The organism is Streptomyces sp. NPDC046727 (genome assembly GCF_040645635.1).
GTDB lineage: Bacteria > Actinomycetota > Actinomycetes > Streptomycetales > Streptomycetaceae > Streptomyces.
Genome location: NZ_JBEYYR010000021.1, coordinates 1 through 56,138, shown reverse-complemented (window position 1 = coordinate 56,138; position 56,138 = coordinate 1). Strand labels below are relative to the sequence as shown.

Here is a 56,138-nt window from a genome sequence, read left to right as displayed (position 1 = left end):
CGCTGCCGCCACTGCGAGAAGCTCAGGCCGGTGCCCCGTTGGAACAGACGGGCGAGGGTGCGTTCGCTGACGTTGAGGGATGCGCACCAGCGTGCCGGCGGGTCGTGGATGTCCGGCTGCCGCAGGAACGCCTCGCACAGGCCGCGCAGTCCCGGGTGGGACGGCAGCGGCACATCGAGCGGCAGCGGGGCGAGATTCCGGAGTTCGTGGAGGATGAGGGCCGCGACCGCCGCGTCACGGCTGTGCTCGGCGTAGCGCGGCTCCATCTCGACGGCCTCCAGGATCAGCGCCCGCAGCAGCGCGGACACGTCGACGGCCTGGCAGCGGGCGGGAAACCACGGCACGGCGGCGGGCTCGATGTAGAGGCTGCGGGTGCTGACCCCTGTCATCGTGACCTGGTGCCTGGTCAGCGGCGGGATCAGTACGGCCCGGGCGGTGGGAATCGTCCAACTGCCGTCCGCCGTCTCGACCCGCATGACACCGGTGGCCGCGTACAGGACCTGGGCCCGGCGGTGCTCGTGCCAGACGAGCAGGTGGTCAGGGGGATAGTCGGTGCCGATGGCCAGCACGGCACGATCGAGGTCGTCCACCTCCGCGACCGGGACATTGCGCATGCCGCGAGGGTACGCGGGACCGTGTCTGCTGCGCGTAGGAAGGTGGCGATTCACCGATTGCCCGCCAGGTCTCGTGATCCCTAGCGTCGTGCCCGTGCTGACCTCGTTCCTCACCCCCCTGCTCTTCGGCTGCCTGACCGGCCTCACGACCGTGCTCTTCGGCTTCGGCGGCGGCTTCGTCACGGTCCCGGTCGTCTACGGTGTCCTGACCGCCACCGCACGTCCGGGAGACGCCATGCACGTCGCGGTGGCCACCTCGGCGGCGGTCATGATCGTGAACGCCGTGGCGGCGGCACTGGCCCAGTGGCGCGAGGGCCGGCTGCGCCGCGCGTACCTCTGGCCACTGGCGGCGTTCATCACGATCGGTGCCGCCGCCGGATCCTTCGCGGCCACCTTGCTCGGCGGTACGGCGCTGCGCCTGACCTTCGCCGCCTACTTGCTGGTGACCATCGCCGACAGCCTGCTGCGCAAGGGCTTCCTCTCCGTGGCACACCAGACGCCTCCCGAACCCCTGGGCCGGGTCACCGTCACTCTCGGCGGAACGGGCATCGGCCTGGTGGCTGCGGCGCTGGGAGTGGGCGGCAGCGTCATGACGGTTCCGCTGCTGCGGCGCAGGGGTCTGCCCATGGCCGAGGCCACCGCCATGGCCAACCCGCTGAGCGTCCCCGTCGCCGTCGCCGGCACCCTCGTCTACGCCCTCGCCCCCACCGCACCCGCCGGCACAGGACAGCTCGGCTACGTCGATCTCACCGCGGCCGCCGCCCTCCTCGCCGGATCGCTGCCCACCATCGCCGTGGCGAGGCGTATCACCGGCCGGGTCCCGGACCGCGTCCACTCCATGGCCTACGTCGCGCTGTTGCTGGCCGTCCTGATCGTGATGGTGACGGCAGGGGCCTGAACCGGTCATTCGGTGCCGGCGAGCACGCACGCGAGTGAACTTCCGTCCCGTACCCGACGAAGCACTGCATAGTGAGAGGACCCGTGCCGGTCGGCACCGAGCCGAAGCCGCGACCGGCAGGCGGACCTCTGCAACTCCCGTGTCCTGGAGGCCTGATGACGGACCGTACGGAGTCGATCGAATCGATGCGGCAGCTCGCCGTGGTCTGGCGTGCCATGGTGCTCGACCGTGACGAGCACGCCGATGTGCGTGACCTTCCGGGCATCGCCGTACGCTGGGCGGACTGCCGGTTCGCCTTCTGGAACTGCATCACGTTGACCGAGGTCGACGCGGACGCGGCGCTCGTCGAGCAGCGCCTGAGCCAGGCGGCGGACATCATGCGCGCGAAGAAGCAGCCCGGATTCCTGTGGCTCTTCGAGGACCTCCTCGGCGACGAGGCACGTGCACAGGTGCGGACAGCGGCCGAGAAGGCGGGCCTTGAGTACGCCTTCCCCGGCACCGGCATGGCCGGCGACCTGCTTCCCGTCCCCGAGCCGTCCCACCCGGACCTGACCTTCGCGCGCGTGACCACGGACGAACAGCTGCGGGCGTACGCGGACCTGAACTCTCGGGCCTACGGATTCCCGCTGGAGGACGGCCGCGACGGTCTCCTCGGATCCACGCTGTGGAAGGAACGGGTGCATGCCTACCTGGGCATGCGGGACGGTGTCCCGGTGACGTGCGCCGGGACGGTGGAGGCAGAGGGCCGGCTGTTCGTCGTACTCGTCGCCACGGCCCCGGAGTGGGAGCGCAGGGGCTACGGGGAGGCGGTGACGCGAAAGGCCCTGTACGAGGGCGCCCGCACCACCGGCCTGACCCGGGCCACCCTGCACGCGACCGCGGCGGGAGCTCCCGTGTACCCCCGCATCGGCTTCAGGCCGAACTCGCCGATGCACTTCTACGGCCTGAAGGACTGACCTCCCGGCAGCGCCCCGCGGTTTGTCACCGAGTCATGACACCTTCGTCGCTCAACTGTGCTGAGAATCCAGTTAAGTTGACCACGTGCGTGAGATTCGTACGGTGACGCGGGCGCCGCCCCTTGACGGCATGCCGCCCTCGACGGGCCCGTAGGGGCTCGCTCGTGCAAGCGGCCGGATGGCTATCTACGACCTGATTCGCGGCGGCGCCGACGCCGCTCTCATCCTTGCCTGCACCATGGCGGGCACCTACGTGCTGCTCGTGTTCATCGTGCTGATCAAGCCGAGCAGCACACGCGGGAAGGCGGCCAAGGAGCTGCTGCAGTCGCATCCCTTCTCCAAGCGGCCTGACCCGAGCGAAGGGAACGGCCAGGACGCCAACCACAACACGTCATAACTCAGCTGCGCCTCGGCTCGCGGTCGGCGGCAAACGCCGAACCCGATTGGTCTGTACCTGACCCGTGCTCATGGGGTACCGATGAGTGACTGGACAGGTCTCCAAGAGGGGAGCATGGCCGATGCGTGGCACCACCGTCCTGCCCGGAACCCCCAGCCTGCCGCCCCCGCCCGGGGACGTACCGCTGCACCGCCTTGAGGTGGCCGGCCCCGGCGCCGCACCGTTCGCCGCCGGCTCGTTCGAGGCGGTGGGACCACTGTCCCGGTGGGACCGGCCGCACCGGCACACGTTCTACGAGATCGTCCATGTGAGCGCCGGTACCGGCACACACGTCGTCGATCTCGCGCGATGGCCGGTACGGCCCCCGCACCTGGCCGTGATCGTCCCCGGGCAGGTGCACCACTGGGAGGGCGGCGAAGGGCCGGAGGGGACGCTCGCGCTGTTCACCGACGACTTCCTGGTGGACCACCCCCGCGACCGCGAGGTGCTGCGCGAACTCGGCGAGCGGTGCTGGTTCGGGCTGGACGCCGAGCACGACCGCTCCATCCGGCACCTGATGGCCGAACTCGTCGCGGAGCACCGCCAACGCGCCCCGGGGCACGAGAGCGTCCTGCGCTCCCTGCTCCACGTGCTGGTCGTGCGTGCCTCCCGGCTGCCGGGCCGCACCGGCAACGCCCGCGCCCCGCGCGCCCAGGGACGCCCGGCCGCCGTGGCCGAGGCGTTCGCGCGGCTGATCGCCCGTCCCGAGGCGGCGCGGTGGTCCGTACGGGAGTGCGCCGACCGCCTGGGCGTGACGGCCAACTACCTCACGCAGGCGGTGCGGGCCGCCACCGGCCGCCCGCCCGGAAGGCTGCTGATCGAGGCACGCGTGTACCAGGCGCAGCGGCTGCTGGCCCACACCCAGCTGTCGGTACGACAGGTCGCCGCCCGCACCGGATTCGCCGACCCGGCCTACTTCAGCCGGTTCTTCCGGCGGGAGACCGGCAGCAGCCCCGGCGACTTCCGAAAACACCACAGCCGCCCTCTTCAGTCCCTCGAAGCCCCGCCCATGCCCGCCTAGGTTCATTGCCGATCCGCCCCGCAAGGAGCCCCCACGAGGAGGACACATGGACCGAGCAGACAGGTACGGCGCGGGCATGGAGGACTCGGGTGCGGAGGGTGAGCCGAGGTCGCCCCGGCTGGTCCGCCGCAAGACGGTGCTGCGCGCGGCCCTCGCGGCCACCGCCGCGATCCCCGTCTCCCTGATCGGCGGCCCCGCCCTCGCCCGTACCCTGGCCGCGGGCGGCACGGCGCCCGCACTCACCCCGCCGTGCGACGACGGCGACGACCCCACCCCCGAGCAGATCGAAGGCCCCTACTTCAAGCCCCGCTCGCCCGAGCGCACCAGCCTGCTGGAGCCGGGCCTGCCCGGCATCCCGCTCACCGTCACCGGGTACGTCTTCGGCCGGGCCTGCCTCCCGCTGGCCGGCGTCCTGCTGGACTTCTGGCAGGCCGACGACAAGGGCGCGTACGACAACACCGGCTTCCGGCTGCGAGGGCACCAGTACACCGACTCCCGCGGTTCCTTCGCGCTCACCACGATCGTGCCGGGCCTCTACCCGGGGCGCACTCGGCACCTCCACGTCAAGGTGCAGGCGCCCAGCCGGCCCGTCCTCACTACGCAGCTGTACTTCCCGAACGAGCCCCGCAACAACACCGACACGATCTTCGACCCGCGCCTGCTGATGACGGTGCGCGACGCGGGCGGCGGCCGGGAGGCGGCGTTCGACTTCGTCCTCGACGTCCCGCAGAACCCGGGGCCGGGCCCCGACCCGACCCCGTCGGGGGACACATGGGCCGCGGGCGTCACCTACCGGGCGGGCGACCTGGTCACGTACGCGAGCCGCGCCTACACCTGCCTCCAGCCGCATACGGCCCAGCCGGGCTGGGAACCACCGACGGTGCCGGCGCTCTGGCGGGCGGTCTGAGACGCATGGTGTCCTGGTCGCTCAGATTTTCCTGACTCCTCGGGGTGCGGCCTGATCCCGCATCACCCGATCCACACCTCTTGACAACTGGTCATGCCCCTGACAGCAGTGGGGTTCTGCATCACTCCACGAACGGCACCACACCCCGAAGGGGCGATCAGCGCATGACCAAGCCTGACAGCGCGGGACACGACTACGACGTCGTCATCAGCGGAGCCGGCCTCGCCGGCAGCGCCGCGGCGATCCTGCTCGCTCGACGTGGTGTCCGCGTCGCACTCCTGGAACGCCGCTCGGACCCCGATGCGTTCAAGGTGATGTGCACCCACTCCATCCAGGCCAGCGCCTACCCGGTGCTGGACGAACTCGGTCTCGTCCCCGCTCTCGAGAAGGCGGGAGCCGTCCGCAACCAGGCCCGCTGGTACACCCGCTGGGGATGGATCGAGCCGAAGGCCGCGCCCGCGGGCCCCGAACTGCCGTACGCGTACAACATCCGGCGCAGCACCCTCGACCCGATGATCAGGTCCCACGCCGCGGAGACCCCCGGCGTCGATCTGCTCCTCGGCCACCGGGTGACCGGGCTGGTCCGGGAAGCCGGGCGGACCACGGGGGTGCGCGCGTCGACACCACAGGGCGAGCGTGAGATCCGGGCCCGCCTGGTGGTCGGCGCCGACGGCAAGGACTCGGCCGTGGCGAAGTTCGCCGAGGTGCCGACCCGGCTCCACGAGAACGCGCGGTTCGGCTATTTCGCGCACTTCCGCAATCTTCCGCTGCACGGCGGAATCGGTCAGGCATGGTTTCTCGAGCCCGACATGGCGTACGCGTTTCCGAACGACGACGGGGTGACCGTCATCGCCATACTCCCGGACAAGAAGCGGCTGCCGGCCTTCCGGGAAGACCTGGAGGGCAGCTTCCTCGCCTTCGTCCGCGCCCTGCCCGAGGCGCCGCCCATCGACTCCGCCGAGCGCACCACGAAGATCACCGGCACGGTCGACTACCCGCTGCTCAGCCGCGAGCCGACCGCGCCGGGCCTCGCGTTGATCGGCGACGCCGCACTGACCGGCGATCCCCTGTGGGGGGTGGGATGCGGGTGGGCTCTGCAGTCCGCCCAGTGGCTGGCAGAGGCGGTCGCCTCGGCCGCAACAGGCCGGGGCGACCTCGACAGGTCGCTCGTGGTGTACGCACGCGGACACCGGCGCCGGCTGCGCGGTCACCAGTACCTGGCCGCCGACTTCGCCAAGGCCCGTCCGTTCAATCCCTTGGAACGGCTGATGTATTCGGCGGCCGCCCGCGACGAGTCGGTGGCGCGGCACATGTATCTGTTCGCCTCCCGCCTGATCGGTCCGCTGCGCTTCTTGACCCCCATGGCAGTGGCGAAGGCCTCGGCCGTCAACATCAGGCATCGCGTGGCCGGAGCACCACCCGCCCACCTGCCCCCTGGCTCATGACCCCGCCGGGTACTCTGGACGTACAGCCACCCCGCGCGGGCGGCTGTACGGCGGTGGGGCCCGCCGTCCCCAACCGCGACCACCAGGTCGCCAATGGTCCCTACCTGACCCTTTCTCGTGCGTCCCCGCGCACGCCCGAAGCCGATCAGGTAGGAGCCCGAACGACGTGCACACGCGCCACCGACCGGGAACGGCCGCGCCGACCGCCGGCCGGCAGGACGAACCGGCCGCCCCCACCACCGCTGTCGATCCATGGCCCACGCGGAAGGTGCCCGACCCGAGGGGCCGTCAAGCCGGAGTTCTCGCCGTCATAGCGCTCGGCGGCGCCCTGGGCGCCTGCGCTCGCTACGGCGCCACTCTGCTGTGGCCCACCGTCCCCGGAGCCTTTCCGTGGACCACGTTCTGGATCAACGTGACCGGCAGCGCCGCCATGGGCGTCCTCATGGTGCTGATCACCGAGGCGGCCACCGCCCACCCCCTGGTCCGGCCCTTCCTCGGCACCGGCGTCCTCGGCGGCTACACGACCTTCTCCACCTACGGCATCGACGCCCAGCACCTCGTCGACGACCACCGCATCGGCACCGCGCTGCTCTACCTCACCGCCACCCTCGCGACCGCGCTGTTCACCCTGTGGGCCACGGCCGCACTCACCCGGCTTCTCGTACGGCCCCGCCTCACCCGGACAGGAGACCGCGCGTGAACTGGCTCATGGACATCGCCGGCGCTCTCGTCGGCGCACCACTGCGCCACCTGACCGACCGCGCCGTCCAGGGCAGGCACGCCACGGTCTTCCCGGGACGTCGAGCAGGGCGAGCGCGCCCTGGGCGACCTGGGACGGGGCCCCGGCTCAACGGCGTGTTCGCCATGACCCCGGACGAACTCCCGTTGGCCGGGCCTGCGGCCGGGGTGGCCTGCCTGTGGTGCGCGGAAGCTTCCTGGGTCACGCACGCGGGTGGCGTCGGCCGTCAGCTCTCCGACCTGCTCCTGGATACCGGTGACCCGCTCAACGAACCGGCAAGATCACGCCCTTGGGTGGTCGCCCACTGCGTCCTCACCGACCGGGTCGTACGCCGGCAGTCTCGTATGCCCCTCCAACCAGTGGTTGACCCACCCGCAGTTCCCACAGGCGTACCGGCCGTTCACCCCGGAGATCTCCGTACCGCAGCGCCCGCAGCCCGTCGTCGTTATCTCCTGCCCCTCAAGGAACGCCGTCGCGGAAGCCGCGGTCTGCGCGTCTGTCGCTGGAGGGGTGTGCTGTCGAGTCCCGGTCACGGCGCCGAGCCTATCGAGGTTCGGTCGGGCCGCCGCCAAGTCGGTTGAGACTCTGCCCCACGTTGCGGCAGGGTCTGCGATCATGGAGTTCTTCTGCTACCACCGTGACCGGGCCGGTTCCGTGGCGTTGCGCGACAAGTTGCTGGAAGAGCACTGGTCCTACATGGACCGGTACGCGTCGGAGATGATCGCACGCGGCCCGACATTCGTCGCCGACGGCGACACGCCCACCGGCAGCGTGCACATCGTCGACCTGCCCGATCCCGCCACCGCTCGGGCGTTCGCCTTCGACGAGCCCAACTACCAGGCCGGCGTGTACCGGGACGTGCTGCTGCGTCGGTGGCGGAACATGCTGGGGCGCACCATGTGGGATTTCCCCGGCGGCCGGACCGGGGGCAGTCGGTACCTGGTCCTCGGTCTCGGACCGGAGCAGGCCGCCGACCTCGCCGTACCGCCGGGCCGCGACGAGCTGATCGCGTTCGGGCCACTGCTGTCCGACGACGGCGCCACGTGGCTGGGCACGGCGGCCCTCGTCCGGGCCCCGGACCCGGACACGGCCCGGGCCGTCCTGTCCGCGGACCGGTACGCGGACGTCGAGGTGCACGACTGGGAGTTCGGCGGACGCCGTTGACCGGTCGGCCTGCCGTGGGCACCGCACGCTCACGTGCTGTCAGACGTGTCGGTGGAGGCCGGTGCTCCCTGCGGTTCACCGTCCGGGCGCGGGTCGGAGCCCCGCGCCTCCTGCTTCACGCGACGCCATGAGGCCTCTGAACGGGGCGCAGCACGTCCAACCAGGTGCCCACGCGGTCGAGTTCACCGGCGCGACGATGATCCACTGTCAGTGGCCGGTGCCAAGATGGCGTGCATGGGGAACGTCGAGTGGGGGCCGCTGCTCAAGCGGTGGAGCGAGGAATGGCTGCAGGCGCTGGCCGCGAAGGAGCCGGAAGAGTTCGAGGAGCTGGACGAGGACGTCGTGCGGGAGCGCTGGCTGGGCTTCGCCCCGGCCGACCCGACACGGATCGCCGCTCTGGAGGAGCGGATCCGGGGTCTCGGGATAGAGGTGCCGCTGCCGCCGTCCCTGCGCTCCTTCCTTGAGACCACGGACGGTTGGCGCCATGCGGGCGGCTTCGTCTATCTGCTGGCGGGGGCGGAGCGCATCGAGTCGTACGGGGATCCGTACGAGCTGCAGAAGTTGTACGAGGAGAACCTGCACGAGAACCCGGCCGAGGAAGAGACGCTCCGGGCCGGCATGTGGGGCCGGGCGCTTCAGCTGGCGCTCGACTCGGACATGACGGACGTGCTGATCGACCCGGGCGATGTGGGCGCCGACGGCGAGTGGGCGGTGTACGTGTATCACGGCTGGGGCGGCGACTTCCCCGACCGATACGACTCGTTCCGCGCGTTCATGGAGGGCATGTACAAGGAGTTCTACCGCCTGGGCGGCGATGACTCCGGCTTCGAGAACACGGTCACCCGGGAACTCGACGCCAAGGTCGAGCAAGCCCGACTGGCCTGTCTGCGAGGCGAGTTGGACCAGGCACTCGCCGTGTTCGCCGAGGCCAGGGAGCTGGGCAGGCCGCGGGCCGGCCTGCTGTCCGCACAGCTCCGGGCGCTGCTCGACAGAGGCGGCTGGGTACCGGTCGATCCGCGCATGGACGACCCGCTGTACGCGGGGGAGGTGCTGCCCCTGAAGGCGCACGACCACTTGCGTGCGCGCCGTGGAGACGACACCTTGGTGCTCGGCCCGGTGACCGACGACTACGCGACGGACAGGGAACGGGCCAGGATCGTCCTCGGAGAGATCAGACAGCGCACCTACGAGTACGCCTCACCGGGACCCTTCGGGCGTGCGGTAAAGGAGGCCAGAGAGCTGGCGCGCTGGGGCGACACGGACGGCGCCTGGCAGGTGCTCGCGGCAGCGGTCCCGGAGTGGGAGCCGTACCGGGAGGACCATGTGGCCCCGTTCGGCCTGATCGGGGACCCGCTGCTCGGACCACTCGTCACGCCGGAACGGGCCCGGCAACTGCTCACCACGCCCCGGGCCGGTCAGACCCGGACGACGCCGGGGCCCGCCTCCGCCGCCGAGGGCGAAGGGGTGCCTGGGCCTGTCACCGGTCGGCAGCCTGTCCGTGATGGGCTCGGGTGGCTCGCCCATGGGGACGCCGGGAGCGGACTGCGGGGCAGCGCATACCGGTTCGTCCTGGTGGAGGGCATACACCCGGAGGAACTGGCCGAGCGGTTCGGCACGGGCCCGCTGGAGCCGGTGGCCGGCGAGAGCGATCTGTGGGATCTGCAGTTCGCATGGCAGCAGGAGCGACGCGGCCCCATGGCCCGGATCGGCGCCTGCGGAGGCTGGAGCTTCGCCTTCGAGACGCCCCGCCACCAGAGCTTCGACGCGGACCGCCTGACTCACCCCGGCACCGGGCTGTCGTACGGCACCCGCGCGCTCACCATCTGGCGCGCGCCGGGCCTGTTCCACTTCGCCTGCGCCGAGGATGGCGAGCAGCGGTACGCCTTCACGGTTCACACGTCCGAGCGGCACCACACGGGCACACTCCCCACCGCGCTCTCACCCGACAGCCTCTTCCCGGATCCGGCCGGGCCCGCCGAGGACCGCTCGGACGAGGGCCGTGCCTTGGACGCCATATCGGCGCTGTTCGGTGTCCCACTGCCCCGATTCGCCCTTGACCACGGGAGATTGCCCACGCTGCCGACCCAGCCGTGGATCAGGCCGCCGGAGCCCGGGGAGGGGTTTGTGACGGTCACGATCAAGCGAAGGTAGCCCCCGGACGAGGGGGTGGGTGTGGGATCGTCGGTGTGGTCCCGCAGGGGCGGGTCTGGTGTGACGCATATCGCCTGGCAGGCGTCCGGACGGGGGAGGCGGATGGCTTCGCGGGTTGTGGGCGGCCGTTACGAGTTGGTCGCGTTCATCGGCCGGGGCGGCATGGGGGAGGTCTGGGAGGGCCGCGATCGTGTGATCGAGCGCCGTGTCGCGGTCAAACTTCTGCCGCACGACCGGCGCGACGACTCCGACGCGGAGCTGTTCTTCCGCGAGGCCCGCACCGCCGGCGCGCTGAACCACGCGGGCGTGGTGACCATCTTCGACCTGGGTCAGGACCCCGACGACGGCGCCCTGTACCTGGTGATGGAGTTCCTCACGGGGCGGGACCTGGACATGGTGCTCCGCGAGGACGGCGTACCCCCGGTGGACACCGCCGTGGCCTGGGCGGCGCGGATCGCCGCGGCGCTGCAGGCCGCCCATACGGCCGGGGTGGTGCACCGGGACCTGAAACCGGCGAACCTCATGCTCACCAGCGACGACCGGATCAAGATCCTCGACTTCGGCATCGCCCGGTACATGGCGTCCACACACAAGTCGAGCAAGGTCATCGGCACACTCGCCTACATGCCCCCCGAGCGCTTCAGCGATCACTCCGGAGACGCCCGCTCCGACCTGTACTCCCTGGGCTGCGTGCTCTACGAACTCCTCACCGGGACCACTCCGTTCCGGGCCACCGAGCCCGTCGCATTGATGGCAGCCCATCTGAACACGGCTCCGCAGCCGCCGGGCCGGGCTCGCCCCGGTGTCCCCACAGCCCTGGACGACCTGGTCATGGCCCTTCTCGCCAAGGACCCCGACGACCGCCCCGCATCGGCGGCCGAGGTCCGCGACCGCCTCCGCGGACTCTCCGCCCCACCCCCAGGGCCCGAGGCCGGATCCCGTCCGTCCGGCCCGGACGCGAAGACCCTCACCGCCCCGCACAGCGGCGCCGGTCCCGGCGCAGGCGGAACGCCGGTGCGCGCCCAGGGAACAGCCGCAGCCGCGTCGACGCCGGCCGGGCGCGTCAGCCGCCGCACAGCGCTGCGGCTCGGTATCGGTGTTGCCGCCAGTGCCGGCATCGCCGCCGCGGCCTTCACTCTGTACGACCCCGACACCCCCGACGCGCGACCGTCGGGGCGATCCACTCCCGACCCGCGGCTCCAGTGGCGCTACACCACCAAGGCGGCGGTGACCTCGTCGGCGACGGTGGTCGGCGGGGTGGTGTACATCGGCGGCACCGACGGGAGCGTGTACGCCCTGGACGCCGCCAAGGGGGAGAGGAAATGGCGCTACCCGACCGGCGGCAAGATCGAGGGGGCGCCCACGGTGGCCGGCGGGCTGGTGTGCATCGGCAGCACCGACGGCAGTGTGTACGCCCTGGACGCCGCCACGGGGCAGCGCAAGTGGAACCACCCCATCGGCGGCAAGGTCGAAGGGGCGCCGACGGTGGCCGACGGAGTCGTGTACATCGGCGGCAGCCATGACGTGACCGCCCTGGACGCGGCCACCGGGAGGAAGAGATGGACCGCCTCCTGCGATTCCGGCCTTGAGCTTCCGGCGGTGGCCGACGGGACGGTGTACATCGCCGGCTACAAGTCCCTCACCGCCCTGGATGCGGCCACCGGGGACGAGAAATGGGTGCGCACCGCAAGGAGCTGGGGCTTCGCCAGAGAGATCGAATGGGACAGCACCTCGGAGGACTGGGGCTTCACCTCGCCGACGGTGGCCGGTGGGCTGGTGTACATCGGCAGCAGCAAGAGGGTGTACGCCCTGGACGCGGCCACCGGCGACAAGAGATGGTCCATCGACACCGGAGACTGGGTGAGGTCGTCACCGACGGTGGCCGACAAGGTCGTGTACGTCGGCTGCAGCAACAAGAGGGTGTACGCCCTGGACGCCGCCACCGGGAACGAGAGATGGACCGTTCGCAGCGGCGGCAAGGTCGAAGGGACACCCGCGGTGTCCGGCGGAGTCGTCTACGTCGGCAGCTCGGACCGCAAGGTGTACGCCCTGGACGCGGCCACCGGCAAAAGGAAGTGGACCTACGCCACCGGTGGCGGCGTCCAGTCCTCGCCGGCGGTGGTCCGCGGGCTCGTGTACGTCGGCAGCGAGGACCGGAACGTGTACGCCCTCAAAGCCGTCCTCGCCGACAGCTCGGCCTAGCTTCCCTCAGGGGTACGCCACCACCGTGGACGGTGTCGTGGACGTCCCCGACGTCGGCGACCCCGTCTCGTTGATCACGTGCTCGTACTGGCCGTTGCCGCCGAGCGACACCACCAGCAGGTCGTGGAACTTCACGCCCGGCCGGTTCGGCGCGGCGAAGCCGTGGTGCTGCACGATCGACGGGTCGGCGTTGTAGTAGCAGTAGCTGCCCAGGCCCCAGCCCTCGTGGGCGGTGACGTCGGCGCCGACCTTGTAGGCGGCGTAGCCCTTGACCGAGCCGTTCTGGACGGCGGCCTGGTTCGGGGCGTCGTACGCCTTCTCGTTCTGGAAGAAGATCGTGCGCCCCCGCTGGCCGTTCCACTGCACGTCGTACTTGTTGAAGTGCTCCACGAACAGGCCCGTGCACAGCACGTCGTCGCCGTTGACCACGACGCCGTAGTCGGCGCGGTTGGTGTCCCAGCCGACGCCGGTGCCGTGGTCGGCGCGCCAGACCCAGGTGTGGTCGACGATGGTGTGCCGGCTGTTGATCACCATGCTGGTGGTCGCCTTGCCTGCGCCCGCGCCGCCGATGCGCACGAAGACGTCCTGCACGGTGGTCGGGTTGGCCGAGTGGTCCCGCGACGCGCCGGTCGGGCCGACCTCCAGCAGGGTCGTCGAGTTGACCGGTCCGGCGTCGATGAGGAAGCCGGCGAGCCGTACCCCGTCGACGTCGGCGACCTTCAGCGCGGTGGTGCCGTTGTCGGGCACGAGGGTGGCGTAACCCAGGCCCAGCACCACGGTGCCCGGGCGGTTGACCTGGATCGGCTGGTCGACGTGGTAGATGCCCGGCGTCAGCAGCAGGTGGAGCCCCTGCGCCAGCGCCTGGTTGAGGGTCGCCGCGCTGACGCCGGGCTTCGCCACGTAGAACTGCGACAGCGGCAGGGACGTGCCCCGCGGTGTGCCGTTGCCCCAGGTGACCCCGCGGGCGTTGGTCCGCTTCTCCGGCAGGAAGACGCGGAACTCGCTGCCGCTGACGTACAGGAACGGCTTCTCGCGGGAGACAGGGGTGGTGTCGAGGGTGGTGTACGGCGGGTTGGGGAAGCTCTGCGCGGGGGCGCCCTGGACGCCGGAGAACACCATGTTCCACACGCCGTTGAGCCAGCTGCCGATGACGCTGTCGCGGGTGTACCACTGCTGCTGGGAGTACGGGCCGACCTGGCCGTCGATCCGGCTGTCGGCGATGTAGCCGCCGCTCGCCCAGCCGTAGCCGGACGGAGCGAGGTTCAGGCCGCCGCGTATGTGCATACGGCGGAACGGGGCAGCCTGGGCGACCGCCCACCGGTTGGTGCCGTTCGCCGGCACCAGGGCCAGGTTCTCCGCCGAACGCCAGAAGTTCTGTGTGGCGTTGCCGTTGAACCAGCCCGCGTCGACCGTGACGTCCCCGTTGATCGTCGTGTCGTCGGGGGAGAGGCCGAGGCCCGCGATGGAGGTGTAGAAGCCGATCTGGGCGTTCAGACCGCTGTACGTACCCGGTTTGAACAGCAGCGCGTAGCGGCCGCTGCCGAACTGCGCCGACTCCTGCTGCCGGAAGACCTGGTCCAGTTTGGCCTGGATGCCGGGTGTGGCGGGGTCGAACACGAGGACGTTCGGCCCGAGGTCACCTCCGCCGGGCAGGGCGCGGGGAGAGGGGCGTGAGGAGCCGGCCGCCCGTGCGGGCGTAGGCAGAGCGGCCAGCACGGGTACCGCGGCGGCCGCACCGAGAACGGCCCGGCGGCCGACGGACGGCGAGGAAGGGGATGTGGGGGTGGGGGAGAAGGGGGAGGAGGGAGGCATGGGCGGCTCTCCTTGTTCGGGAAGTGAACGAAGTGGGGTGGGGGAGCGCTCTCTCGACGGTGGATGCTTCATTGACGTGAACGATGCGTCAAGAGGTACGACCGAATTCGTGCACTGTCTCGACTGAAGCACCGTCACATCGCTTGCTCTGCCTTCGAGAAGTGAGCGACGGGTGTCCACTGATCCTTTGGTCGATTCCCTTGACACCCTCCCCTCACCGCCTCAACACTCCAGCGATGGGAGAGCGCTCTCCCACCTCCGTTCGACCTCCCACTCCCCCCGAGGAGCCCCCATGTCACGGAGATCCCGGATCCTCTCGGGCACGCTGATCGGCTCGGCCCTGCTGGTGACCTCACTCGGCCTCAGCGGAGTCGCCGCCTCATCGACGCCCCCGTCCACCGGCGATGCCGTACACACCGGCCACACCCTGGCCCTGTCGACGACCGCGTCGCCCGAGGACCCCGACGGCGACGGCTACATCCCCGCCGTCCCGCCCGTCACCGGCGTCACGCCCTCCACGCAAGTCCCGCCGCACCGCTACTTCCACGAGTTCCAGGCCAACTGCGCGGTCAGCCACACCAGGGCGGACGACCCGATCGTCTATCCGCAGCAACCCGGCAAGTCCCACGACCACACGTTCCTCGGCAACACCACCACCGACGCGGCCAGCACGACCGCCTCGCTGAGCGCCGGCGGCACCACCTGCAAGGCCCCCGGCGACCTGTCCGGCTACTGGATGCCCACCCTCTACAACGGCGACAGGCAGATCCTGCCCATCGGCCCACAGGTGATCTACTACAAGGCCGGCGTCACCGACTACACCAGCGTCCGGCCCTTCCCCAAGGGCCTCAGGTTCGTCGTCGGCAGCCCGATGCAGAGCGCCGACGAGTTCCGCCACCACCGCGGCTTCGTCGAGGGCTGGGAGTGCGGCGACAGCTACTTCAACACCGAGTTCCCGGCGACCTGCCCAAACCGGGCCGACGTCCAGCTCAACATCCGCTTCCAGGCGCCCAGTTGCTGGGACGGCAGGTACCTCGACACCCCCGACCACGCGAGCCACATGGCCTACCCCGTCGTGAAACCCGGCACCAACGACAACGTCTGCCCCGCCGACCATCCGGTGGCGCTGCCGATGATCGAGTTCAAGATGGCGTTCCCGGTCAACGGAGACATGTCGCGGGTACGGCTGGCCAGCGGACCGGGCCACAGCTTCCACTACGACTTCTTCAACGCCTGGGACGACCGCACGCTCAAGGCCCTGGTCGACCACTGCGTCGTCGGCGGACTGCAGTGCGACGCCCGAGGCTACGACGAGACGCACCCCGAGGCCGGCGCCGCCCTGGACGCCGACTACCGCCTGCCGTAACAGCCCTCCCTCCCAACTCCACGTCACCGCCCCCACACACGGAGAACCGGCCCGCCATGACCCCACCACCAGGCACCCGCGCGCGCCGCCTCGCCGCGCCGCTCACCGCCGGCGTGCTCACCGTCGGCGCCCTCACCGCCCTGCCGGCCGCCCAGGCCCACGCGGCCGGCAGCGTCGTCAAGGTCAGCGGCACCCAGGGCAACTGGCAACTGACCGTGGACGGACAGCCGTACCAGGTCAAAGGCCTGACCTGGGGTCCGGCCATGGCCGACGCCGACAAGTACCTTCCCGATCTGCGGTCCATGGGTGTCAACACCCTCCGCACCTGGGGCACCGACGCCACCAGCAAGCCCCTGTTCGACTCCGCCGCAGCGCACGGCATCAAGGTCATCGCCGGGTTCTGGCTGCAGCCCGGCGGCGGCCCCGGCAGCGGCGGCTGCGTGAACTACGTGACCGACACCTCCTACAAGAACCGGATGCTGGAAGAGTTCCCCCAGTGGGTGCAGGCCTACAAGGACAATCCCGGCGTCCTGATGTGGGACGTCGGCAACGAATCCGTCCTCGGACTCCAGAACTGCTACAGCGGAGCCGAGCTGGAACGGCAGCGCGACGCCTACACCACCTTCGTCAACGACGTCGCGAAGAAGATCCACTCCATCGACCCGGACCACCCGGTCACCTCGACCGACGCCTGGGTCGGGGTCTGGCCGTACTTCAAGAAGAACGCACCCGAACTCGACCTGTACGCCGTCAACGCCTACAACGCCGTCTGCGACGTCAAGTCGGCCTGGGGGCAGGGCGATTACCGCAAGCCGTACATCGTCACCGAGACCGGCCCGGCCGGCGAGTGGGAGGTGCCCGACGACGCCAACGGCGTGCCCCTGGAGCCCGCCGACCGGGCCAAGGCCGACGGATACACCCGCGCGTGGGGCTGCGTCACCGGGCATCGCGGAGTCGCGCTCGGCGCCACGATGTTCCACTACGGCACCGAGTACGACTTCGGCGGGATCTGGTTCAACCTGCTGCCCGCCGGGGAGAAGCGGCTGTCGTACTACGCGGTCAAGCGTGCCTACGGCGGGGACACCGCGCACGACAACACGCCGCCCGTCGTCTCGGACCTGACCGTCGAGGGCGACCCGGGCAAGGTCCAGGCGGGCCGGGACCTGACCCTCGCCGTCAAGGCCACCGATCCCGACGGGGACGCGCTCTCCTACGAGGTCCTCGTCAACAGCATGTACATCGACCGGAGCAAGAACCTCACCACACTGCCCTACACCGATCTCGGCGGCGGCCGGCTCAAGGTCACCGCACCCGACCGTCCGGGCGTCTGGAAGGTGTACGTCAAGGTCAAGGACGGTCACGGCAACGTCGGCGTCGAGACCCGGTCCGTCCGGGTCGTCCCGCCCGCCGTGAACCTCGGCACCCGCTCCACGTCCAAGCACGTTTAGCTGTTGTGGGAGGCCTCGTACGCGAAGGCGTACACCGTACAGACCTCGGACGACGGGCAGAACTGGCAGACCGTGCGCACCGTGAGCCCGTACCGTACGAGGCGCCGGCCGGCCGCACCGCCTCGGAGAGCGCTCTATCGCCGCAGGCCGCCGGGCCGTTAGGGTGCGGGCATGAGCAGACAGGCCCCGACCCTGGAGGACGTCGCCCGGGAGGCCGGCGTCTCTCGGGCCACCGTCTCCCGGGTCGTCAACGGCGTACGCAACGTGGACCCGGCGATCCAGGAACTGGTCCGCCGGGCCATCGAACGCACCGGATACGCACCCAACCGGGCCGCCCGCTCCCTGGTCACCCGGCGGGCCGAGACCGTGGCCCTGGTGGTGTCCGGAGCCCAGGACGCCTCCGACGAAGCCCAGGCCGCCTTCGCCTCCCGCGTGTTCGCCGACCCGTTCTTCGGCCGGGTGGTCGGCGGAATCGTCGGCTACCTCCGGCCGCGCTCCGTCCACCCGGTGCTGATGTTCGCCGAGTCGGACGAGTCCCGCCAGGAGGTGCTCACCTACCTGAGGCAGGGCCGGGCCGACGGCGCGCTGGTGGTCTCCAGCCATGCCGACGACCCGCTGCCCGCGCTCCTCGCCGAAGCCCGGCTGCCCGCGGTCCTCTTCGCCCGCCCCTCCCGTCCCGTCCCGCTCAGCTACGTCGACCTGGCTCACCGGGACGGCGGCCGGCTCGCCGCCGAGCACCTGCTGGCCCAAGGCTGCCGCAGACCGGCGACGATCTGCGGACCGTTGGCGGTCGCCGCCAGCCAGGACCGGCTGGCCGGCTTCCGCGACACCCTCGCCCGCCAGGGCCTCGCCTACGTCCCCGTGGCCGAGGGCGGCTTCACCTTGGACAGCGGCCTTGCCGCCATGACGCACCTGCTGGCCGAACACCCCGACGTGGACGGTGTGTTCGCGGCCAACGACCTCATGGCCCGGGGCGCCTGCCAGGTACTGCGCGAACACGGCCGGCGGGTACCGCAGGACGTGGCGGTCGTCGGCTTCGACGACTCCACCGTCGCCGTCACCCGGCGACCGCACCTCACCACCGTGCGCCAGCCCGTGGAGGACATGGCCGCCGAGATGGCCCGCCTCCTCGACGAACACATCCACGGCACGCGCACCGAGCCCACCTCGGTCGTGTTCGAACCGGAATTGGTCGTACGGGAGTCGGCCTGACCATGGATGACGCGTTCACACTTCTCCGGCGGGCTGTCGGCCTGCTGCCCGAGGACGCCGTGGCGGACAACGGCCGGACGGTCGGAGGGATTCGCCAGGCCATCGAGCTGCAGCAATGGGAGAAGGCGCTCGACAGGCTCATCGAGATCGCGGACGTGCGTCCCGTGCCCGTCGCCTACTGGGAGATGCTCGCCGAGGCCGCTCGGCAGATGATGCTGGACCGCAGCCGCCGCTGGTGCGAGTGGCGGGGCTGGGAAGCCGAGCACGGTACCGTCCGCGCGACGCTCACCCTGCTGGGAACCGACGAGGGCGGACGGCGGAGTGCCCTGGCCGGGGACGGCCGGCTCCGACCGCTCTGGGACACAGGCAATCGCACCGCTGACGGGCGACGGGACCTCGACATCGCCCTGCTCTGGGTCGAGTTCGCGCCGCAACTCGGCCCTGGAGAGACAGCCGATGTTCGCCTGGCTCCCCTGCGGCCCGAGCGCTGGCGGCATCTGCAGCCCGGTGACGTGATCACCATGCACGAGGCCAGGCCCGTCACCGGCACCGCCACGGTCATCGAGGTGCTGCCGCCTCGGGCCTGAGCGGCCTGCGGTTCACACGTCGACGCGGGGGTGAGCGGGGCTGAGGTAGTGCACCGCGGTCCGCTCGGCGCGCGGGATCAGCAGGCCCTGCAACTCGTCCGCCGCGATCTTGAGGAGATGGCCGTCGTCGGCGGCGCGGACGGTCTCGAGGATGAAGGCGACGTGGGTGGAGTCCTCCGTGACACGGGTGCGATGGGCGTCGCGGTGGTTCCAGTGACGCGTCAGGACCCCGGAGGCGTCGGCGTAGATGATCTCGCCGGGCTTGGGCCGCTCGACGGTGTCGGGTTCACCGAGCGGCGTGAATTCCTCGCTGCCCTCCGCGTAGCGGATGTCCACGTCGCCGGTGACGCGGTGGAGGTCGAAGGCGCCGGCGGGCAGGCCGTGGCGGACGGAGACGGCGTTGTAGGAGTCGACGGCCGGGTTGATGCGGGGCAGCGTCCCCTTCTTGGTGAGGCGACGGCCGAGGGCGTCGACGCTGGGGCGGACGCGGCGGGGGTTGGTGCCGAAGGAGCGGTAGGTGGTGTGCCACGCCTCGATGCGCGGGTCGGTCTCGCCGGCCGGCCGCCAGGTGCCGACGGCGAGCTGCTGCTCCAGGCCGTCCACGGCGGCGACGGTGTCGGGCCAGGGCTCGTGGCCGTTCAGGCCGGTGGCGGTGACCAGGGCGATCAGCGTGTCGGGAAAGGCTTCCGCGACGGGCGGGGTGAGCTGGAACGAGGTCATGGGCGAGGTCCGTTTCCGTGTCGGGGGAGTGGTGCTCAGGGCTTCCAGAGGCCGATGCGAGACCGGCGCGGCCGATGCGAGACCGGCGCGGTCGATGCGGGACCGGCCGGGCAGCACCGTGGGCAGGCCGGGGCGGTGCTCAGGTGAGGGCGAGGAGGCTGACCGCGACGGCGGCGGTGCCCAGGCCGACGAGCTGGCCGCGGTGCACGCGCTCGGCGAGGACGCCGCGGGCCAGCAGGACGGTGCCGGCCGGGTAGAGGGCGGTGATCACGGCGACGACCGCGAGGTCTCCGCTGCGGGCGGCGAGCAGGAACAGCAGGTTCGCCACCGAGTCCAGCACGCCGGCCGTGGCCGACAGCGCGTACGCGGGCCGCTCGGGGCCGAGCCTGCGGTACATCAGCCCGGCCGCGGCCAGCGTGACGGCCGAGGAGACGGCCCGGCCGACGACCAGCGGAGCCACGCCGCTGTCGGCGGGCGCCTGGTGCAGGAAGATCAACTGGAGGGCGATGGCCGCGCCCGCGCCGAGGGCCAGCAGCAGCGCGGTGCGCGACGGGCGCGCCGACCCGGCGCCGTGCCCCGCGCTGACCAGCACCACCGCGACCAGCGCGAGCGGCAGCCCGGCCAGTCCGGCGGCGCCCAGGTGCTCGCCCTGCAGCAGCCCCGCGCCGACCGGCAGTACGGCCGATACCAGCGCGGTGACGGGGGAGAGCACGTTCATCGGGCCGATGGCCAGGGTGCGGTAGAGCAGAGCGAACGCGGCGGCCGAGGCGACTCCGGAGACGGCGCCCCAGGCGAGGGCCCCGGTGCTGAAGGAGGCGCCGAGGAAGGGCCACAGCAGCAGCTCGACCATGAGAGAGGCCGGCGCGGCGATCATCACGGTGCGCAGGACGTGGGCCTTGCGGGCACCGAGGCCGCCGAGGAAGTCGGCGCAGCCGTAGGCCAGAGAGCTGCCCAGGGCCAGCAGCAGAGCGATCACGGTACATCCCTTACTATCAATGGAACGACCAAACCGTACAACGGACCGACCGGGACGTGTCAACCGAACGACCGCGCGGTACATTCCACTGGTCCACGGGCAAGGATGGTGATCGGATGGCAGAGACCGAGGCGGCCCTGCGGACGCTCGCGCAGAACGTCCGGGCGGCCCGCACCCGCGCGGGCCTGTCCCTGGACGAACTCGGCCGGCGCGCCCAGGTCAGCAAGGGAGCCCTGGTGGGACTGGAGAAGGCCCAGGGCAACCCGAACTTCGCCACCCTGGTCCGGCTGGCCGACACCCTCGGCGTCTCCGTCTCCGCTCTGCTGGAGGGCAGGGCCGAGGAGAGGGTCCGCATCGTGTCCGCCGAGGGCCTGGCACCGCTGTGGACCGGCCCGCGGGGCAGCGAGGCCCGGCTGATGCTGACCACCTCCGGGCCGGCCCCCGTCGAGGTCTGGCGCTGGAAGCTGGAGCCGGGCGAGGAGTACCCCAGCCACCCCCACCAGGGCGGGGTCGTGGAAACCGTCAGTGTCACCTCGGGCCGGATGACACTGGTCGTCGACGGCGTGGAGCACACCGTCGAAGCCGGGCAGACCGCCGCCTTCGACGGCGACGCCCCGCACACCTACCGCGGCGCGGGCACCGACACCTGCCACCTGATCATGACCGTCCACCTCCCGCCCGGCCCAGGTTCCGCGACCTGACCCACGAGGCGCCGAACCTTGCGCGGCGGCGCTGTCGGCTGGGGGCGGTCATTTGCGGAGGCGGCATGCCCATGCTCCGTGGTGGGATGTGCGGCATGATCGACTCGCTTCGGGCCCGTATCGAGCGGTACTACTCCGCCGTACCGCTGTTGTCTTCCGACGCCGAGGACTTCGGCCCGCTGCGGTTGTTCGTGCGCAAGGAACCGGGAACCCCCTACTACGGCGGTCCGAGCCATGCTCAACCGACCGCGGCGGGCTCCGGGGCCGTCAGGGCAGCCGACATCGCCCGGGTACGCGCCCGGCAGCGCGAACTCGGTGTGCCGGAAGCCTTCGAATGGCTCGCCGAGGCGGCTCCGGCGCTGCGCGCCCGTATCGAGGCCGCCGGTCTCCCGGTGCTGGAACGCCCGCTGATGGCCCTCGACCCGCACCACCCACTGCCCCCGCAGCCGCTGCCGGAGGGCGTCACGATCCGTGCGCTGACGGCCGACGACCCGGCTCTGCCCAAGGCCCTTGCTCTCCCACGACTGGCCTTCGCCGAGGCGGGCACGGCGGTGGGCGTGGCGGGCCGCGCGGAACTGTCGGCAGCGGCCGAGGAGTTGGCCGCGGACGGTACGGTCGCAACGATCCGTCCCACCATCCGTGCCGGACACAAGACACTCGTCGCCGCCCTCGCCCCCGACGGCACCCCGCTCGCAGCCGGCCACTACCACCCTGCGAACGGCACGACCGAGATCGGCGGCGTCGGCACGCTGCCCGCCGCCCGGCGCCAGGGCCTGGCCGCGGCCGTCGCGACGGCGCTGGCCGCACACGCCCGCCACCACGGGGTACACACCGTCTTCCTCGCCTATGCGGAGGACAAGGTCGCCCGGCTCTACGCCCGCTTGGGTTTCCGTCCCGCGGACACCACTCTTCTCATCGCCAACCAGCCCGCGCGATCGTAGGTCTCGCCCCGACGCGCGAATCGCCGTTGGGTCAGGGGGTCGGGATGCCGGCCGACGTGCGGGGTGGGCGGGTGAAGCGGACCGGGACTCCTGGGGAGTAGAGCACGCTGACGGGGGGCCCGGCCGGCGTGGGCAGGCCTGCCGAGGACACCAGGTTCTCCTCGCACTGCAACAGCTCGGCACGGTGCAGTGGCCAGCGCGGGTGCGTGTTCGGCAGGAACAGGGCCCGGCCGAAGAAGGCGCTGTGCATACCCCAGCGGGCGGTCAGGAAGTGTTCCAGCTCGGTCGGTGCATCGACCCGCTCGCCGACCCGTATCGCGAGGTCGCTGCGTGTGCCACGAGGGCCGGGCCAGCGCCGGCTGCTGGTGTAGGTGACCGTGGCGCCCTCCCGGCGGATCCGCATCCGTGACCAGACGTACGGCAGGCGGAAGACGGCCCGTCCGACGGCCACCGGAATCAGACGCGACGCGTCCAGCGAACGGAAGACCACGCCACGCCGGCCATGGGCGTCCACGGAGTACAGGCGGACATTGGTCTCGGGGAAGGAGCCGAGGTACGGAATGCCGGGCAGACGGAACCATCCCACGCGGTGCATCCGGAAGGCGACGAGCCCGACGTACGTCACCCCGTCCAGGGTGTCCGGACGGGTCCCGGCCGGCAGCAGCGGGGCGACGTCCGCGGGATCGGCGGCCCAGTGGAGGAAGGCCAGATCGAGCCACGACTGGGTGAGCAGGGGCCGTGGCGCGGTGTGAGGCGGGTCGGCGGTGATGGGTTCCGGGTGCAGTACGAGCGGCGGCTGCGGCATCGCATCAGTATCCGCGAGGTCGTCGCGCCGTGCTGGTCCTCGTCACGGGTTTCCTCGAGCGCGGCATGCGTGCCCTGAGGGTTTCGGCGCGGGTTCCGCGTTGGGGCAGGCGTCCGAGGCAGGCGGCGAGGAGCAGTGCGGCGAGGCCGGTCAGCGCGGTGCCCTGCCAGCCGAGGGTGTCGAGCAGGGGTGCTGCGAGCGCGCTGCCGATGGCGCCGGTCGTGAAGTACAGCACCAGGTAGACGCTGGTGAGGCTGCCGGAGCGGTGCGGATCGAGGGCGATGACGCGGCTCGTGTTGGCGGCTTGGGCGGCGAAGCACCCGGCGTCGAAGAGGGCGAGGCCGAGCGCGATGGTCGGCGGGGTGGTCAGGCCGGTGGCCAGCAGGGCCGTTCCGGCAGCGGCGGCCAGCAGGGAGGCGGTGATCACGGTGGCCGGGGCGTGCCGGTCGGTGAGGCGTCCGGTGAGCGGGAGGACGATGAGACCGAGGAGCCCGGCCAGGCTGTACAGGCCGATGGCGGTCGGACCGAGGGAGTGGGGCGGTTCGGCCAGAGCGAGTGCGAGCGCGACCCATATGAGGTTGAAGGCGAGGTACCACAACCCGCCGACGACTACCGCGCGTCGCATTTCGCTGAACTCGCGCAGGAGCGGCGGGAGCGAGGCGAGGGCGGCCCGGTAGCTGTGGTCGCGGTGCGGCCTCTGTCTGGGCAGGAGCGCGCCGGCGGTGATCGCGGCGAGCAGGGCGAGGGCGGCGAAGACGAGCAGCATCCGCCGCCAGCCGAGGACGTCGGCGAGGGTTCCGCCCGCCAGGCGACTGAGCAGGATCCCCGCCGACATCCCAGCCGCCACCGTGGCCACACCGGTCGCGCGACGCCCGGGCGGGGCATACCTGCCCGCGATGGTGCCGGCCTGGGCCGCGACACTGGCGGTCGCGCCGATGAACAGGTAGGCGGCCACGAGCACGCCCGCGCTGGGCGCGGTCGCGGCGAGGGCGAGGGCGGCCGCCAGGGCGGTGAGCTGTGCGGCGACCAGGCGGTTGGGGGCGAGGCGGTCGGTGAGGGGCAGCAGGAGGGCGAAGCCGGTCATGCAGCCCACGAGTGCGGCGGTCGGCGCGAGGCCGATCACGGAGAGGGGGACGCCCAGATCGGCGGCGACCGCGGTGAGCGCGGGCTGGACTGCGTAGTTGTTCGCGATCGCCGTCCCGGCGACGCAGGCCAGCAGGAACGTGCCGCTGCGCGGAAGGGCACGACTCATGGCTGGGCGCCGCGGGCGAGGATGACGGCGTAGCGGCATTCGACGTCCGTGGTGTTGGCGAAGACCCGCGGGGTGGGCGCGCCGAGTTCGATGCTGTCGCCCGCGTCGAGTTCGTGGACCGTGTCGCCGTCGTGGAAGGTCAGACGGCCGTCGAGGACCCAGACGATCTGCCGGACGAAGGCGAAGGCAGCAGCCGGATACGGTACTCGGGCGCCGGCGGGCAGACGGATCTCGGCGACCTCCGCGGGGAAGTGCGGGCCGGAGATCTGCCGGCGCCGGTAGCCGGTGCCGGGATCCCGCCATTCCGCCGTGTCGGCCCCGCGGCGCACGCCTGCCGTCGGCTCCGTGCCGTCCTGCGCTCCTTCGGCCAGGGCGAGCAGCGAGGCGATGCTGAGCTGGAACGCGGCCGACAGCTTGCCGAGGACGACGGCGCTGGGGCTGCTCTCGCCGCGCTCGATCCTGCTGATCATGGCCTGGGACACCCCGGAGGCATCCGCGAGCTGGGCCAGCGTCCAGCGGCGGCGTTCCCGCTCGGTGCGGACCCGGGCAGCGATCTGCCGTACCAGCGGATCTACTATATTGGACATGAATCCACTATACGAAAGAAGCGCTATGACGGTGACAGTGCGCCGCGCACAGGCGGGCGACGCGGAGGCCATCCGTGCGATCCGCAACCACGCGATCGAGCGGTCGACGGCCCTGTGGACGCAGACCCCGCAGTCCCCCGCCGAGGGGGACGCCTGGTTGGCGGCGCACCTGGAGCGTGGTTCGGCGTTCGTCGCCCTGGCCGAGGGCGAGGTGGCCGGGTTCGCGGTCCACGGGCCGTGGCGCGCACTGGACGGGTACCGCCACACGGTGGAGGACTCGGTCTACGTCCGCGAAGACCGGCACGGGCTCGGCATCGGCTCCGCACTGCTCGACGCCCTCATCGCCTCGGCGCGTGAAGCCGGCCACCACGTCATGATCGCCGGAATCGAGGCCGAGAACACCGGATCGATCCGGCTGCACGAACGGTTCGGGTTCCAACGCGTCGGAACGGTGCGGGAGGTCGGAACCAAGTTCGGCCGCTGGCTCGACCTGACGATCATGGCTCTGCACCTGAGCTGAACCGCCGACGCCGACGACGAAGGGGGCGACGAATGGGGCGGTTCTCCGCCCCGGCGGCGCCCGTGTGAGGATCGGCGCGTGAACGATCTACGCTTCCGCCCGGCTGTCCGCGAAGACCTTTCCACCCTCGTGCGCCTGCGTGACGATGCCGCCCGCTGGATGAACTCCCGTGGCACCACCGGCCAGTGGCAGCCCGGCGAACTGGATGAAGCCCACTTCCGTCGGATCATGGAGGACGGAGAAGTCTGGGTCGCGGAAGTCGCCGGCCGTACCGTCGGGGCCTGGGAACTGTGGTGGGAGGATCCGGACGCCTGGGGCCCGCAGCCCCCGACGGCCGGCTACGTGCATCGCCTGATGGTGGACCATGCCGTCGCCCTGCCGGGAACGGGACGGCGGCTTCTACGGGCCGCTGAGCGGCGCGTGGCCGAGGCGGGCCGCACCCTGGTCCGCCTCGACTGCCTGGCAGGCAATGATCGTCTGACGGCGTACTACGTCGACGCCGGCTACCGGGTCGTCGGCCACCAGGAGGGCAAGCCGCAGCCGGGCGGCACGCCCAAGTCGTTCACGCTCCTCGAAAAGACCGTGCGGTGAGCAGCGTGTCGAACAGCGCGTCGAGAGCGGGCCGGTAGGCGTGCTCGGGCGGGGCCGCGAAGCCGATGAGCAGGCCTGCCGGGCGCCCGTGGGCATCGATGTGGAGTTCGGACAGGCCGCGCAGGGCGAGTCCGTGCCGGGCACAGAAAGAGCGGACCTCGTCTTCCGCCGGCCAGTCGGCGGAGAGGGTCACGAGGGTGTGCAGACCGGCCGGAACACCGCGGACGGTCAGACCCGGGACTCCGGCCGCGCGGGCCAGCAGCAGTTCCCGTCGCCGACGGTAGCGCAGGCGGGAGGCGCGAACGTGGCGGTCGTAGGCGTGACTGGTGATCAGGTCCGCGAGGACGAGCTGGGAGAGGCTCTCGGTGTAGAGATCGGCCAGCTGTTTGGCTGCTACGACCGGCTTCACCAACTCCGGAGGCAGAGCCATCCAGGCCAGGCGCAGAGCAGGGCCGAGCGTCTTGGAGGCGGTGCCGCAGTACACGGTCCGGTCGGGGGCGATGCCCTGCAGGGCGCCGACGGGTTGGCGGTCGTAGCGGTACTCGCCGTCGTAGTCGTCCTCGATGACCAGCCCGCCGGTGGTGCGTGCCCAGGCGCTGACGGCCTGACGCCGGCTGGGGTGGAGGGGGACGCCGGTCGGATACTGGTGCGAGGGCGTGAGCAGCACCGCGTCGACCTCGTGCGTCAGCGCGTCCACGCGCGCGCCGTCGGCGTCGACGGGCATGGGACGGACGGCGAGTCCGGTGCGCTGGACGACGGCGCGGAAGACGTTGTGACTGGGATCCTCGACGGCTACCGTCCTGGCGCCGCTTCGGACCAGCACATCGCTGAGCAGGCTCAGGCCCTGGTAGTAGCCGGACGTGATGACGATGCGGTCGGGGGTCGTGACCACACCGCGGGTGCGGCCCAGGTAGTCGGCCACCGCGGTGCGCAGTTCGATCCGGCCCTGCGGGTCTCCGGCGCCGAGCATCACCGAGCGGGAGCCCGCGACCACCCGGCGCGTTGCCGCGAGCCAGGCGCGCGCGGGGAAGGCGCTGACATCGGGAAGCCCCGGGCGCAGGTCATGGCGAGGGCCCGCCGGTATCGGTGAGGCCGAGGGGGAAGCCTCGGTCTCCGGTGGTATGTCCGCCACGGTGGTGCCCGACCCGGGCCGGCTGGTCAGGTAGCCCTCTTCAGCCAGTTGATCGTAGGCGGCGGTCACCGTCCCACGGGACAGCCCGAGTTCGGTGGCCAGCCCCCTGGTGGAGGGCAGGAGCGTCCCCGCGGCCAGGCGCCCCTGACGGATCGCGTCGCGCAGCGCCGACTCCAGAGCCGAACGGCGGCCTTGGGAGGCGTCGAGATCGATGTGCAGGTCGACGCGTGAACCGGACCAGGATTTCCGCACGGAACTGGATCTTACTCGTGGTCCGGTGCCCGCCTAGCCTCGGCCCAAGTGATCAACAGCCCGACAGCGACAGGACGTACCTCGATGATCGTGATAGCCCACCTCAGCGACACCCACATCGACAGTGAGCCGCGCAGCATCGAGCGCACCCGGGCCGTCATGCGCTACCTGGAGGACCTGCCGTACGACCTGGACGCGGTCCTGGTGACCGGAGACATCACCGACCATGGCCTGCCGGCCGAGTACGAGCAGGCCCGTAGGCTCTTCGCCTCGCGGCACCCGGTGCTGCTCTGCCCCGGCAACCACGACCGGCGTGAGGCCTTCCGCACGCACCTCTTGGCGCAGCCGGCTGCGGCGACTCCGGTCAATCAGGTGCATCAGAGCGCTGACGTGGTCATCGCGATGTGCGACTCATCGGTGCCGGGCAAGGACGAGGGAATCCTCTCGGACGAAACCCTGGCGTGGCTCGAGGACATCCTGGCCCGGACCTCCGACCGGACGCCCGTGCTGATCGGCTTCCACCACCCCCCGGCGCAGTTGCACGTCCCGTTCGTCGACGGCATCCGCCAGTTCGGCGCCGAGCGGCTCGCGGCCCTCGCCGACCGGCACCCCAACATCACGGGGTTCCTCTGCGGCCACGCCCACACGGCCGCGACGACCGTCTTCGCCGGACGCCCGCTGCTCGTGGCCCCCGGCGTCGTCTCCACCCTGCGTCTTCCCTGGGAACACCGCGAGCACCCCGAGGACCACGTCCACCTGGACCATCCCCCTGCGCTCGCCTTCCACATCCTTGACGAGACCGGGCGGTTGACCACGCACTTCCGTCACGTCGGTGTGTGAGCGGACCGCACCAGCCCCTCGTAGCCCTGCGGAGAACTGCACCGTCATCCCGAGCACGGGCGGCCGGTGTGCGCGCCGTTCGGCAGCAGTTTGCGTTCGGCGGCCGTGTACGGGCGGTCGGCCGTCTCGCACAGCCGGTGCCACCACGTGCCGGGATCGATGTCCACGCTCTGGAGCTGCCCGCCGGAGGCGAGCCAGAGGCGGGTGCCGGAGGCGACCGCGGCGAACGGGTCCGTGTTCACCGTGTCCTGGCCCTCCGCGAGCGTGCTGCCGTCCGAGACGTCGTGCAGCCGTATGCCCCGGCCCGCGGTGACGGAGACGAGGGCGCGGTCGCCGATGAAGGCGAGGGGGTGGGTGAAGGGAGGGTAGGGCACGACGCCTCCGCGCCGGCGGCCGGTCTCCGCGTCCCAGAAGCGGAGCTTGCTGTCGCTGTGACCCACGGCCACGAGGCTGCCGTCCCGACTGAAGAGCACGGTGGGATTCCCCGGCTCCCTGGCCCCGTCCACACCGGTCGGCGAGGTCCATTCGGAGATGCGCCGGTTCTTCACGAGGTCCCAGACCATCAGCTGTCCGAGGAGGTGACCGGACCTGCTGACGATCAGGGCCTGGTCGTCGTGGCCGGGGCGGGCGACGAGCTGGCCGGCGGTGGTCCGGAGCGACTCCGGGTGGGCCTCGGGCGGTGCCACGCGCAGTGGAGACGAGACGACCGTGCCCGTCCCGGGGTCGACCCGCAGTACGTCGTTGGAGGTCAGCAGCACGGCCAGTTCGCCGTTGCCCAGCTGGGCCACGGACTCGATGCTGGAGGCCCGCGCCGCTGTGGGAAGCCGCCGGGCGAGATCGACCTCCAGGTGGCTGTTGAGGTCGTCGGCCGCGTACAGCAGGAGTGTGAGACCGTCGGTGTCCCATACGGCCACGGTCTCGCGCTCCTTCGAACTCACCCAGAGCGTGGCCCACTTGCGGTCCTCCGGGTCGCCCGGCAGCTCCGCACTGCGGTTCGGGGCTCCCGGACGGCTCAGATGAAGGCGGCCCTCGTTCTGGGTCGCGAACCGGTCGTGGTGCGGATCGAGCGCCACCGTCTGCAGGTCGGTATGGTCGAACGGCAGCGGCTCGACGTCCCTGCTGAGGCGCAGCCGTACCAAGCCGTCACCGACCGCCGCCACCGCCACCGGGCGGTCGCCCGACCTGCGCGGCCAGATCGCCATCTTCACCGGCTGGTTCGACGTGCCGTCGGTGGGGACCACCGCCGTCCAGGAGCCACCGTCGAGGACGCCCACAGCGGACGCGATGCCGTACTCCGCGTCGTCGTCGCTGGATCCCGCCTCGCGGAAGGCGGTGCGGTAGTAGCTCGTGGCGTCGGTGTCGCCGAAGCGTGACGGAGTCACCCGAGGCGCTGCGGAGCCGTCCACGCGCAGCCACCTCGCCTGCGCGCCGAGTCGGTTCGGGTACACGGAGAGCACCTTGTCCCGTCCCATGAGCGTGCTGGTCGCGTTGGCGTCCGTGACCAGCCGCCGCTGTTCCCTCCCCGTGGGCAGCGAGAAGACTCCGGCCGACGACAGGTAGCGACCGGACGAGTTGCGGCGGAGCCACTGGAGGGTCACGTGGTCGGGCCCGCCCGCGAACGCGGCGCCGTCCACCACCCGGCCCGTGGTCACCCGCCGCGCCCCCGGGACCGGGTCGCCGGAGCGCACGTTCCAGATGTCGAGTCTGCCGTGCTGCTCGATGGCGTCGCCGTCGCCCCGGTCTCCGTAGGAGTGCAGGCGCAGCAGGCGGGAGGAGTCGTCGCTGAAGTCCAGTGAGGGGAAGTAGACGTCGTCCGATTCCGGTCGTGCTCCGGTGAGCAGGCGTGGCTCGGGGTCTTTGCCGACCTCCCAAAGCCGTACCGACCCGTCGGGCGACGCGAGGGCGTACCAGCGCCCGTCGTCGCTGACCGCGTCCTTGGATTCCTGCGCCGGCGCTCCCGCAAGACGGTGGACGCGGGGGTGATCGGAGGCGGCGTCCACGACGACGGAGACCGTCGCGCTGCCCTTCTCCGGCTTGGTCGTCACCGCGAGGACATCGGTCTCCGACGCGGCGGTCATGCGGTCCACGCTCCCCGGCCACAACCCGGCGTGCACCCGTTCCGCGTCCCGCATCCTCAGGTACTGCCGGAACAGCTGACTCTTGGCCTTGCCCGTGGGGGATGTCGCCCACGCGCCCATCGCCAGCTGTACCGAGACCCCGAAGTCGAGCGCCGATCGCTCCTGCGCGATGCCGGCCAGCTGCTCGGAGGCCGCCGCGCGCAGCTGCGTCTCCATGCGGTCCCGGCTGCGGCTCGCGTCCCAGGCCAGCCAGCCCGCTATGAGTGTGAGGACGGTGACGACGGCGGCGAACCCGCGCAGCACGTATGCGCCCCGTCGTGCGTGGCGCCGGCCCGCGGTCAGGTAGGCCCGCTGGAGGGCGGTGATGTCCCGGTCGCGTTCCGGTTCCCACCGGCCCGCGGCCGTGAGCAGTTTCCCGGGTACGGGCACGAACGGGCGGCGGCCCTCCGCGGCCCACGCGGCGGCCTGTTCGGCGACCTGGGACTGCCAGGCGCGGAACTCCTCGCCCTCGCGCAGACAGGTGCGCAGCCACTCCCATTCGCGCAGCAACGCCTCATGGGCCATGCGCAGGGACTCGCCGAGCGTGTCTCCCGGCGGCGGCTCCGTCCAGGCGAGCAGCTTCTGCCGCGCCATACGGCTGGCCAAGCGCTGCTGCGCCTCGTCGAGTTCGCCCACCGGCACGACGTCCGGCAGGAACCGGCCGAGTCCGTCCGGGCGGGCCAGGCGCTGGAACAGGCGCCGCGCGGTCTGCTCGTCGGCGACGCCTTCCGCGACGGCCGCGTCGAGGGTGCGTTGCGCGTGCTGGGCCAACGCGCCGGACAGGCCGCCCAGTTCCTGGTAGGCGGCGAGGGTCAGGCGTCCCCCCGAGCGCCGACGCCACAGCTCGGCCAGCGTGAACTCCAGAAGCGGCAGGGCGTTGCCCTCCCCCCGGGTGTCCTGGGCGTCCCTGGCATCGCGCAGCAGCAGTTCCTTGAGGCCGTCCTGGAGGCCGGCTCCGGGGATCGGGGCGAGCCGGGCGGAGATCACCTCGCTCAGGGCCTCGTCGGTCAGCGGGTCCAGGGACACGACGGCCCGGGTCCGCTCGGCGGCCGGCAGCACGGCGGACAGCACGTCCAGCGTGGCGTGCCGGGCGGACAGGACCGCCCGGAGTCCCCGGTCCGGCGTGGCACCGGCGGTCAGCTCGCGCCACCACCTCACCACCTGCCGGGCGGCGGACGGCGCCGCGGCGGCGTACTCCTCGAACTGGTCCAGGACCAGCACGCCCGTCCGGTCCCGGAAGACGGTCCGCAGCTCCTCCCGTAGAACGGCGAGCGCGACCTCGTCCCCGGACAGTGCCTCCCGTACGGCCGCCAGGCGGGCGGTGCCGGTGTTCTCCTCGGGGACGGCCGCCCTCCACAGGGCCAGCAGTGCCTCGCCGAGCGTGGTGGCCGGGCCGTCCGCCTCGTGCGGTGTGCGCACCACGGTGACGGCCTGGACCGCGTGCAGCCGCGGCAGCAGACCGGCGTGCAGCAAGGACGACTTGCCCGTGCCCGACTGCCCGGTCAGCAGGGTCAGCGGCTGCTCGCGCACCGCCGAGACGAGCGCGTCCGTCTCCCTGGCCCGCCCCAGGAACAGGTGAGCGTCGCTCTCCTCGAAGCGCAACAGGCCCTTGAACGGGCCCGGGTCCTCGACGGCGTCCGGTGCCCGGGCGGCCAGCCGCGGGGCCGGGATCAGATACGCCGTGCCGTCGAGGCTGTCGCGGCCACGCGTGGCGAGCATGCCGACCACATGGCGGGCTCCGACGTCCCAGACCGGACTCCCGCTGAACCCCGGCTCGATCGCGACGCTGCCGTGCCCCGCGTCCAGCTGGATGAGGCCCGCGCCCTGGCCGCCGCGCAGGGTGCCGTGCGCGTTCACGCCCGTGTCGGTGACCTCGGGAAAGCCGTAGAGCCGGGCCTCGCGGCCGTAGAGCGGGGCATCGGGGCCGGCCAGGGGCAGCGGCGCGGTCCCGGCGACCGGGTGGGTGAGCCGGAGGATCGCGATGTCGTCGGTGGGGTACCAGGCTTCGACGGTGGCAGGCACCGGTTCCCGGGGTTCTCCGGTGACCAGCGGGAAGTCCACCAGGAGCGGTTCGTCCGGGCGGCCGGGCCCGGTCCCGTCGCCGTCGGCGACCACGTGCGCGCAGGTGCACACCAGGTCGCGGGTCAGGAGGAACCCGGCGCCCAGCAGCCTGCCCCGCCGGTCGAAGAGCCGGGCGAGCCCCTGCTCGAACTCGGTACCTCCCGACGGGGCGGCGGGAGGCGGCGCCTCAGTCGCCGCCACCGACGGGCTCCGCGTCCGAGGACGGCGCCCCGTCCGGGACCGGCTCGTCGTCCGGGGCCGACTCGTCGTCGGCGTCGGCACGGCCTGCGCCGTCGCGCTGCCGCTCCCACTCAAGGGCCACTTTGAAGTGCGCTTCGGTCGCGGCCCGGGCCAGGACGACACCGGCGTCCGCGCTGAGCTTCACCCCGAACTCAAGACTGACACGGTCCGGAGCCTCCGGCATGGCCCGCAGCGAGGCCAGCACGTCCTGGACGGCCGGCCGGACGCGGTCGACGGCCTGGCGGAGGGTGTCCGCCGCGGCCCCCGTGGCGTCCCCGCGGCGTCTTCGCACCGGCTCGTAGGCGTCGCCGTGCGGTGGCACGGGACCGTCGACCTCCACGCGCAGTACCGAGCCGTCGCTCGCCTGGAACTCCCTTATCCCCGCCATGAGTTCACCGATCCGTCGCTTCCCCTGAGCGCTGCCTGCGGTGGCCGGAGCCAGCCTAATGGCACCTTGTCGCGTCTGTCTCGGGGCTTACGCGGGGCGTGGAGTCCTCGCCTCAGGCGTGAGTCGTCAAGATCATGTACGGGGCGGTGCGGGTCTCCGCCGGAGCCTCGTCCGTGGGGCCGTCGACAGGCAGCGTGGGCAGGTCCACGACGGGGGAGGGGAAACCTGCCTCCGTGAGGAAGGACCGGTACCGATCGAGAGAGCGGTAGTAGGTCGTGGTGGTCATCGTGGTGCCGTCGTGCAGGCGCAGCCGCGTGGCCACGGTGTCACCGTCGGTGTACACGGCCCCCGGCTCGCCGTGGCGCACGGTGGAGAACGCCACGCCGGTCGACGCCGGGTTGAGATCGGCCAGCAGGTACGGGGCGCCAGGGCGCAGGACGCGCCGGATCTCGGCGGTGAGGTCGGCCAGCCGGCCGTCGTCGGGATCGGTGCAGTACACCAGGCAGCACACGGCCGCATCGACGCTGTCGTCGGCGAGCCAGTCCAGGGCGCGGCCGTCGAACAGCCGGTAGGTGATACGCGGGTGCGGGCGGTCGGCACGGGCGATGTCCAGCATGTCCGCCGAGAGATCGAGAGCCTGGACCGTCCACCGTCCGGTACCCGCGAGCCGCGCCGCGACCGCGCCGGTACCGCACCCGACGTCCAGGGCCAGCCGGTCGGGGCTCGCGCTCCCGCCGAGCCGGTCCAGCACAGCGGGGAAGATCAGGCTCTCGGCCAGCCGCATGTCGCGGTCCCGGTAGGCGTCGGCCGCGGCGGAGGTGTCCCAGCCGAGAGGGCCTTCGTCGGCGATCAAGGGCACTGCCTCCTGCACTGGACCGGGGCCCGGGCGGTTGGAGCGGGGCGTTCGTCCGCAGCGTGACACACGAAACCGCCAGGGTGTCCGTGGCGCCGGAGGATTCCCCCGACCGCGCGTCCGGCATACGGAGGATTGACGGGGGCACCTGCTGGTGGGTCACCGGCCGACCGCGTCGCGGGCGCTCCGACCCGGGTCTTTTCGTCAGCGTCACCGCCCAGATGCACGACACCGCCCGCGACGGAAGGATCGCCTTAGGGGGTGCGCTCTACGACGCTGGAGCCTTGCCATGATGATCAAGCGCATCTTGAACAGTTCTGCTCATTCCACACAATCGACTGCCCCCGAGCCCGTGGCGACCGCCGCCGACTGCGGTCTGCTGCTCGTCCGGCTGACCTTCGGCCTGCTGATGGCCGCGCACGGGGCTCAGAAGCTCTTCGGGTTCTTCGGAGGCGATGGCCTGACCGCGACCGGCAAGGGCTTCGAGTCCCTGGGGTACCGCCCTGGGAAGCTCTTCGCCGTCATCGGTGGGCTGTCCGAGCTGCTCGGCGGCCTGGGCCTGGCCGTCGGGCTGCTGACGCCGCTCGCGGCCGCCGCCGTGATCGGAGTCATGATCAATGCGATGGCCACGGTCACGGGTGCCCACGGCCTGTGGGCCGCCGACGGCGGAGTGGAATACAACGTGGCCATCGCTGTCGTCGCCCTGGCCGTCGCTGCCATCGGTCCGGGGCGACTGGCCGTCGACCGGTTCTTCCGCTGGGGCAAGGGCGGCTGGGCGGAGGCTGCCGTCGCTCTCGGCCTGGGCGGCATCGGCGCGGCGATCACGCTCAGCCTCTGAACCGACAGCGCATCCGACAAGGGCGTGATTCCGGGGACGGCGACGGTCGTGCCGCCGGGTCGCCGGACGGTGCCGTGTGGATGCTGGGCGTATGTCTCACCACCTCAGCGGCCCCCATCTGCGCTCCCCCATGGACGACGCCCGGCTCGATCTGACGGATGTGTTCGCCTTCGCCGCGCCCGGCGAACGGACCGTACTGATCATGAATGTGAACCCGATCGCCCCGACGGGCGGCCAGGCATTCCATCCCGACGCGGTGTACCGCATCAACGTGGACACCGACGGAGATCACCAGGCCGACGTGGCGTTCAGCTTCGTGTTCTCCCCGCCCGCCGACGGACAGCAGACCGTCACCGTCCACCGGGCCGCCGGCGATCAGGCGCGTGCGCACGAGGCCGCCGGCGAGACGCTCTTCACCGACGTGCCGGTGAGCTTCGGTACGGATCCCGGGGTGGTGGAGTCCGGGCCGTACACCTTCTTCGCCGGGCTCCGCAGCGACCCGTTCTTCGCCGACCTCGACGGCATCGTCAACAAGTTCCAGTGGACCGGTGTCGACTGGGGAGCCGACAAGAACGTCTTCGGCATCGTGCTGGAGATGCCGGACGCCGAACTCGGCACAGGCCCCGAGATCGGCGTGTGGGCGCGGGTGAGCCTGCGCCAGGACGGACAGCTGACGTCCGTCGACCGCGGAGCCCACCCCTCCCTGACCGCCTACTTCAACGCCGAGGACGTCAAGGACGCCTACAACGCCGGCGAACCCGCCGACGACTGGGACACCTACCGCGAACCCTGGTCCGCCGTGCTCCAGCACTTCGGCGGCTACGACCGGCAGTCGGCCGAGCGGGCCCTGCGGACCGTACTGCCGGACATCCTGCGCTACGACCGCGGCAAGCCCGCCGCCTACCCCAACGGCCGCACCCTCACCGACGACGTCACCTCTGCCCGGCTGGCCATGCTCACCGCGGGCAAGGTCCCCACCGACCACATCGGCCCCCACACCGACCTGCTCCCCGGCTTCCCGTACCTGGGCACGCCCCACACCGGCTGACAGCACGCGCATGCGGGCAACAGGTCACCGATGACGACGGCTGGAGCAGCGATTTCCCGTTGCGTGCCGGCAGCCGTGCGGCCTACGGTCCCGATCATGCTGCCCGCCGTGCACACAGACGAGGAACGGGACGCGGTCGTCCTCGACGAGACCGTGATGCGCCCCGGTGCCGAGGACCTCTGCAAGCGCCTCGGTCTCGCCGGCGTACCGCTGACTCGTTTCCCGGACGGGTCGCAGCCGGTCTACGCGGTCGGTGACGCACATGTCCTCAAGCTGTTCCCCGGCCCCGCCGCCCGGCACGGCGTCGCCGAAGGCCGCGTCCTCGCCCACCTCCAGGGACGGCTGCCGGTCCCGACACCGCGGGTGCGTGATGTCGGGACGTACGAGAACGGCTGGCACTACGTCCTGATGTCCCGGCTCCCCGGCGAGAACCTGGCCCGCAGCTGGGACCGTGTGTCACAGGGCCACCGCGAACGGCTCGTCACCGAGATCGGCGAAGCCCTGGCGGAGCTGCACTCCCTCGACCCCGATCCGCTCGCGGACGTGCTCGGCCCCGAGGACTGGGGCGTCTTCCTGGACCGCCGACGTGCCGGTGCCGTGGAACAGCAGCGCGCCCACGGACTTCCGGCCGCCTGGCTGGAGCAGATCCCGGACTTCCTCGCCTCGGTTCCGCTGCCGCGCGCACCGCGCCGTTCCCTGCTGCACACCGAGGTCATGCGGCAGCACTTCCTCGTCGATCCCGACGGATGGCGCCTGACCGGGCTCTTCGACTTCGAACCAGCCATGATCGGTGACCGCGCGTACGACTTCGTGGGCGTGGGGCTGTTCGTCACCCGCGGCGATCCGGCCCTGCTGACCCGGCTCGCCAGGGCGTACGGCCACACCTGCGAGCCGTCCGCGCTGCTCGCGTACACATTGCTGCACGTGTACAGCAACCTCCCCTGGTACATGCGGGAACTGGGCGTACCTGACGACGGAACGCTGCCGTCGCTGGCACAAGCGTGGTTCGGCACGGAGTGACGCGGGACTCTCATGATGGTGCCCACCCACTACCGTTCGTGACACTGTGATCACGGAACCGCGAGACGGACCCCGTCGACGGCCCGCGAGCGGTGGACGGCGAAGAGGTGAGGAGCCAGAGTGGTCGATGAGCACCGCGTCGTGCCGGGGAGTCCGGCACCCGCCGAGGTGTGGATGCTGGTGCGGCAGCGACCGGCCGTGCTGCGCCGGTCCACCGAGGAACTGGCGGCAGCGCTCGCCGATGCCCATGGTCCCCGCTTCGCGGTCTGGCACACCGACGAGCTGCTCTTCGGCGTCCGGGGCGGGCGGTTGACGCTCCGTACCCTGGGCGGCACGGACCTGCCCGCCCCCAAGGTGGTGTGCGTACGCCAGGTGGCCGGCCCCATGCGCGACGACCGCGAGGTGACCCTGCTGCGGCACCTCGACCGCATGGGCAGCACCCTCGTCAACAGGGTCGAGGCCCAGCTCAAGTCCCGGAACAAGATCTGGCAGCTGCAGGAACTCGCCCTGGCCGGCCTGCCGGTGCCCGACACTCTCACCTACGCCACCGCCCCCCTGGAAGGCGTCGTCCGCAGCCCGGACCTGGGCACGCCGTGCGTGGTGAAGTCCGTCAGCGGAGCCAAGGGCGAACGGGTCTTCCTCGCCCCCGACCCGCACCTGCTGCGCGAGGTGGCCGGCAGCCTCACGCAAGACGTGCCGTTCCTCTTCCAGGAACACGTAGCACATTCACACGGCCGGACCCTGCGGGTGGTCGTGGTCGACGGCGAACCGGTGGACGCCGTAGAGCACACCTCGCGCAACGGCACCCTCGCCGCCAACATCGCCCAGGGCGGCTCCGCCACCCGGTGCGGGGGCCGCCATCCGCAGGCAGAGGAGCTGGCGGTGCGTGCGGCACGCGTCCTGGGCCTGGACATCGCGGGCGTGGACCTGTTGTTCACCTCCGGGAACACCTACACGATCTGCGAGGTGAACGCCGTCCCGGGCTGGCGTCCTGAGATGACCGGCATCATCCCGGCCATCACGGCCTGTGTCGCCCGTCGCCTGGCCACCCACGACAGCGTGACGCGGCGTCAGCCGTAGCCCAGGGCCAGGGCCGCCGAGGCCGCGAGGGGCCCATGATGCAATGGGGCGCGACAAAGCAGATCTCGGGGTGGAGTGCGACGTGTTGAGCAACGGTGGGCCCGATACGGAGAGTTTCGAGCCGCTGGAGGACGGCGATCCGCGGACCGTGGGCGGCTACCGGCTCGTGGCCCGGCTCGGATCCGGCGGCATGGGGCGGGTCTATCTCTCGCACACCCCCGGCGGGCGGGCCGTCGCGGTCAAGGTGATCCGGCCCGAACTCGCGGAGAACGTCGAGTTCCGCAAGCGGTTCCGGGCCGAGGTGGCCGCGGCGAGCCGGGTCCACGGGATCTACACGGCTCCCGTCATCGACAGCGACACCGAGGGGCCGATGCCCTGGTGCGCCACCGCCTACGTGCCCGGCCCCTCCCTCTCCGACGCGGTACGCGAGCACGGCCCGCTCCCCGTCGACACCGTGCTGCGGCTCATCGCCGGTGTCGCGGAGGCCCTGCAGGCGGTGCACCGTGAAGGCATCGTGCACCGGGACCTCAAGCCGTCGAACGTGTTGCTCGCCGCCGACGGCCCGCGCGTGATCGACTTCGGTGTGGCGCGCGCGGCGGACGCCACGTCACTGACCCAGAGCGGTACGGCCCTGGGCACCGTCGCCTACATGGCGCCGGAGCAGGTGCTCGGCGCGGACGCCGCCCCCGCGGCCGACGTGTTCGCCCTCGGGCAGACCGCCGTGTTCGCGGCGACGGGCGGCGCCGCGTTCGGAGACGGCGATCCGCACGCGGTGCTGTACCGGGTGGTGCACACGGAGCCCGACCTCAGCCGCGTCCCGGCCGAGATCCAGGAGTTGGTGGCCCGGTGTCTGCGCAAGCCCGCCGCCGAACGGCCCACCGTGGAAGAGATCATCCGCTCCGTCCAGGCGATCCAGGCGTACCGCGGTGACGAGGCACGGTACGCGTCCGGGGCGTGGCTGCCGGGCGAACTGGCCGCGGGCATAAGGGCGCGGGCCGCGGGCGCGGATCAGGCCCGGGCGTGGACGGCGACGCCGGGTACGGCGCAGACCGCCCACCCCTCGGGCGCTGCCGGCGCTCCCGGCGCCATCGCGGCCTCGGGTGCCGACAGCGCACCCAGCGCTCCCGACGGCCCCTACGCGCCCGGCGCCCCTGGCGTCGTCCCGCCCGCCGGCCCCGGCGGATTCGGGCCGCCGGCGGCCTACTCTCCCACCTCGCCGTCCCATGCCGCCCTCCCCGGGCCGTTCGTGATGGCGCCGGGAGCCGCACCGGGTGCGTACGCTCCGGCCGGCGCGCCGCAGCCGCACGACCCGGCCGGGGCCCCGACCTCCCCGGTCGCCGCGGCCGGCACGGGCCGCAGGCGGCGGATCTGGCTGCTGTCCGCGGCGGCCGTCGCGCTCGTCGCCTGCGGAGCGGCCGTCGCCCTGCTGCTCGTTCCGGACAACGGCGCCAAGGGCGGTGAGCGGACCCAGGACGTGGCCGCGTCGCGGTCGGCGACGACCCCCGAGTCGTCGCCGTCGCCGTCCGACTCCCCGACCGCCAAGGCGTCCAAGAAGGCGAAGGCCACCGAGTCCGCGGTGCCGCCCAGCCCTTCGGAGCCCCCGACACCCACGCCGACGACGCCGTCGGCTCCGCCGACCACCGCGGCGAGCAAGCCCCCGGCAGCGAAGGCCCCCGCCCCGTCGACGTACGCTGGGATCCGGATGACCAAGAGCCACGACCTGTACCTGGCGGACACCCCGGTGCGGTCCAAGGCGGACACCGGTACCTCCGACGAGGATCTGACCTACGCCGTCTACTCCGCGGGCGCGCTCCTCGCCCCCGGAACCGACTCCGGAAGCTCTCTCGCCCTGCTGCCCGCGGGCCGGCAGGGCAGCCTGGACGCGTGCAAGGCGGCGACCGGCTACAAGAGCTACATCTGGATCAAGGACCTCGCCGTCGGCCAGCAGATGTGCGTCATCAGCGGGACCGGGCACGTCGGACTGGTGACGTTCCGGGGCTCGTCCGGGACGACGTCAGCCACCTTGGACATGAAGGTGTGGCGCAACGCGGCGTAAGTCCGTGTGCCGAAAGGGCGTTTACCCGTCAGGTCATCGATCTCAGGGCGCCGGCATGACAAGATCGTCACCGTACGCAGCTCGATCGACCGGAAGGACACCATGCCCGCCTACGCCATAGCGCACTTGCAGGAAGCCGCTCCGCACCCGGAGATCGCCGACTACATCGAGCGCATCACCGCCACCTTCGAGCCGTACGGTGGCCGCTTCCTCGTGCACGCCGCGCAGCACGAGGTGAAGGAAGGCAGCTGGCCCGGGCACGTCGTGGTGATCTCCTTCCCCGGCATCACCGAGGCGCGGGCCTGGTGGGACTCGCCCGCGTACAAGGAGATCGCGCCGCTGCGGTCACGGCACATCGACGGCGACATCATCCTGGTGCCGGGTGTCCCCGAGGGCTACGACCCGGCAGCCACCGCGAAGGCGATGCGGGAGGGCCTGTCCGCCGAGTAGCGCCCGGGTTCGGGCGGGCGGGCTCCGGGTCCCTCAATGGTGTCCGCCGTCGGGTGAGCCGCCCATCGTCCGCAGCATGGCCGGCCCGCCCGTCCGCACGAACCGCACCAGGAGCACGGCGGCAAGGGTGAGGAAGGCGATGTTCAGCCAGGTGGTGTAGTTCCAGCTGATGCCTTCCATGGGGATCTTCGCGTCGGCCTGGTCGGGGATCAGGCCGAGGCCGCCGAAGGCGAACTCCACGACGAATCCCGCGATGACCATCGCGAGGTAGAACGTGCCGAGGAGGAAGGCGGCCATCCTGGCGCCGTAGTACTTCCGGTAGATGTTGAGGATCGGCAGGATCAGCAGATCGGCGAAGATGAACGCCACCACGCCGCCGAAGCTGATGCCTCCCTTCCACAGCACCACCGCCAGCGGCACGTTGCCGATGGAGCACACGAACGAGGCGATCGCCACCAGTGGGCCGATAACGGGCCCCCACAGCTTGGCCGCGAGCGGGTGCCCGTCGAAGAAGAAGGCGCGCCAGAACGAATCCGGGACCCACGCGGCGATGGCGCCGGCGATCAGCAGTCCGACGACGAGGTCGCGCAGGATCGCCGCCCACTCCATGACGAACACATGGCTGGTGGAGGTGAGGCCCTCGCGGGAGAGCAGCCGCTGGGTGAAGGAGCCTTCGCGCTGCACGGACATGTCCATCGCGGCGTGGCCCTCCATCGCCCCGACAAGGCCCCGTTCCGCCTGCTCGCGGGCCTGACGCAGGAGCCCCTTGCGAAGGAGCAGCCGGAAGAGGACGGCCAGCACAGTGATCATGAGGGGTCCGCCGACGAACTCGGCGGCGGTGAACTGCCAGCCCATCAGCAGCGCCAGGATGACCCCGAGTTCGACGACGAGGTTGGTGGAGGCGATCTCGAAGGCCATCGCCGCGGTGAAGTTCGCGCCCTTGCGGAACAGCGAGCGGGCCAGCGCCACCGCCGCGTACGAGCAGGACGAGGACGCCACTCCCAGGCCCGCGGCGACGGCGAGCGTGCGGGGCCGGTCGTCACCGAGCAGGGAGACGACGGTGGACTTGCGGACCACGGCCTGGACGACGGCGGACAGCGCGAAGCCCAGGATGAGGGCCCAGGTGATCTCCCAGGTCATGGAACCGGTGATCGACAGTGCGTGCAGTACGGCATGCATCTGTGAAGCCTATGCGGAAGCGGATCGTCAACTTTATCGGCTTTGGGGGCGGCTGTTCTCCTCCTCGCCCTGACCGGTATCGCCGCGCAGGCCGCGATGAACCCGGTCAAGACCCTCACCGCCAAGCAGGCAACCGGCACAAGACCGGCTACACCGCGCCCGTGACCCGTCGACCCGGATGTGATGCTCGCCCCGGACGACGACGGCGACTCCGACGTGTCCGAGACGGGCCTGGTCGGACTGACACCGTCCGGGCCGGTCGTCGTGTGCGGCACGCACATGGGCGACGTGGACGTCACGGGGACGTACCGGCTCAGGGTCCATGCCCGCCACCGTGACGAGGGTGAGGACTACCCGGTGGAGCAGGTCCTGATCCAGGTGTGGACGGCGCGCCAGCCCGACACAACCACGGTGGTGCACAAGACGACCAGCCGGACCGGAGCGCTGTGGCGCGAGCCGAGCTGAACACACCCCAGCCGCCACGGATAATCACTTCTTTGAGATTCACAAAGCATTCATATGAGATGAAGTTCGGCCTTCTATGGACGATTCGGAGCTATGGCCGGCCCGGTTCCGATAGAACTTTTGCTGTCACCTCCACGCGTCGCGACCTGTGACGACAAAGGCCGGTCGGGTGGGCGTGCGATTCCCGCAAGTTGCGCATAGCGGATAATTCTTGCCATCTACAGATAAATCGCCTCTTGTGGTCGACCGGCGCGCGGGAAGACGATCCCTCCTCGTTCCCACCCTCTACCTGCGAGGAGAGTTCTCCATGAGCGAGCGGTTGAGTCTCGGCCCGGATGCCGCACGGCAACTCGCCAACACCACCAAGACCACACCGCAGATGCGCGGCATCACGCCGCGCTATCTGCTGCGTGCACTGCCCTGGGTGGATGTCGAGTCCGGCGTCTACCGGGTCAACCGGCGCCGTACGTACGTCCTGGGCGACGACCGCATCAGCACGACCAACGACGACACGCCGCGCGTCATCGCAGGCGACCTCCGCGAACTGCCGTACCTGCGCGAGGCGGACGACACGCTCCTGGAGGAGCTGGCCGGTGCGTTCACGCAGGTGTGCTTCGAGCCGGGCGAGGTGCTGGCCCAGGAAGGCGCCCCAGCCGACCGGCTGTGGGTGATCGTGCACGGGCGCGTGGAGAAACGCGCGGCCGGGCAGTACGGCGCGGACGCGCTCCTCGACGTCATCGGCGACGGCCAGTTCTTCGACCTCGGTGCATGGACGCGCGCCGAGGCCATGCCGTACCGGGTGCAGGCCCTGACCGCCGGCGTCGCCCTCTGCCTGGAGCGCGCGCAGCTCGCCCGGCTCAGCGAGCGGGACGACACCTTACGGGGCGCGATGGACGCGTACGTCGCCGGCGCCGACGTCATGGCCGGTGCCGAGGTCCCCGTCGACCTCACCGCGGGGCACGTCGGCGAGCCGGACCTGCCGGGGACGTTCGTCGACTACGAGGACGCGCCCCGCGAGTACCACATGACGCTCGCGCAGACCGTGTTGCGCGTGCACACACGCGTCGCCGACCTCTACAACGGGCCGATCGACCAGACGCGGGCCCAGGCCAACCTCACCGTTCACGCACTGCGCGAGCGGCAGGAGGCCTCGATGCTCTACCACCCGGAGTTCGGGCTCTTCAACAACGTGGCCCCCGGGCAGCGGGTACAGACGCGCACCGGCGCACCGACCCCCGACGACATGGACGAGCTGCTGACGCGGGTGTGGAAGCAGCCCGCGTACTTCCTCGCCCACCCGAAGGCGATCGCGGCGTTCGGCCGCGAATGTACACGCCGGGGTGTGCCCCCGGTGATCGAGAACCGCTTCGGCACCCCGCTGCTTACCTGGCGTGGAGTGCCCCTCCTGCCGTCGGACAAGGTGCGGTTCTCCGGCGGCGCGGGCGTGGGTACGACCGAGATCCTGCTGATGCGGCTGGGCGAGGCCGAGCAGGGCGTGGTGGGCCTGCGGCCGGCGAACGTCGCCGACGAGGTCGAACCGGGCCTGGCGATGAAGAACATGGGCGTGGACCAGAAGGGCATCACGTCGTACCTGATGACGGCGTACTTCAACACGGCGGTGCTGGTGGAGGACGCGCTCGCCGTGCTCCAGAACGTCGAGGTGTTCAAGTACCATGACTACTCCTGACGTTGCCGGATCCACCGGCCTGACGACCCCGACCGCTCCGGGCCTGGCGGGCCTGACGATGCTTCCCGGGTCTTCTGGAATCCCCGGCTCTCCTGGAATGCCCGGCTCTCCGGGACTCACCGGCCAGGCCATGGCCCCCCAGCCGTCCGGCGCCTCCCAGGACTTCTCGCCCGAAGCGGCCCGCCGGGACGTACCGATCCTCCACCGGACGGTCAACGGTCACCCGCTGGTCTGGCTGGACAACGGCGCCACCACACAGAAGCCCCGGCAGGTGATCGAGACGCTGACGGCGTTCTACGCCTCCGCCAACTCCAACATCCACCGGGGCGCGCACACCATGGCGCGCGAGGCGACGGAGATGTACGAGGCGGGCCGGGCCGCGGTCGCGCAGTTCCTGGGCGCGCCCTCGCCCGAGAGCATCGTCTTCGTCAGGGGAACGACCGAGGCGATCAACCTGGTCGCGCAGAGCTGGGGGCGCGCCAACCTGGGCCCCGGAGACGACATCCTGGTCCCGGTGCTGGAGCACCATGCGAACATCGTGCCCTGGCAACTGGTCGCCAAGGAGACCCGCGCGCGCGTCGTGCCGGTACCCCTGCGGCCGGACGGCAGCATCGACCAGGACGCGTACGCCGATCTGCTCTCCGCGCGGACCCGGCTCGTCGTCATCAGCCACGCCTCGAACGTCCTCGGTACCGTGCCGCCGGTGCGGGAGATGACGGCGCTGGCGCACCGCTACCAGGCGAAGGTGCTGGTGGACGGGGCACAGGCGGTGGCGCACTTTCCCGTCGACGTACAGGACCTGGACGCCGACTTCTACGCCTTCTCCGGCCACAAGATCTACGCCCCCACGGGCATCGGCGCCCTGTACGCCAAGCCGGAGATCCTCCAGACCATGGCGCCGTGGCAGTCGGGCGGCAACATGATCGAGTCGGTGAGCTTCGGCCGCACGACCTACGCCGCGGTCCCGCACCGCTTCGAAGCCGGTACCGGTCACATCTCCGGCGTCGTCGGCCTGCTGTCCGCCCTCAACTGGCTGACGGCCTTCGACCGCAAGGCGGTGGCGGACTACGAGACGCAGCTGATGGCCTATGCGGTGGAGGCTCTGGCCCAGGTCCCCGGGCTCGAACTGCTGGGTCCGGCGGCCGAGCGGATCGGGGTGCTGACCTTCACCCTGCCCGGCCACACTCCGACCGAGATCGCCGACTGGCTGGACCACGACGGCATCGCCATCCGGGCCGGCCACCACTGCGCCCAGCCGTCCCTGGCCCACTACGGCCTCGACTCGGCAGCCCGCGCGTCGCTGGCGCTGTACAACACGAGGGAGGAGGTGGACCGGCTGGTGGCGTCGCTGCTGGAGTTGCAGGCAGCCTGACACCGGAGGCCCGGTAGCTAGCGTCCGGGCACCGGCACCCCGAGGGCTTCGGCCGGCCGCCGGAGCCCTCAGGGGCTGGGTTTGTGAGCACCTCGGGGGCATAGTGGCGGTATGGGTAACCCCGCCGGGAGGAGTGAGAATCCCTCCGAGTACGGCCATGGTCGAATTCCGTCACCGACCGGTCTGGTCCAATACGAGCGGAACGGGGTATGGATCGTCGTCGCGTACGGCGCCTATGACCTGGACTCGGTCTCTCCGCTGGCAGAGGCGCTGGAGACCGCGGCCAGAAAGTACTCCAGGGTGGTGATGGATGCCTCCGGCCTCACCTTCGCCGATTCGACGGTCCTGAATCTGCTCCTGCGCGTCCACCAGGCGACAGAGCTGCGCGTGGCCGGGCCCGCGCCGCAGCTTCAGCGTCTGCTGGAGCTGACCGGAGCCGATGAGGTCGTGGACGTGCGGGCGACGGTGGAGGAGGCCGTGGCATGAATTGCCGGTGCTCCTCAGCCTTCCACTCCTGTCGAGGTGTGGGCGGCGCCGACGGGCTTGGACTCGGGGGATCCGCGCTGGCGCAGAAACACCGAGAGAATGGCCATCGAGGCGACGGCCAGAAGTTCGGACTGCCAGTTCTGCAGGGTGCGGTTCCAGAAGTCGGCGGAGCCGAGATATTGCGGCCATGAGACCGGGGACTGGAGCTGACGCAGGTGTTGCTCGTTGAAGGCGGCTACGCCGGCGATGGACTGGGCCAGCCATGACCACAGGAAAATGGCGCACATGACGACGCCCAGGGAGCGTGAGTACAGCTTCTGCCGCCATCCCTTGTCGGCTGCCCAGCGGGGTGAGGAAGGGCCGGCGTGGTCACCGACCTTTTGTTCCCTGTCACTTTCCACGCCGGCCTTGTGGAGTTCCTTGGACTCGGGCGAACCGCGTTGGAGCAGCCAGACGGTGCCGAAGATGTAGAGGAAGAACTGCAGGTATTCCGACTGCCAGTTCTCGGTGACATCCACGGCGAAGTCGGAAGTCGTGAGGTATTGGAGGAAACTGATCGGTTCTAGGCCGTCGGTGACGAGCTGGTTGTTGAACTCGGCGTGGCCGGACACGGCCTGGCCGGCGAGCGCGAGCAGGAAACCGGTTCCGAAAACCAGGGTCAGGCTGTTGTGTTTCAGGAACCGTGTCAGGCGGCTCACCGGTGCATCAGCCCTACGGCGGTGAAGTAGCCGAGGCCGACTCCGACGGTCAGCAGCAGGAGCGTGAACAGGGTGCGCATTCTGCTGTCACCCGCCTTTGATCTGGCACTGGTACGGCTGCCGCGGGCGCGGCGTACAGCCTGCCGCGGTGATCTTCCAGCCGGCCGGAAAGGACGACAGGAACAGGGTGTCGCCGTTGAGGACCACCTGTGCCTGCTGTCCGTAGACCTGGACCTCACGCACGGGGCCTCCGTCGGGCAGCTTCTCTTCGAGGAGGGCTTTGGCGCAGCCGGCCTTGGCGGACTGCTCCAGTTCCTGCCGGGTCTCGGGGGCCAGCGCCGCGCAGGCGCGCGTCCCGTCGACCTGCCGGATGTTCTCCTCGAAGCGCAGGGCTGCCCGGGACGCCGTCCCTTCCCGTTCGCCGAGCGTGCTGCAGCCGGTCAGGCAGACAGCACAGGCCACCGCCATCAGGCCCGAGCTTCTCCAGCGCGCCAAGGAATCCTCCGCGTGTACGTCGGCGACCATGCTGCGGTGCCGGTGAGCTCATGCGCGGCCGCCGCGCCGTGTGCCGGCCGAAGGCAGGGCGTTCGGGCTATGGTCATGTCATCGGACGCCAGACGATCTCGTCCCGGGCGGTGAGTGCTCCGGCCGCGTCCGCAATGTCGAGCGGTAGGGGCAGCGGACAGCGGGCGCGGATCCTGCTCAGTTCCCGGTGCGAGCGGACGAAGGCGGCGAAGTCGCGCGGGTACGCGGTGGTGTCCACGCCGGTCAGGAGGCCGATCTTGCGTGCGCGGGCGGCCGTACGCAGCCAGTCCCGCGCGCCGGCCAGGCCGATGGACTCGGTGCCGTGGTTGAACAGCAGGATCCGGATCTCGTCGTACGGGGCGGCGGCGTCCAGGTATTCCTCAAGGCTCACGCGGGAGGCCTCCGTGCCGAAGACCGCCCAGTACGGCACCGATCCCGTGCGCAGGGTCCACCAGGGTTCGAGCAGGAGGAACGACTCGACCAGGAGTCGCCCGGTGGGCAGGCCACGGTCGGCGTACCAGGATCGGTACAGGTCGGCCACGGCGGGGCTGAGCCGCTGCGGTGTGTCGAAGCGCAGCAGCCGCGCGTCGACCCGGTGCCGGTCGGCGAAGGCGTGGATGTCGTCGAGCAAGGCGGGATCCAGCCCCCATTCCGCTTCCGGGCTCTCGCCGTCGGCGGCGGGCGGGTCCCAGCGGCGTACGGGGGCGTCGTAGCGGGCGAGCAGGTCGGCGACGCGGGGACCTCCCTGGCGATACTCCTGGGCCGTGGCGTCGCCCAGGGCACCGAACTGGAACAGGTACCGGTCGTCGATCCTGGTGGTGGGCCAGCTCAGGGTGCAGTCCACAGCGACGAGCAGGCCGCCGGGGGCCAGATGCTCATGGATGAACCGGCGGTAGGCGACAGGGAGCCTGCGCCACTTGATCCGGAAGTACGTCATTCCGGCGATCATGAGACGGTCCTGGTTGGGATCGTGCATATGGTGCAGTACGAGGTCCGGGTTGGCCGCGAGCAGAGCCCGGCCGGAGTCCCTGACGGCGGCCAGGTCACCCCGTGGATCGTCCGGAGTGACGCCCCGGCGGCGGACGGGCAGCAGCAGCGTCTGCGGCAGCCAGGCCGCATCGAGGGCGGCGGCCAGGTGGACCAGGGCACCGTTGGCGGATCCGATGAAGATCACCGGATAGCGGCGCCGGGGATAGTGGCCGGTGACCCACTCGGCGAGCACCTCCGAACGCACGTCGGCGACGCGGTGCCGCGGGATGGCCTCCGCCCAGCCACTCGCCGCGTACACCCGCTCCCGGGCTGCGATCGGCAACCGGTTCAGGGCGCCGAGCAGGCCGGAGAGAGGGACCTCGAAGGCGGCCGGGAGCTTGCCGAGTGCAGGGACGTCCCGGCCCGCGAGGAAGCGCGACAAGGCACGCAGCATGCCGGTGGCCGAGTCGAACGAGGCCACAGCCTTGGACGCCTTCACCTCGCCGACCTCCGCTCGTGCGGCCCCGCGGCACCGCCCGTACCGTCGGCCGCGCATTCCCGAGCGAGGAAATCGGTGACGAGCCCGGCCAGCGCCTGCGCCTGCCGGTAGGGGACCATGTGGCCGGAGTTCTCCACCACGGCCAGCCGTCCCGCGGGCAGCAGCCGGGTCGCCTCCTCCGCCCACTCCTGGGGAACCATCCGGTCCTGCGCCCCCCGAACCACCAGCGTGGGCATGACGACATGGGGCAGCTTGTCCTCGATACGGTCGCGCAGCGACTCGGCGAACGCGCCGACAACGCGGCGTCCGCCCGCGTCACGGTAATCGGCCAGATTGAGCGCTGCCATGGAGACGCGCTCCTGGGGCGCGTTGCGCATCCAGCGCAGCAGCTGGCGGACGAAGCCGCGGGCGGCCGGGTCGACGGTCGGTCCCACCAGCACCAGACCGGCGATGCGCTCCGGATGCCGTACGGCGGCATCGACGGCCACCTGACAGCCGAAGGACCCGCCGAGGAGCACCACGTGGTCCAGCTCGACGGCGGTCAGCCACTCGTCGAGCGCGTCGGCCAGCGCCCGCAACCCCAGCGGGTGCCGAGGGCCGGCGCTGGCGCCGAACCCGGGGAGGTCGACGGTCCACGCGTCATGGTGGCGGCCGAGGGCCTCGACGAACGGCAGGAACTCCCGGCTGGAGACACCGGCACCGTGCACGCACACCACCGGCGGTCTCCGTCCGGAGATCCGCCAGGCCACCATCGGCCGGCCACTCACCGCTGCCGTGATCCGTTGCATGATCCATCCTTACCCCGGGGTGTGCGCGTGCCAGGAGCGTCATCGGCACAGGGGTACCCGGATGGCTCCCTGACGGACCCGGCAGTGCCGCGAGGACTGCCGTCCGCCGAACGCGTCACCGTGGGCGACTGGAAGGGAGCCCGAGGTACCCGCTCACAGCCTCCTGGACGGCTTGTCCGGGCAGGAACGCAAGCAGCTGCATCCGGCGACAGCGCTTCACCGAGTGGACCGGCGACGGCAAGGGAGGGAGCGAGCAGCACGGTGAAAGCGGGGCGGCATTCGGTGGACCTCCGCGCGAGGCGTCGTCGGACTCCCGGCGCCCTCGGCACAGGCTGTGAGGCGGGCCATTCCCGTGACCGACAGTCCGGTGAGCGAAGGAGAGACCTGGATGAGCGAGAGCGACTACCAACAGAAGATCGCAGCCCGTTTCGGCCGATTCGACCGCGACGGCGACGGTGTGGTGACCGAGGCCGACTTCAAAGAACTCTCCAGGGAGATCCTGGCCGAGTACGGCCTGTCACCGAACTCGGCCAAGGGCAGCGCGCTGACCGCCGGCACGCAACGCCTGTGGGAGGGCTTCGTCGACATCGCGGACGACGGCGACGGGCAGATCACCAAGCAGGAGTTCGTCCAGGCGGCCAGCGCTCATCTTCGCAACAACCGCGAGGCGTTCAGCCGCATGGTGGAGCCTTGGGCCAAGGCCGTCATCGCGGTCGCGGACGACGATGACGACGGCACCGTGACCATCGACGAATGGGCACGCATGCTCTGTGCGATGCGGGCGGCCCCGGAGAAGGCTCGGGCCAAGGCAGTAGCCCTCGACACGGACGGCAACGGCAGCATCTCGCTGGACGAAATCCTGAACTCCGCCGTCCGGCTGTACGTCACGGACGAGCCGTTCCCGGACCTCGCGCCGGCTCGCTGAGGATCCGCGGCCGACCGCCCGGCGCGGGTGTTCGCCTCGTCGGCGTGGTCAGCGTTGGTACAGCCCGACGATGGTGCCGCTGGCCAGCTGCTCCCGGTCCAGGACGGCGTGGACTTCGTCGGCGGTGGCCCGGTCCGGGAGCGAGACCGGGGCGGGGAGGGCGTAGAGCCGGAAGAAGTAGCGGTGGGCTTCGTCGCCGACCGGGGGCTGCGGTCCGCCCCAGCCCCGTTCCCCGAAGCCGTTGCGATGGGGCTGGCTGCCCGGTGGCGTCTCGCCCGCGTCCAGGCCGCCGATGCGCGGGTCGATCCCGGTGACGAGCCAGTGCACGAAGGTGCCGGACGGCGCGTCCGGGTCTTCGCACAGCAGCGCCAGCTCTGCCGTGTCATCCGGTGCTTCGGACCAGGCGAGGGGCGGAGAGACGTTGTCCGCGTCGTGGGCATAGCGGCGCGGGATCATGCTGTGATCACTGAAGGCTGCGCTTCTGAGTTCGATACCGGCCATGCGACACGGAGTACCCAGCGCGGACAGGGGTATACGGCCGACTGAAACACCCTCCGGCGAGGAGATGAGGGCGATGCGGTTCATCGGACTGCTCCTTCTCGCGGGCGCGGGCGCCTTCACGGCCCTCGCGATCGCAGGCAACCTGTCGGGCGGCCCCGAATACACGGTGTCCGTTCTTGATCACGACGTTGCCACCATGAACGGTCTGGCGCTGTTCAGCTCCGGACTCGCGCTGGCCCTGATCTTCTGTGCCGGCCTGGCGATCATGGTGGGCGGTGTCGCACACGTCAGCCATCACCGCGGCTTCGGCCGGGCGGGACGCGGAACACGACACTCGCCGGGATGACGCCTGGCCGTCCGTCGCAGGGGGTCACGGCGGTCCCTGGTCGTCAGGTGCCCCCGGCGGTGGCACCGTGGAAGATGTGAATGCCGGGTACGGCATTGCCGGTGTGCGGCGGCCACGGCAGTCGAGCCATGCGCTGTTGCTGATCCCGATCGTGCTCATCCTGGTGATCACGGTGGTGGACCAGCTGGTCCCGGAGGACATCCATCTCGGCCCGCTCCTGGTCATCGCCCCCGCGATCACCGCCTCGTTCGCCGGCCCCTGGCTGACCGGGCTGATCGGGTTCCTGGCTACGGGGGCGCAGGCGTACATCGGCTGGCACTTCGGCGTGCTGTTCTCGCGCAACGTGCTGGTCCAGATCCTCGCCCTGGGCGTGCTGTCGGCCCTGATCGTGTTCTTCTGCGTGGTGCGCGAGCGGCACCAGCGTGAACTGGCCCAGGTGCGGTCGGTCGCGGAGGCCGCCCAGCACGGTCTGCTGTGGCCGCTGCCGGAGCGGATGGGCCCGCTGCGGATCGCCTGCCTGTACATGGCCGCCGAGGACGAGGCACAGATCGGCGGTGACCTGTACGCGGCGACCCGCATCACCGGCGGCGTCCGCATCATGATCGGAGACGTGCGGGGCAAGGGTCTGTCCGCCATCGGTGAATCCGCCCTCCTGCTCGGGGCCTTCCGAGAGGCCGCCCACCGGCACGCCACCCTGCCCGATCTGGCCGCCACCCTGGAGCAGAGCGTGGCCCGGTACCTGGCGGACTTCGAGCCCCCGGCAGAGGCCGGCGAGCGCTTTGCGACCGCCTTGCTGGTGGAACTCCCCGACGACGACCACATCACCCGGATGATCAGCTGCGGACACCCACCGCCCCTGTTGCTCAGCCCCGGCAGCGGTCTGACCGTTCCCAGCCTGCACCCCGCGCCGCCCCTGGGGATCCAGGAGAAGGGACCGGACGAATACACCATCGACGTGGTGTCCTTCGAGCCCGGCGACACCCTCCTGCTCTACACGGACGGCGTCATCGAAGCCCGCGACCCCGGCGGTCGCTTCTACCCCTTCGAGACGCGGGCCGCGCAGTGGAACAAGTCCGGCCCCGAATCACTGCTCCACCACATCCAGCGCGATCTGCTCGCCCATACCGGCGCACGCCTTGACGATGACGCGGCACTCGTGGCGCTGCACCGCGAACGCGAGAGCCACCGGCACCGCCACGGGCGGGTCATCCACTCAAGCGGGTTCGGCCACACCCCCTGACAGGATCGGCTCCATGAGCACCGAGACGGACTGGGTGTACCGGGTGGAGGAGCCACACGGCTCCGAGGGCTGGCGCCCCTACGGCGACCATCCCGAGCGTTGGCAGGGGACCGTCACCACCGGCGACCCCAGGGAGGACGCCGAGTACGTCGCCGCCCTCGTCGTCACCGACCTGGTGTCCGAGTGGGACCGCCGCGGCGCCGTACGGAAACACGTGCGCGTGATCGTCTGGGAGCACAAGGAAGGCACCGGCCCCGAGGACGCGGCCTTCACGGTCGAGATCCAACCGGACATCGACGGAGAGTGACCTCCGGCGCCGGTACCGCAGCCGGACTGCCGTCCACCCGGAGGAGACCCTGATGTCCGAGCCCGCGGTCGTCAGGGGGTGGGTGACCACGGGACCCAGGGAAGAGCCTCACGCCAGCCGGGTCGGCCGAAGGCCCAGGCATTGAGCACCTCGGCCACCGGCTCCACCGCGAAGGCCCCGTGCTCACGGGGCACCCATGCCTGGAAGTGCCGGTCCGGCCCTCCCTCGCGGTACTCCACCTGATAGCTCAGGTCGTCGTTGAGAAAGACCTGCATGTAGTGCTGGTCGGCAGGCTCCAGGTCGAGCCGCCTCACGACGACGAACCGCCAGCTGAGGCTCATGTCGGCCAGCAGATCGTGGAGCCGTTCCTCGGACGGGTCGTCCCAGGACGTCCCGTCGGCCTCGATCGCCCGCAGTACCGGTGTTGACATGCGGGTGACTGTACCGGGCCGACAGGAGGCGTTCGCCTACCGCAGTTCCGGGCCGGCGTCCAGGCAGGTGATCCGGTCGGCGTACCGAGGAAATGATTCAGCGGGTGAAAGGCGAGGCAAGCGGCGGATCGGGCAGCCGCGGACCGTGACCATGGGCGCGTGCCCAGCCGGGCGGCCCCGGCCGTTCCCGGCGCCGTTTCCTCCTTCCCACCTGCCATGAGGAGTTCGTTGTGCGTGTCCGTCGCCTGCTGACCAGCACCCTCGGTTCCGTCGCCCTCGCGCTGTCCTTCCTGAGCGCCGGCACCGTCACCGCGACCCCGGCGGCCGCCGATCCGTGCGGCTTCTACGAGACCGGCTCCGACGCCTTCTACAACCACTGCACCTCCGACGGCTCCAACGTGGTGATCAAGGTCGAGGTGGCCCTGGCACCCGACTACGAGCGCTGCGTCGGCCCGGGCCGTACCTGGCTGGGTTCCGCCGCCCGGATCCAGGGCGCCCACTACGCGGGCCGCACCTGCTGACACGCGGCGCCAGGCTTCCGTGGCCGGCCGGGGCCGTCCCCCTCGCCGGTCCGCGGTGTCAGATGGTCATCGGCTCCTGGAGCCAGCGGCTGATCCGGTACGGCAGCCACCAGGCGAGCGGGCCGACGTCGAGGACGAGCTTCTCGCTCCGGAAGTCGTCCAGGACGTCGGCGGGCACGGAGTCCGCCGGCGCGCCGTACGCCAGGCGCTCGATCGTCTCCTCGTAGTGCGGCTCGTCGGCGGTGAACCGGCGCAGTTCTCCCCAGCGGCGATCCCGGATCTGTACGAAGCCCGGTCCCTTGCGCCACAGGCACTTGCACAGATAGTGGCCCTGCCGCCAGCCGCTCAGCGCTTCGTCGGCCCCGGCGGGACCCTCGATGTGCCGGGGCGGCTGGAGGTGGCTGAGGACCTGCCAGGCGTCGGCCGCCGGGGGAGGGAGACGGAGGTCCCACTCGACGAGTACGGCTCGCGCGGTCAGATCCCGTACCAGGCTCAGCGCGGCCACCGCCCCGGCGGCCCGCCCGGGGTCCGCGGCGGCGGCGAGGTCCACGGTCGCGGGCAGCCGTACCCGCCGGGCGCCGAGCTGCCAGAGCCGCTCGCTCTCGCCCTCCAGCGGGCCGGGCAGGGCGAGTTCGCCCAGGAACATGCCCGGGAGTGCGCAGGCGGAGGCGTCGTAGTCGCGCCAGGCGAGGACGGCGGGCGGGCTCAGGGTGCTCGACGTGCTGATGGGCGTCACGGGCGTACTCCTCCTCGGTGCGCGGTCACGCGTGGACGGGCTCGGCGGGCTCGGGCCGCGCCGCGTGGGTGTGGCGCATGAAGTCCAGCCGCAGCAGGTCCTCGTTGACGGCGGCCGGGGCGATGTGCACGTACTGTCCGCCGTCCGTGAAGACGATCCCGAGGGAGACCCAGCCGTCGAGGATGCGCCGCACACCGGCCTCGTCGTGGGCGGCTCCGGGCTCCTGGCGCGCGGCCTTGCGGGTGAGGGCGGTGACGGTGTGCGGCTGGTCGAGCAGGCGGAAGCAGGCCACCTCGAACGGGTCGGTCAGTTCGGTCGTCCGCCAGTCGAAGGCGCGTCGCCGCGAGACCAGGACGATCCGGTCGCCCAGATCGGTGTGGGTCAGCCGGGCGTCGGCGTGGTGCTTCTTCCATGCGGCCAGAGCGTCGTTCAGCGCGGTGACGGTGGGTTCGCCGATGCCTCGCGCGGGTGCCTCGAAGACGTACGCGAGGTCGTACAGCTCCTCCTCCGGCAGGTCGTAGGTGAAGCGGTAGTGCTCCTCGGGCCTGAGGCCCGTGAAGCCGAGTTCGGGGCGCTCGAAGTACGGGCTGAAGCGTTCGATGGCGATCCGGGCCGACAGGTCGACCGGCGGGTCGAGGTGCTCCAGCGCCGGGATCTGGGCGATCACCGGGTCGTAGTCCTGGGCGGTCTCGCCGGGGAAGCCGTGGAGGTAGTTCCAGGCCACGGACAGGCCGGTCTCGGCTCCGTCACGCAGCATCCGGACGTTCTGGCAGCCGCTGACGCCCTTGTCCATCAGGTCCAGGACACGGTGGTTGAGGGATTCGATGCCGGGCTGGACGTAGATCATCCCGGCCTCGGCGAGGGTACGGAGCTGAGGCCGGCGCATGTTGGCCTTGATCTCGATGTGCAGCCGCAGGTCGTACTCGCTGTCGATGATCCTGGGCAGCACGGTCGTCAGGTAGCCCATGTCGAGGATGTTGTCGACGACGTACATGTCCAGGACCCGGTGGCGGCGGGCCAGTTCGACGATCTCCTCGTAGAAGGTGTCCGGGCTCTTGGACCGGAACTCCATGAACGAGCCGTTGAGCCCGCAGAAGGTGCAGTGGTGCTTCTCGCCCCACCAGCAGCCCCGGGCGCCCTCGACCACCAGCTTCGGCTCGACCCAGTGACGGGCGGCGGAGGAGGCGAGGCGCTCGAAGTAGCCGCTGTAGTCGGGCGGCAGGATCGCGGCGGGCGGCAGCGGACGGGTCGCCATCGGATTGGCGCGGCTCTCGCCGTCGGGGCCCCGGTGGCACAGGCCGGGGACCTCGGCGAGGTCGGATCCGTCGGTGAGGGCCGTGAGCAACCGCGGGAAGGCCGCCTCGCCCTCACCCCGTACGACGTGGTCGACGAAAGGGAAGTTGCGGTGCACGGCGGCACCCTGCTCCCCGTCGCAGTTGGCCCCGCCCATGACGGTGACGACGTGCGGGGCGAGCTGCTTGACCCGCCGGGCGGCGGCGAGCGCCGCGGCGTTCTGCTGGAAAGTGGAGGTGAACCCGACGACATCGGGCGCGTGCGCGACGATCCGCCGCGCGATCTCGTCCACGAACTCCGGGACCACCCGGTGCAGCGCGTGGGTCATGGCCATGCGCGACTTCTTGAGTTTCCCGCGCATCACCGCGGTGAACTCCTCCTCGCGCCAGTGCGGATCGTCGTAGAGGGCCGAGGAGAACACCCAGTCGCCGCAGCCCATGAAGTAGGACGACAGGGCGTAGTACTCGTAGTCGTCGCCGGTGAATTCGGTACGTCTCGTGATCCAGTCGGTGAATTCGAGATTGGCGTGCAGGACCTCGGCCTCGGCGCCGGGCACGCGCTCGTCCACGCTCCGTTTGAGGATTCCCAGCGCGAGGGACGGGAGGTCGATGGGCGACCAGGGCATGTTGACCAGCAGGACACGCATGTCGGCTCCTCGGGGATGGGGACCGGCGGCGGCGCCGGGGGGGGAACCACACGGCCGCCCCCGCGCAAAAAACAAAAACAGCGGAAGAAAGAGGAAGA

At 71.1% G+C, this 56,138-nt stretch carries 54 protein-coding genes and 2 pseudogenes (1 of these 56 running past the window's edge); 35 read left to right on the top strand and 21 right to left on the bottom strand.

Annotation, left to right across the window (positions count from 1 at the left end):
• On the bottom strand, positions 1–614 hold the 5' portion of the coding sequence (locus ABZ937_RS24770; RefSeq protein WP_361695349.1) for a helix-turn-helix transcriptional regulator. It extends 178 nt beyond the left edge of the window; only the first 614 of its 792 coding nucleotides appear in the window; the start codon lies at positions 612–614; its stop codon lies off the left edge, out of view.
• A gap of 94 nt (positions 615–708) precedes the next feature.
• Between ABZ937_RS24770 and ABZ937_RS24765 the strand changes: the two genes are divergently transcribed.
• The 8 genes and pseudogenes from ABZ937_RS24765 to ABZ937_RS24730 form a co-directional block, all read left to right on the top strand.
• Entirely contained in the window at positions 709–1,512 is an 804-nt protein-coding gene (locus tag ABZ937_RS24765; protein WP_361695347.1) for a sulfite exporter TauE/SafE family protein, read from the top strand.
• A 155-nt stretch (positions 1,513–1,667) separates the two neighbouring features.
• Entirely contained in the window at positions 1,668–2,468 is an 801-nt protein-coding gene (locus ABZ937_RS24760) for a GNAT family N-acetyltransferase (RefSeq protein WP_361695345.1), read from the top strand.
• A 178-nt stretch (positions 2,469–2,646) separates the two neighbouring features.
• Positions 2,647–2,865 carry a hypothetical protein gene (locus ABZ937_RS24755; protein WP_361695343.1) on the top strand — a complete coding sequence of 73 codons (219 nt, stop codon included), beginning with the start codon at positions 2,647–2,649 and terminating at the stop codon, positions 2,863–2,865.
• 121 nt (positions 2,866–2,986) lie between these two features.
• A complete protein-coding gene (locus tag ABZ937_RS24750; protein ID WP_361695341.1) occupies positions 2,987–3,925 on the top strand; it encodes a helix-turn-helix domain-containing protein in 939 nt (312 codons plus the stop codon).
• A 76-nt stretch (positions 3,926–4,001) separates the two neighbouring features.
• Positions 4,002–4,832, top strand: coding sequence for a carbohydrate-binding protein (locus ABZ937_RS24745; RefSeq protein ID WP_361695504.1), 831 nt, complete (start codon positions 4,002–4,004; stop codon positions 4,830–4,832).
• Between the two features lie 164 nt (positions 4,833–4,996).
• Positions 4,997–6,277, top strand: coding sequence for an NAD(P)/FAD-dependent oxidoreductase (locus tag ABZ937_RS24740; protein ID WP_361695339.1), 1,281 nt, complete (start codon positions 4,997–4,999; stop codon positions 6,275–6,277).
• Between the two features lie 268 nt (positions 6,278–6,545).
• Entirely contained in the window at positions 6,546–6,977 is a 432-nt protein-coding gene (gene crcB / locus ABZ937_RS24735) for a fluoride efflux transporter CrcB (RefSeq protein ID WP_361695502.1), read from the top strand.
• Positions 6,974–7,072 (top strand): annotated as a pseudogene (locus ABZ937_RS24730) (fluoride efflux transporter CrcB); the annotation flags it as partial. The gene crcB and the pseudogene ABZ937_RS24730, both read left to right, overlap by 4 nt.
• 225 nt (positions 7,073–7,297) lie before the next feature.
• On the opposite strand, the gene ABZ937_RS24725 reads toward ABZ937_RS24730, so the two are convergent.
• Positions 7,298–7,549 (bottom strand): hypothetical protein, encoded by a 252-nt coding sequence (locus ABZ937_RS24725; RefSeq protein ID WP_361695500.1) that lies wholly within the window; start codon positions 7,547–7,549, stop codon positions 7,298–7,300.
• A gap of 82 nt (positions 7,550–7,631) precedes the next feature.
• On the opposite strand from ABZ937_RS24725, the gene ABZ937_RS24720 reads away from it, so the two are divergent.
• From ABZ937_RS24720 to ABZ937_RS24710, 3 genes are all read left to right on the top strand, one after another.
• Positions 7,632–8,180, top strand: a complete 549-nt coding sequence (locus ABZ937_RS24720) for a YciI family protein (protein WP_361695337.1) — start codon at positions 7,632–7,634, stop codon at positions 8,178–8,180.
• Positions 8,181–8,414: 234 nt separating this feature from the next.
• Positions 8,415–10,331 carry an SMI1/KNR4 family protein gene (locus tag ABZ937_RS24715; RefSeq protein WP_361695335.1) on the top strand — a complete coding sequence of 639 codons (1,917 nt, stop codon included), beginning with the start codon at positions 8,415–8,417 and terminating at the stop codon, positions 10,329–10,331.
• 102 nt (positions 10,332–10,433) lie between these two features.
• Positions 10,434–12,533 (top strand): serine/threonine-protein kinase, encoded by a 2,100-nt coding sequence (locus ABZ937_RS24710; protein WP_361695333.1) that lies wholly within the window; start codon positions 10,434–10,436, stop codon positions 12,531–12,533.
• 6 nt (positions 12,534–12,539) lie between these two features.
• On the opposite strand, the gene ABZ937_RS24705 is transcribed toward ABZ937_RS24710, so the two are convergent.
• Entirely contained in the window at positions 12,540–14,345 is a 1,806-nt protein-coding gene (locus ABZ937_RS24705; RefSeq protein WP_361695330.1) for a coagulation factor 5/8 type domain-containing protein, read from the bottom strand.
• 292 nt (positions 14,346–14,637) lie between these two features.
• Between ABZ937_RS24705 and ABZ937_RS24700 the strand changes: the two genes are divergently transcribed.
• The 4 genes and pseudogenes from ABZ937_RS24700 (at position 14,638) to ABZ937_RS24685 (ending at position 18,958) form a co-directional block, all read left to right on the top strand.
• Positions 14,638–15,711, top strand: coding sequence for a DUF1996 domain-containing protein (locus tag ABZ937_RS24700; RefSeq protein WP_361695328.1), 1,074 nt, complete (start codon positions 14,638–14,640; stop codon positions 15,709–15,711).
• Between the two features lie 56 nt (positions 15,712–15,767).
• Positions 15,768–17,246: pseudogene (locus tag ABZ937_RS24695) on the top strand (glycoside hydrolase family 2 TIM barrel-domain containing protein); the annotation flags it as partial.
• 84 nt (positions 17,247–17,330) lie between these two features.
• A complete protein-coding gene (locus ABZ937_RS24690) occupies positions 17,331–18,371 on the top strand; it encodes a LacI family DNA-binding transcriptional regulator (protein WP_361695325.1) in 1,041 nt (346 codons plus the stop codon).
• 2 nt (positions 18,372–18,373) lie between these two features.
• Positions 18,374–18,958: a hypothetical protein gene (locus tag ABZ937_RS24685; protein ID WP_361695323.1), complete on the top strand. Its 585-nt coding sequence runs from the start codon at positions 18,374–18,376 to the stop codon at positions 18,956–18,958.
• Between the two features lie 12 nt (positions 18,959–18,970).
• On the opposite strand, the gene ABZ937_RS24680 is transcribed toward ABZ937_RS24685, so the two are convergent.
• On the bottom strand, positions 18,971–19,678 hold the full coding sequence (locus ABZ937_RS24680; protein WP_361695321.1) for a phenylalanine--tRNA ligase beta subunit-related protein: 708 nt from the start codon (positions 19,676–19,678) through the stop codon (positions 18,971–18,973).
• Between the two features lie 139 nt (positions 19,679–19,817).
• A complete protein-coding gene (locus tag ABZ937_RS24675; RefSeq protein WP_361695319.1) occupies positions 19,818–20,654 on the bottom strand; it encodes an EamA family transporter in 837 nt (278 codons plus the stop codon).
• A gap of 116 nt (positions 20,655–20,770) precedes the next feature.
• On the opposite strand from ABZ937_RS24675, the gene ABZ937_RS24670 reads away from it, so the two are divergent.
• Positions 20,771–21,355 (top strand): XRE family transcriptional regulator, encoded by a 585-nt coding sequence (locus ABZ937_RS24670; protein WP_361695317.1) that lies wholly within the window; start codon positions 20,771–20,773, stop codon positions 21,353–21,355.
• A gap of 95 nt (positions 21,356–21,450) precedes the next feature.
• The gene (locus tag ABZ937_RS24665; RefSeq protein WP_361695315.1) at positions 21,451–22,296 is read left to right on the top strand and encodes a GNAT family N-acetyltransferase; all 846 of its coding nucleotides are present in this window, start codon (positions 21,451–21,453) and stop codon (positions 22,294–22,296) included.
• Between the two features lie 31 nt (positions 22,297–22,327).
• Here ABZ937_RS24665 and ABZ937_RS24660 read toward each other — a convergent pair whose 3' ends face one another.
• The 3 genes from ABZ937_RS24660 to ABZ937_RS24650 are packed head-to-tail and all read right to left on the bottom strand — an operon-like array spanning position 22,328 to position 24,940.
• The gene (locus ABZ937_RS24660; RefSeq protein WP_361695313.1) at positions 22,328–23,101 is read right to left on the bottom strand and encodes a DUF2071 domain-containing protein; all 774 of its coding nucleotides are present in this window, start codon (positions 23,099–23,101) and stop codon (positions 22,328–22,330) included.
• A gap of 4 nt (positions 23,102–23,105) precedes the next feature.
• A complete protein-coding gene (locus ABZ937_RS24655; RefSeq protein WP_361695311.1) occupies positions 23,106–24,353 on the bottom strand; it encodes an MFS transporter in 1,248 nt (415 codons plus the stop codon).
• Positions 24,350–24,940, bottom strand: coding sequence for an XRE family transcriptional regulator (locus tag ABZ937_RS24650; RefSeq protein ID WP_361695309.1), 591 nt, complete (start codon positions 24,938–24,940; stop codon positions 24,350–24,352). Before ABZ937_RS24650 ends, ABZ937_RS24655 begins: the two co-directional genes overlap by 4 nt.
• On the opposite strand from ABZ937_RS24650, the gene ABZ937_RS24645 reads away from it, so the two are divergent.
• On the top strand, positions 24,939–25,460 hold the full coding sequence (locus tag ABZ937_RS24645) for an N-acetyltransferase family protein (RefSeq protein WP_361695307.1): 522 nt from the start codon (positions 24,939–24,941) through the stop codon (positions 25,458–25,460). The genes ABZ937_RS24650 and ABZ937_RS24645 overlap by 2 nt on opposite strands.
• Before the next feature lie 78 nt (positions 25,461–25,538).
• The gene (locus ABZ937_RS24640) at positions 25,539–26,051 is read left to right on the top strand and encodes a GNAT family N-acetyltransferase (protein WP_361695305.1); all 513 of its coding nucleotides are present in this window, start codon (positions 25,539–25,541) and stop codon (positions 26,049–26,051) included.
• Here ABZ937_RS24640 and ABZ937_RS24635 read toward each other — a convergent pair.
• Positions 26,023–27,435 (bottom strand): PLP-dependent aminotransferase family protein, encoded by a 1,413-nt coding sequence (locus tag ABZ937_RS24635; RefSeq protein ID WP_361695303.1) that lies wholly within the window; start codon positions 27,433–27,435, stop codon positions 26,023–26,025. The two genes, ABZ937_RS24640 and ABZ937_RS24635, sit on opposite strands and share 29 nt — an antisense overlap.
• Before the next feature lie 84 nt (positions 27,436–27,519).
• Here ABZ937_RS24635 and ABZ937_RS24630 point away from each other — a divergent pair, with 84 nt between their 5' ends.
• Positions 27,520–28,275, top strand: a complete 756-nt coding sequence (locus tag ABZ937_RS24630) for a metallophosphoesterase (protein WP_361695301.1) — start codon at positions 27,520–27,522, stop codon at positions 28,273–28,275.
• Positions 28,276–28,319: 44 nt separating this feature from the next.
• Here ABZ937_RS24630 and ABZ937_RS24625 read toward each other — a convergent pair whose 3' ends face one another.
• From ABZ937_RS24625 to ABZ937_RS24615, 3 genes are all read right to left on the bottom strand, one after another.
• Positions 28,320–32,654, bottom strand: coding sequence for a trypsin-like peptidase domain-containing protein (locus ABZ937_RS24625; RefSeq protein ID WP_361695299.1), 4,335 nt, complete (start codon positions 32,652–32,654; stop codon positions 28,320–28,322).
• Complete coding sequence (locus ABZ937_RS24620; RefSeq protein WP_361695297.1) at positions 32,641–33,081, bottom strand: CU044_2847 family protein; 441 nt, start codon at positions 33,079–33,081, stop codon at positions 32,641–32,643. Before ABZ937_RS24620 ends, ABZ937_RS24625 begins: the two co-directional genes overlap by 14 nt.
• Before the next feature lie 112 nt (positions 33,082–33,193).
• On the bottom strand, positions 33,194–33,934 hold the full coding sequence (locus tag ABZ937_RS24615; RefSeq protein ID WP_361695295.1) for a class I SAM-dependent methyltransferase: 741 nt from the start codon (positions 33,932–33,934) through the stop codon (positions 33,194–33,196).
• A 352-nt stretch (positions 33,935–34,286) separates the two neighbouring features.
• Here ABZ937_RS24615 and ABZ937_RS24610 point away from each other — a divergent pair, with 352 nt between their 5' ends.
• From ABZ937_RS24610 to ABZ937_RS24585, 6 genes are all read left to right on the top strand, one after another.
• The gene (locus ABZ937_RS24610; protein WP_361695293.1) at positions 34,287–34,772 is read left to right on the top strand and encodes a DoxX family protein; all 486 of its coding nucleotides are present in this window, start codon (positions 34,287–34,289) and stop codon (positions 34,770–34,772) included.
• A gap of 91 nt (positions 34,773–34,863) precedes the next feature.
• Positions 34,864–35,820: a DUF4331 family protein gene (locus ABZ937_RS24605; protein WP_361695291.1), complete on the top strand. Its 957-nt coding sequence runs from the start codon at positions 34,864–34,866 to the stop codon at positions 35,818–35,820.
• A gap of 96 nt (positions 35,821–35,916) precedes the next feature.
• Positions 35,917–36,840: an aminoglycoside phosphotransferase family protein gene (locus ABZ937_RS24600; RefSeq protein ID WP_361695288.1), complete on the top strand. Its 924-nt coding sequence runs from the start codon at positions 35,917–35,919 to the stop codon at positions 36,838–36,840.
• Between the two features lie 120 nt (positions 36,841–36,960).
• The gene (locus ABZ937_RS24595; protein ID WP_361695286.1) at positions 36,961–37,920 is read left to right on the top strand and encodes a RimK family alpha-L-glutamate ligase; all 960 of its coding nucleotides are present in this window, start codon (positions 36,961–36,963) and stop codon (positions 37,918–37,920) included.
• An 82-nt stretch (positions 37,921–38,002) separates the two neighbouring features.
• Entirely contained in the window at positions 38,003–39,976 is a 1,974-nt protein-coding gene (locus tag ABZ937_RS24590; protein ID WP_361695284.1) for a serine/threonine-protein kinase, read from the top strand.
• Between the two features lie 102 nt (positions 39,977–40,078).
• Positions 40,079–40,426, top strand: a complete 348-nt coding sequence (locus ABZ937_RS24585) for a DUF1330 domain-containing protein (protein ID WP_361695282.1) — start codon at positions 40,079–40,081, stop codon at positions 40,424–40,426.
• A gap of 33 nt (positions 40,427–40,459) precedes the next feature.
• Here ABZ937_RS24585 and ABZ937_RS24580 read toward each other — a convergent pair whose 3' ends face one another.
• Positions 40,460–41,605, bottom strand: coding sequence for a permease (locus ABZ937_RS24580; RefSeq protein ID WP_361695280.1), 1,146 nt, complete (start codon positions 41,603–41,605; stop codon positions 40,460–40,462).
• Positions 41,606–41,788: 183 nt separating this feature from the next.
• Between ABZ937_RS24580 and ABZ937_RS24575 the strand changes: the two genes are divergently transcribed.
• The 4 genes from ABZ937_RS24575 to ABZ937_RS24560 all read left to right on the top strand — a co-directional run bounded on the left by ABZ937_RS24575 (position 41,789) and on the right by ABZ937_RS24560 (position 45,615).
• Entirely contained in the window at positions 41,789–42,070 is a 282-nt protein-coding gene (locus ABZ937_RS24575; RefSeq protein WP_361695278.1) for a hypothetical protein, read from the top strand.
• Positions 42,071–42,377: 307 nt separating this feature from the next.
• Complete coding sequence (locus ABZ937_RS24570; protein ID WP_361695276.1) at positions 42,378–43,757, top strand: family 2B encapsulin nanocompartment shell protein; 1,380 nt, start codon at positions 42,378–42,380, stop codon at positions 43,755–43,757.
• Positions 43,744–45,129, top strand: a complete 1,386-nt coding sequence (locus ABZ937_RS24565) for a SufS family cysteine desulfurase (RefSeq protein ID WP_361695274.1) — start codon at positions 43,744–43,746, stop codon at positions 45,127–45,129. The genes ABZ937_RS24570 and ABZ937_RS24565 overlap by 14 nt, the downstream gene beginning before the upstream one ends.
• 111 nt (positions 45,130–45,240) lie before the next feature.
• The gene (locus ABZ937_RS24560; protein ID WP_361695272.1) at positions 45,241–45,615 is read left to right on the top strand and encodes an STAS domain-containing protein; all 375 of its coding nucleotides are present in this window, start codon (positions 45,241–45,243) and stop codon (positions 45,613–45,615) included.
• A 14-nt stretch (positions 45,616–45,629) separates the two neighbouring features.
• On the opposite strand, the gene ABZ937_RS24555 is transcribed toward ABZ937_RS24560, so the two are convergent.
• From ABZ937_RS24555 to ABZ937_RS24540, 4 genes are all read right to left on the bottom strand, one after another.
• Positions 45,630–46,313 carry a DUF6766 family protein gene (locus ABZ937_RS24555; protein WP_361695270.1) on the bottom strand — a complete coding sequence of 228 codons (684 nt, stop codon included), beginning with the start codon at positions 46,311–46,313 and terminating at the stop codon, positions 45,630–45,632.
• An 87-nt stretch (positions 46,314–46,400) separates the two neighbouring features.
• Positions 46,401–46,808, bottom strand: coding sequence for a hypothetical protein (locus ABZ937_RS24550; RefSeq protein WP_361695268.1), 408 nt, complete (start codon positions 46,806–46,808; stop codon positions 46,401–46,403).
• 103 nt (positions 46,809–46,911) lie between these two features.
• Positions 46,912–48,306, bottom strand: coding sequence for a hypothetical protein (locus tag ABZ937_RS24545; RefSeq protein WP_361695266.1), 1,395 nt, complete (start codon positions 48,304–48,306; stop codon positions 46,912–46,914).
• Complete coding sequence (locus ABZ937_RS24540; RefSeq protein WP_361695264.1) at positions 48,303–49,094, bottom strand: alpha/beta hydrolase; 792 nt, start codon at positions 49,092–49,094, stop codon at positions 48,303–48,305. The genes ABZ937_RS24545 and ABZ937_RS24540 overlap by 4 nt, the downstream gene beginning before the upstream one ends.
• Before the next feature lie 388 nt (positions 49,095–49,482).
• Between ABZ937_RS24540 and ABZ937_RS24535 the strand changes: the two genes are divergently transcribed.
• Positions 49,483–50,019, top strand: a complete 537-nt coding sequence (locus tag ABZ937_RS24535; protein ID WP_361695262.1) for an EF-hand domain-containing protein — start codon at positions 49,483–49,485, stop codon at positions 50,017–50,019.
• 48 nt (positions 50,020–50,067) lie between these two features.
• Here the strand turns inward: ABZ937_RS24535 and ABZ937_RS24530 are convergent, their stop codons facing one another.
• Entirely contained in the window at positions 50,068–50,520 is a 453-nt protein-coding gene (locus tag ABZ937_RS24530) for a YbhB/YbcL family Raf kinase inhibitor-like protein (RefSeq protein ID WP_361695260.1), read from the bottom strand.
• 73 nt (positions 50,521–50,593) lie between these two features.
• On the opposite strand from ABZ937_RS24530, the gene ABZ937_RS24525 reads away from it, so the two are divergent.
• From ABZ937_RS24525 to ABZ937_RS24515, 3 genes are all read left to right on the top strand, one after another.
• Positions 50,594–50,866 carry a hypothetical protein gene (locus tag ABZ937_RS24525; protein WP_361695258.1) on the top strand — a complete coding sequence of 91 codons (273 nt, stop codon included), beginning with the start codon at positions 50,594–50,596 and terminating at the stop codon, positions 50,864–50,866.
• A gap of 67 nt (positions 50,867–50,933) precedes the next feature.
• On the top strand, positions 50,934–52,106 hold the full coding sequence (locus ABZ937_RS24520) for a PP2C family protein-serine/threonine phosphatase (protein WP_361695256.1): 1,173 nt from the start codon (positions 50,934–50,936) through the stop codon (positions 52,104–52,106).
• Between the two features lie 13 nt (positions 52,107–52,119).
• Positions 52,120–52,413 carry a hypothetical protein gene (locus tag ABZ937_RS24515; protein ID WP_361695254.1) on the top strand — a complete coding sequence of 98 codons (294 nt, stop codon included), beginning with the start codon at positions 52,120–52,122 and terminating at the stop codon, positions 52,411–52,413.
• Positions 52,414–52,484: 71 nt separating this feature from the next.
• On the opposite strand, the gene ABZ937_RS24510 is transcribed toward ABZ937_RS24515, so the two are convergent.
• Positions 52,485–52,844, bottom strand: a complete 360-nt coding sequence (locus ABZ937_RS24510; protein WP_361695252.1) for a hypothetical protein — start codon at positions 52,842–52,844, stop codon at positions 52,485–52,487.
• Between the two features lie 230 nt (positions 52,845–53,074).
• Here ABZ937_RS24510 and ABZ937_RS24505 point away from each other — a divergent pair, with 230 nt between their 5' ends.
• On the top strand, positions 53,075–53,365 hold the full coding sequence (locus ABZ937_RS24505; protein WP_361695250.1) for a DUF6355 family natural product biosynthesis protein: 291 nt from the start codon (positions 53,075–53,077) through the stop codon (positions 53,363–53,365).
• 58 nt (positions 53,366–53,423) lie between these two features.
• Here the strand turns inward: ABZ937_RS24505 and ABZ937_RS24500 are convergent, their stop codons facing one another.
• Together ABZ937_RS24500 and ABZ937_RS24495 are read right to left on the bottom strand one after the other, a co-directional pair.
• Entirely contained in the window at positions 53,424–54,092 is a 669-nt protein-coding gene (locus ABZ937_RS24500) for a DUF5825 family protein (protein WP_361695498.1), read from the bottom strand.
• 34 nt (positions 54,093–54,126) lie between these two features.
• The gene (locus ABZ937_RS24495; RefSeq protein ID WP_361695248.1) at positions 54,127–56,040 is read right to left on the bottom strand and encodes a RiPP maturation radical SAM C-methyltransferase; all 1,914 of its coding nucleotides are present in this window, start codon (positions 56,038–56,040) and stop codon (positions 54,127–54,129) included.
• Between the last annotated feature and the right edge of the window lie 98 nt (positions 56,041–56,138).

Coding starts and splice junctions, on each gene's coding strand:
- ABZ937_RS24660 (WP_361695313.1), bottom strand. CDS start 23,101: ATGCCGCAGCCGCCGCTCGTACTGCACCCGGAACCCATCACCGCCGAC.
- ABZ937_RS24655 (WP_361695311.1), bottom strand. CDS start 24,353: ATGAGTCGTGCCCTTCCGCGCAGCGGCACGTTCCTGCTGGCCTGCGTC.
- ABZ937_RS24755 (WP_361695343.1), top strand. CDS start 2,647: ATGGCTATCTACGACCTGATTCGCGGCGGCGCCGACGCCGCTCTCATC.
- ABZ937_RS24620 (WP_361695297.1), bottom strand. CDS start 33,081: ATGGCGGGGATAAGGGAGTTCCAGGCGAGCGACGGCTCGGTACTGCGC.
- ABZ937_RS24680 (WP_361695321.1), bottom strand. CDS start 19,678: ATGACCTCGTTCCAGCTCACCCCGCCCGTCGCGGAAGCCTTTCCCGAC.
- ABZ937_RS24650 (WP_361695309.1), bottom strand. CDS start 24,940: ATGTCCAATATAGTAGATCCGCTGGTACGGCAGATCGCTGCCCGGGTC.
- ABZ937_RS24530 (WP_361695260.1), bottom strand. CDS start 50,520: ATGGCCGGTATCGAACTCAGAAGCGCAGCCTTCAGTGATCACAGCATG.
- ABZ937_RS24510 (WP_361695252.1), bottom strand. CDS start 52,844: ATGTCAACACCGGTACTGCGGGCGATCGAGGCCGACGGGACGTCCTGG.
- ABZ937_RS24495 (WP_361695248.1), bottom strand. CDS start 56,040: ATGCGTGTCCTGCTGGTCAACATGCCCTGGTCGCCCATCGACCTCCCG.
- ABZ937_RS24515 (WP_361695254.1), top strand. CDS start 52,120: ATGAGCACCGAGACGGACTGGGTGTACCGGGTGGAGGAGCCACACGGC.
- ABZ937_RS24760 (WP_361695345.1), top strand. CDS start 1,668: ATGACGGACCGTACGGAGTCGATCGAATCGATGCGGCAGCTCGCCGTG.
- ABZ937_RS24535 (WP_361695262.1), top strand. CDS start 49,483: ATGAGCGAGAGCGACTACCAACAGAAGATCGCAGCCCGTTTCGGCCGA.
- ABZ937_RS24600 (WP_361695288.1), top strand. CDS start 35,917: ATGCTGCCCGCCGTGCACACAGACGAGGAACGGGACGCGGTCGTCCTC.
- ABZ937_RS24670 (WP_361695317.1), top strand. CDS start 20,771: ATGGCAGAGACCGAGGCGGCCCTGCGGACGCTCGCGCAGAACGTCCGG.
- ABZ937_RS24745 (WP_361695504.1), top strand. CDS start 4,002: ATGGAGGACTCGGGTGCGGAGGGTGAGCCGAGGTCGCCCCGGCTGGTC.
- ABZ937_RS24540 (WP_361695264.1), bottom strand. CDS start 49,094: ATGCAACGGATCACGGCAGCGGTGAGTGGCCGGCCGATGGTGGCCTGG.
- ABZ937_RS24605 (WP_361695291.1), top strand. CDS start 34,864: ATGTCTCACCACCTCAGCGGCCCCCATCTGCGCTCCCCCATGGACGAC.
- ABZ937_RS24570 (WP_361695276.1), top strand. CDS start 42,378: ATGAGCGAGCGGTTGAGTCTCGGCCCGGATGCCGCACGGCAACTCGCC.
- ABZ937_RS24720 (WP_361695337.1), top strand. CDS start 7,632: ATGGAGTTCTTCTGCTACCACCGTGACCGGGCCGGTTCCGTGGCGTTG.
- ABZ937_RS24685 (WP_361695323.1), top strand. CDS start 18,374: ATGGATGACGCGTTCACACTTCTCCGGCGGGCTGTCGGCCTGCTGCCC.
- ABZ937_RS24665 (WP_361695315.1), top strand. CDS start 21,451: ATGATCGACTCGCTTCGGGCCCGTATCGAGCGGTACTACTCCGCCGTA.
- ABZ937_RS24700 (WP_361695328.1), top strand. CDS start 14,638: ATGTCACGGAGATCCCGGATCCTCTCGGGCACGCTGATCGGCTCGGCC.
- ABZ937_RS24580 (WP_361695280.1), bottom strand. CDS start 41,605: ATGCATGCCGTACTGCACGCACTGTCGATCACCGGTTCCATGACCTGG.
- ABZ937_RS24630 (WP_361695301.1), top strand. CDS start 27,520: ATGATCGTGATAGCCCACCTCAGCGACACCCACATCGACAGTGAGCCG.
- ABZ937_RS24750 (WP_361695341.1), top strand. CDS start 2,987: ATGCGTGGCACCACCGTCCTGCCCGGAACCCCCAGCCTGCCGCCCCCG.
- ABZ937_RS24705 (WP_361695330.1), bottom strand. CDS start 14,345: ATGCCTCCCTCCTCCCCCTTCTCCCCCACCCCCACATCCCCTTCCTCG.
- ABZ937_RS24645 (WP_361695307.1), top strand. CDS start 24,939: ATGAATCCACTATACGAAAGAAGCGCTATGACGGTGACAGTGCGCCGC.
- ABZ937_RS24715 (WP_361695335.1), top strand. CDS start 8,415: ATGGGGAACGTCGAGTGGGGGCCGCTGCTCAAGCGGTGGAGCGAGGAA.
- ABZ937_RS24525 (WP_361695258.1), top strand. CDS start 50,594: ATGCGGTTCATCGGACTGCTCCTTCTCGCGGGCGCGGGCGCCTTCACG.
- ABZ937_RS24690 (WP_361695325.1), top strand. CDS start 17,331: ATGAGCAGACAGGCCCCGACCCTGGAGGACGTCGCCCGGGAGGCCGGC.
- ABZ937_RS24560 (WP_361695272.1), top strand. CDS start 45,241: ATGGGTAACCCCGCCGGGAGGAGTGAGAATCCCTCCGAGTACGGCCAT.
- ABZ937_RS24575 (WP_361695278.1), top strand. CDS start 41,789: ATGCTCGCCCCGGACGACGACGGCGACTCCGACGTGTCCGAGACGGGC.
- ABZ937_RS24710 (WP_361695333.1), top strand. CDS start 10,434: ATGGCTTCGCGGGTTGTGGGCGGCCGTTACGAGTTGGTCGCGTTCATC.
- ABZ937_RS24585 (WP_361695282.1), top strand. CDS start 40,079: ATGCCCGCCTACGCCATAGCGCACTTGCAGGAAGCCGCTCCGCACCCG.
- ABZ937_RS24740 (WP_361695339.1), top strand. CDS start 4,997: ATGACCAAGCCTGACAGCGCGGGACACGACTACGACGTCGTCATCAGC.
- ABZ937_RS24565 (WP_361695274.1), top strand. CDS start 43,744: ATGACTACTCCTGACGTTGCCGGATCCACCGGCCTGACGACCCCGACC.